A 57026-nucleotide genomic window follows, 5' to 3' on the forward strand; every position below is an offset into this window, starting at 1 on the left:
AAACGACGAAGTCCCGCCCGATCTTTCGATCGGACGGGACTTCGTCGTGCGGTGGACCTGTGGGGATTTGAACCCCAGACCCCCTCGATGCGAACGAGGTGCGCTACCAGACTGCGCCACAGGCCCTTGCAACGAGTGAAACTCTAGCACCCTCACAGGGGTGCTTGAAAATCCGTTCCCTTGCTGGTCAGCCGGGTCGGCGTCGGAGCGGGTCTCACTCGTTGGCGGCGCGGGGCCGTTCGCCGTCCTCGTACTGGTCGAAGAGCGGGGTTCGGCCGCGGTCGCGGGAGCGGCGGGACGAGCCGGTGCGCTGGCGCGGCGCCGGTTCGACCGGGGGTGCGGCGGGGGGCGCGGTGCCCGTATGGGTCGGCTCGGCCGTGCTGGAGCGGGCCGCGCTCCAGGTCTCCGGGTTGCCGACCTCGACGCCGCCCGTGGCGCGCGGGGCGACCGGTGCGGTGACGTACGTCGGCAGCGGGACCGGGACCGGCTCCCAGCTGTCGCCCTGGACCCGGCCGCGTTCACGCTGCTGGTCGACCCATTCCGCGTGGTCCGTCTGCTCGACCAGGGCGCGGCGGCCCGCCTCCTGCGGAGAGACCGCGGGGGCGGGCTCGGGCTCCGGGTGGCGCGCTTCGGGCTCCTCGTCGGACTCGGCGGGGGCCGTCGTCGCGGGCTGGTGCCTGCGGGGACGGTTCTCGCGCAGGCGCTGCGCCGCGACCTCCGCCCTGCGCCGGTCCATGGTGAAGACGAACCGGCGCCGTTCCTGGGCCCGCAGATGCACGATGTACATGCTCAGCAGCACGGCCGGCACCGCGGGCGCCCACAGGAAGCGGAGGCCGCCGACGGCCGCGACGACCGCGCCGAGGGTGAAGGCGAGGAAGAGGACCGAGGTGGTGCGCCGCCGGCGCGCGAGGACCTGGGAGCGCTGGGCGCGCCGGGCGCGCTCGGCGTCGGTCCCGCCGGGTCGCGCGCGCCGTGCGGGCACGGGCACGTGTACGGGTCTGTCCTGGGCCCGCGGCTCCGGTGCGCGCGCCGGGTCGTGCACCCGGGCTTCGGTGTGCGCCGGAGGCGCGGCAAAGGCCCGGACGTCCACGGAATCCATTCGGTCCGTGTCCACGTCCGGGTCGGCGTCGGGGTCCGCCTCCTCGGCGGTGCGTTCCCGCAGCTCCTTGGCGTACCGGCGCTCCATGGCCGCCCGTCCGGACAGCAGCCGGATGGCGGTGCTGAAGCGTTCCGTCGGACGGGCTTCATTGAGCTCGTCCTGCCTGCGGAGCCACATCGGCACCAAGTAGGCGGCCCAGGCCCCGACGATGACTGCGTAGATGAGGCCGCTGCTGCTCACGTCTCACACCGTAGAGGGGTTTGCACGGAGGCATCCGCCAATTGGCCCGGTGTGTCGCACGATCCGGCTGATATCGCGGACTTTTTTGTGATTGTTCAGATCAGCAGTCGGCGTTTGCGCGTTCGTTAGCGGCCACGCATCGATCAATTTCGAACACTTATTTTATTTCGTGTGGCGTTCCGGTCGTGCCTGGTGCCAGCGCCGGAGCAGTCCGTCGGGCACCTCCTCCGCCGTGAGCGCGAAGATCAGATGGTCCCGCCAGGCACCGTCGATGTGGAGATAGCGCGGACGTAGCCCTTCCTCGCGGAATCCGAGTTTCTCCACGACCCTCCGGCTGGGCCCGTTCTCCGGCCGAATGCACACCTCGATGCGGTGCAGTCCGACCGTCCGGAAACAGTGGTCGACAGCGAGCGCGACCGCGGTCGGCATCACACCGCGGCCCGCCACGTCCTGGTCCACCCAGTAGCCGACGTGGCCCGAGCACATCGACCCCCAGGTGATCCCGGCGACCGTCAACTGCCCGACCAGGCGCCCCTCGTACTCGATGGCGAAGGGCAGCATCCGGCCCGCGTTGGCCTCGGAACGCAGATGGCGGATCATCTGACGGTACGTGGGGCGCCGGGCGACCGGGCCGCCCGGGGCGGGCGGTGGAACAGTGGCCTCCCAGGGGCGCAGCCAGTCGCGGTTGCGCCGGTTGACCTCGCGCCACACGCGCTGGTCCCGCAGCTTTATCGGCCGGAGGGTGATCGCGCCGTCCGTCAGGATCACCGGCCAGGTCGGGACGTTCAGCTCGGGCTCCCGGGTCGGGGGTGGTCGCCGCCGCGGAGCTGGTCGACGGCGTGCACCAGAAGACGTTCGAGGACGGCAAGCCCGTCCCGTACCCCGCCGGTGGAGCCGGGCAGGTTCACGATGAGGGTGCCGCCCGCCACACCCGCGAGACCACGGGAGAGCGCGGCCGTGGGGACCTTCTCACGGCCCTCGGCGCGGATCGCCTCCGGGATGCCGGGGATCTCGTGGTCAAGGACGCGGCGGGTGGCGTCCGGGGTGCGGTCGGTCGGCGAGATGCCCGTACCGCCGGTGGTGACGATGGCGTCGTACCCGGCGGCCACCCCGGCCCGCAGGGCCTGTTCGACGGGGTCGCCGTCGGGGACGACCTGCGGCCCGTCGACGGCGAAGCCGAGCGCGGTGAGCGCCTCGACGATCAAGGGGCCGCCCCGGTCGGCGTAGACACCGGCCGAGGCGCGGTTCGACGCCGTGACGACAAGGGCGGTGTACGGGGCGGGCGGCGCCGCGCCGGTGGGCGCCGTCATGCGTCCGATCCCTCCGGCGCCGGGCGCCGGTAGTCGCCGGACTTGCCGCCGGACTTCGCCTCGACCCGGACGTCTGTGATAACCGCGCTCTTGTCGACCGCCTTGATCATGTCGATCACGGTGAGCGCGGCGACCGAGACGGCGGTCAGTGCCTCCATCTCCACGCCGGTGCGGTCCGTCGTCTTCACCGTGGCGGTGATCTCCACCGCGTCGTCGGCGACGCTCAGATCGACCTTCACACCGGAGACGGCGAGCGGGTGGCAGAGCGGAATCAGCTCCGGGGTGCGCTTGGCACCCATGATCCCCGCGATGCGGGCGGTGGCGAGGGCGTCGCCCTTGGGGACTCCCTCGCCACGGAGCAGTTCGACGACGCGCGGCGAGACGAGGACCCGGCCGCTGGCGCGGGCGACGCGCGCGGTGACGTCCTTCTCGGACACGTCGACCATCCGGGCCGCGCCCGCCTCGTCGAAATGCGTCAGCCTGTTCTGCGTACTCACTGAACTCCGCCTAGCGGTAGGGCGCCGGTTGCCCGCTCGGCCTGCACCGGGGTGCGGCCGGGGGTCCGAGGGGTGTCCCCGGTAAGGCACAGCGGCAGACACCGTACCGCCACCGGCCGGCGTTCAGCGGAGCAGGATCACCTCGGTGACCGTGCCGGGCTCCGCGGAGGTGACGTCCTCGGGCAGCACGATCAGCGCGTCCGCCTGGGCGAGGGCCGCGATCAGATGCGATCCGGAGCCGCCGACGGGGGTGACGGTGCCCGCCTCCGCGTCGTACGTGCCGCGCAGGAACTGGCGCCTGCCGGGCGGCGAGGAGAGCGCTTTGTCGGTGTTCAGCGTGGCCCGGACGGTTGGGCGGGTCACCTCTTCCAGGCCCATCAGTGTGCGGATCGCGGGCCGCACGAACAGCTCGAACGAGACGTACGAGGAGACGGGATTGCCCGGCAGCGCCAGCAGCGGTGTGTGCTCCGGGCCGATCGATCCGAAGCCCTGCGGCTTGCCGGGCTGCATGGCGAGCTTGCGGAAGTCGATGCCGCTGCCCGGCTCGTCCTCGTCGCCGACGGAGGACAGGGCCTCCTTGACCACGTCGTACGCACCGACACTGACCCCGCCCGTGGTGACGACGATGTCCGCGCGGATCAGCTGGTCCTCGATCGTGGCGCGGAGCGAATCGGCGTCGTCCGCGACGGCTCCGACCCGGTAGGCGATCGCCCCGGCGTCGCGCGCGGCGGCGGTCAGCGCGAAGCTGTTCGAGTCGTAGATCCGGCCGCCGGTCAGCTCCTCACCGGGCTGCACGAGTTCGCTGCCGGTGGAGATGACGACGACCCGCGGCCGCGGACGCACCTTCACGGTCGAGCGGCCGATCGCGGCGAGCAGCCCGATCTGCGGCGGCCCGATCACCGAACCGGCCCGCAGCGCCAGATCGCCGGGCTGCACATCGCTGCCGCGGGCCCGGACATGGGCGCGGGCCGCGACCGGGCGGTGGACGCGGACCTCGCCGCCCGCGACCTGCGGGGCGTCGCTGTGGGCGCGCATGGTGTCCGCCGGGCCGCCGCCGGTACCGCCGTCGGTCCACTCGACCGGGACGACGGCCTCGGCACCGGCCGGCAGCGGTGCGCCGGTCATGATGCGTGCGGCCTCGCCCGGTCCCACGGTCTGGTCGCCGGAGAGCCCGTCGCTGCCCGCCGCGATGTCACCGATGACCGTGAGCACCGCGGGGAACTCCTCGCTGGCGCCTTCGACATCGGCGATCCGGACCGCGTACCCGTCCATCGAACTGTTGTCGAAGGGCGGCAGGGCGATCTCCACCATGACGTCCTCGACGAGGACGCAGCCCTGGGCCTCGGGCAGTTGCAGCTCGATGGGTTCGAGCGGCCGCACGGCGCCGAGAATGTCTTCCAGGTGCTCGTCCACCGACCAGATCGTGCTGCTCAAAGTGCTACATCTCCTCGGTGACGTATCTGCGGAGCCAGGTCCGGAACTCCGGGCCCAGGTCTTCACGTTCGCACGCGAGTCTGACAATGGTACGCAGATAGTCGCTCCGGTCGCCGGTGTCATAGCGGCGTCCCTTGAAGACGACACCGTGCACCGGGCCGCCGATCTTCTCGTCCACGGCGAGCAGCTGCAGCGCGTCGGTGAGCTGGATCTCGCCCCCGCGGCCCGGCTCGGTCCTGCGCAGTATGTCGAAGACGGCAGGGTCGAGGACGTAGCGCCCGATGATGGCGAGATTACTGGGCGCATCGGCCGTTTCGGGCTTCTCCACCAGGCCGGTGACCCTGACGACATCGCCCTCGACGGTGGTGTCGACGGCCGCGCAGCCGTACAGATGGATCTGCTCCGGCTCGACCTCCATCAGCGCGATGACGCTGCCGCCCTCGCGCTCCTGGATCTCGACCATGCGGGCGAGCAGCGGGTCGCGCGGATCGATCAGGTCGTCGCCGAGGAGGACGGCGAACGGCTGGTCGCCGACGTGCGGTGCGGCACACAGCACGGCGTGGCCGAGGCCGCGCGGGTCGCCCTGGCGGACGTAGTGCATGGTGGCGAGGTCGCTCGACTGCTGGACCTTCTGGAGCCGGTCGGCGTCTCCCTTACGGGTGAGCGCCGACTCCAGCTCGTAGTTGCGGTCGAAGTGGTCCTCGAGCGGACGCTTGTTGCGGCCGGTGATCATGAGTACGTCGGAGAGACCGGCGGCCACCGCCTCCTCGACGACGTACTGGATCGCGGGCTTGTCGACCACAGGCAGCATCTCTTTGGGAGTGGCTTTGGTGGCCGGCAGGAAGCGGGTACCGAGTCCCGCGGCCGGAATGACAGCCTTGCTGATCCTGGGGTGCGACTGAGTCATGCGCGCAACCATAACCGGTGAGTATGGGCGGAAGATGAGCTTCCGGTTAACTTTGTACTTCTATATGCACATACGAGAGATGCGCAGGTGCACGTTGAACACCGACATGTCCGGAAAGGCCTCGCTCAGGCGTCAACTACTCGCCTCGCGAGCCCTCCTGAGCAGCGAAGACGTCGAAAATGCCGCGATGGTTCTGTCCCGGGGCGCAGTCGGTCTCACCGAGCTGGCCGGGGCCCGCACCGTCGCCGCCTATGTCTCGGTCAGGAGTGAACCGGGAACCCGCGCGCTGCTGGACGCGCTGCGCGCGCGGGGCGTACGGGTACTGCTGCCGGTGCTCCTCCCGGACAACGATCTGGACTGGGCGCCGTACGAAGGTGCCGGCCGCCTCCGCCCGGCGGGCCGCGGGCTGCTGGAGCCGGACGGTCCACGGCTCGGGCCCGACGCCGTCCTCGACGCGGACGCGGTCCTGCTGCCGGGCCTCGCGGTGGACGGACGCGGGATGCGGCTCGGCCGGGGCGGCGGTTCGTACGACCGGGTGCTGGCCCGGCTCGCAGCCGCGGGGGCGCACCCCGCGCTGATCGTCCTGCTCTACGACAACGAGGTGGTCGCGACGGTTCCCGTGGAACCGCACGACCACCCCGTGGACGCCGTGGTGACGCCGGCCGGAACGCGGCGCTTCACCGACTGAGCCCGGCCGGCACCGCGCCGGGCCCGTCCCCCGCGGTGCCGGGTCCGCCGCCCTACGACGGCTTGAGCGTCAGCGTGTGCTTCGTCGACTTGGCCACGGCGTTCGTCCCGAAGGACCAGTCGAGCAGATCTCCGTCGGCCCACTTGTCGGTCTGATCGGTGTAGTGCGCGCTGAACGCGTGACCGGACGCACCGGTGAGGTTGATCCAGCGGGACTTGTCCCAGTCCCCCACGTTGACGACCATGCGCATCGACGGGACCCAGATGACCTCGTAGCCGCCCGCCGCGTTCCAGCCGCTGGCGTTGACCGCGGCCTCGCCGCCGCCCAGGTTCCACGGGCCGCGGTTGAGGGCCCGCTGGAGCAGATCGGGGCCTTCGGTACCGAGGGTCTGGTTCTTGAGGGTCAGCTGGTGCAGCCGGCCCCAGCTCCAGGTGGAGATGTCCTTGCCGAGCTTGGCGGTCAGCTCCCAGCGGGCGTCCTTCATGGCGCGGGCGAACAGCATGTCACGGTTCTCGGTCGCCTTGTCCTTGCGGTTCTCCGGCGCCTTCCACCAGTCGTTGTTCTCGTCGTCCATGAGGTTGGCGACCACCTGGTACCAGCGGTCGCCGCCGTCCGGCTGCGCCGAGTCCGCGTCGCGCCGACCGCACTCGCGAACCGGCTTGTCCTGCTCGTCGACCGGGCCCGTGCTGTCGGCCGGGAGCACGGTGAGGCATTCACCCTTGACCCGCATCTCCTTGGGCAGCTTGTCGCCGAAGGACAGCTTCAGGATGTTGCGCCAGACCGCGTTGAAGTACGCGGCGGCCGCCGAGTCGGGCTCCTGGGTGTAGTCCCAGCCCTCCAGGAGCTTCTGCGCCTCGCGCACGCTCTTGTCGGAGACATTGATCTTCATCAGTTCGGGCACCAGCTTCGCGGCGATCTCGCTGGTGTTGTCCATCTGCATCTTCTGCATGTCTTCGGTCGAGATCTTTTCGCCGCCCTTGATCTTCGACTCGATGAGGTCGCGGATCCGCTGGCTGCGGGCGCCGTAGCCCCAGTCCTTGGTGAGCATGGGGCGGTACGTCTTCTCGTCGATGACGGCCTGGTTGGCGGTGACGATGTAGCCGCGCTTCGGGTTGTACTCGTACGGCAGCTCGTCGAACGGGATCGGGTCCTTCTTCCAGCCGTACTCCGAGGTCCAGCCGGGGCTCGGCATCGTGCCGTCGCCCGTCTTGCGGACCGGGATCTTGCCGGGGGCCTGGTAGCCGATGTTGTTCTTGTTGTCCGCGTAGATGAGGTTCTGCGAAGGCACCTCGAAGTGCTCGGCAGCCGCGCGGAAGGTGGTGAAGTCCTTGGCGCGGTCGAGCTCGAAGACGGCGTCCATGGACTTGCCGGGTTCCAGCGCGGTCCACTTCAGGGCGACCGCGTAACCGTCGGCGCGGTCCGGCGCGGCGTTGGTGACGGGGGCCTTCTGGCCGACCTTCTCCAGCTCGCTGCTGCGGTCGGAGATCAGCGGACCGTTGTTGGTCTCGCGCACGGTGATGTGCCGGCTCGCGCCCCCCGCGACCTTGATGGTCTCCTCACGGGTGACGAACGGCTTCACCTTGCCGTCGTACTGGTAGCCGTCGCCGGAGACCTTCTCCAGGAAGAGGTCGGTGACGTCGGCGCCGAGGTTGGTGAACCCCCAGGCAATGTCCTGGTTGTGACCGATTATCACGCCCGGCATGCCGGAGAAGGTGTACCCGGCGGTGTCGTACTGGCAGGTCGGCTTGATCTCCCGGCAGTGCAGCCCCATCTGGTACCAGAGCGAGGGCAGCTGCGGCGCCAGGTGCGGGTCGTTGGCGAGCAGCGGCTTGTTCGTCGTCGTATACGTGCCCGAGACGACCCAGGAGTTGGACCCGATGCCGTTGCCGTTCGGACCGAGCAGCGCGGGGATCCGGTCGAGGGTGTCGGAGAGCGAGGCGAGCTGGGTGTTCACCCCCTCGGTGGCACCCTGCACGGTGTTCGCGCCGATGCCGGAGGTCGGCGTCGCCTTCGGGTCGAACGTGCCGGTGGCCGGCGAGATCGCGCCCTCGCTGACGATCGGATCGTGCTTGTCGTACGGGTACGCCGGGTACAGGTCCTCGATCTGCTTCTTGCTGAGCCTGCTGGTCATCAGCGAGCGGTCGATCTCGTCCTGCATGTTGCCGCGCAGGTCCCAGGCCATCGCCTTGAGCCAGGCGACCGAGTCGACCGGGGTCCACGTGGTCGGCTTGTAGTCGTTGGTGAGGCCGAGCGCGGCGTACTCGACGGAGATGTCCTTGCCGTCGCGCCCCTTGAGGTAGGCGTTCACCCCGTCCGCGTACGCCTGGAGGTTCTTCTTGGTGTCCGCGGACAGGACGGTGTCGTACTCCTCCTGCGCGACCTTGCGCCAGCCCAGCGTGCGCAGGAAGGCGTCCGTGTCGACCTGCCCGGAGCCGAACATCTCGGAGAGCCGGCCGGCCGTCATATGACGGCGGACGTCCATCTCCCAGAAGCGGTCCTGCGCCTGCACGAAACCCTGGGCTCGGAACAGGTCGGCGTCGGAGTCCGCATAGAGCTGCGGGATCCCGTAGCTGTCGCGCTTGACGTCGACATTGCCGGCGAGGCCGTCGATCTTGATGGAGCCGTTCGTCTGCGGGTACGAGGCCCGCACTGTGGTTACGGACCAGAACGCGCCGTAGCCGATACCCGCGACAAGCGCCAGCACCAGGACGATCACGATCAGGCGGGCGCGTCGCCCCTTCTTCTTGCCGGTCTTCTCACCGGCAGAACCGGAAGAGCCGGAAGAGGCGGTTGTGTTGGCGGGCATCGCTGTCCTTCGAGGGGCAGGGTGGTCCTGGGAGTGCAGGAGCAACCATAGGCGCAGCACCGAAGCGGGTCCGACGCGGTATCGGGATACATCGAATCGAAGAGCGATCGCACGAACGCTCGAAGCCGTCAAGAAAGCGTTAAAGATTAGGTAAGGTAACGAAGTACCGGCCGCCGGAAGACGATTCGGCAGGCGTACGCAGGGAAGGAACGGCCACTGACTGTCCACGCGCTCAACGAACTCCTGCTCGTCTGCTCGCTCGTACTACTCGTCGCCGTCGCGGCGGTACGCATCTCGTCCCGCAGCGGGCTCCCCAGCCTGCTCCTGTATCTCGGCATCGGGATCGCCATAGGGCAGGACGGGATCTTCGACGTCAAGTTCAACAATGCCGAACTGACCCAAATGTTCGGCTATGCCGCTCTTGTCGTGATCCTGGCCGAGGGCGGCCTCGGTACGAAGTGGAAAGAGATCAAGCCGGCGCTGCCCGCCGCCGCGATGCTGTCGACCGTCGGCGTCGCGGTGAGCGTGGGCGTCACCGCGGCAGGGGCGCACTATCTGGTCGGCCTGGACTGGCGACAGGCGCTGATCATCGGCGCGGTCGTCTCGTCGACGGACGCCGCAGCCGTCTTCTCCGTGCTGCGCAAGGTGCCGCTGCCGGCCCGCGTGACCGGCGTGCTGGAGGCCGAGTCCGGCTTCAACGACGCCCCCGTGGTGATCCTGGTGGTGGCCTTCTCGACCAAGGGACCGGTCGACAGCTGGTACCTCCTGGTCGGCGAGATCGCCCTGGAACTGGCGATCGGTGCGGCCGTCGGCATCGCCGTCGGCTGGCTCGGCTCGTTCGGACTGCGTCATGTGGCCCTGCCCGCGTCCGGTCTCTACCCGATCGCGGTGATGGCGATCGCCGTGGCCGCGTACGCGGCGGGCGCCATGGCCCACGGCAGTGGCTTCCTCGCCGTCTATCTGGCCGCGATGATCCTCGGCAACGCCAAGCTGCCGCACTGGCCGGCCACCCGCGGCTTCGCCGACGGGCTCGGCTGGCTGGCCCAGATCGGCATGTTCGTCCTGCTCGGTCTGCTCGTCACACCGCACGATCTGCTCGACGACTTCTGGCCCGCGGTGGTCGTGGGTCTGGTACTGACCGTGGTGGCGCGCCCCATGGAGGTCTTCATCTCCCTGATCCCGTTCCGGATGTCCTGGCAGGAGAAGGTCCTCATGTCATGGGCGGGGCTGCGCGGCGCCGTACCCATCATCCTGGCGACCATTCCGATGGTGTCCGGGATCGAGGGCTCCACCCGGGTCTTCAACATCGTCTTCGTGCTCGTCGTCGTATACACCCTGATCCAGGGACCGACGCTGCCCTGGGTGGCGAAGGCCCTCAAGATCGCCGAGGACCCGTCCGAGGCCGCCGACCTGGGCATCGAGTCGGCGCCGCTGGAACGGCTGCGCGGTCATCTGCTGTCGGTGGCGATCCCCGCGAAGTCGAAGATGCACGGCGTGGAGGTCGCCGAACTGCGACTGCCCGCCGGCGCCGCGGTCACCCTGGTCGTACGGGAGGACAAGAGCTTCGTCCCCGCGCCGTCGACGGTGCTGCGGCGCGGGGACGAACTGCTGGTCGTCGCGACCGATCCGGTACGCGACGCGGCGGAGTCGCGGCTGCGGGCAGTCGGCGAGGGCGGCAAGCTGGCCAGCTGGCTGGGGACCGACGGGGGCAGCAGAGGGACCAGCAGCGGCGCGAGGGCCCATCACTGACCATCCGAAGCGCACGACCAGGAGTCTGCGCACAATCGCAGGCAGACGAGCAATCCTGCCTGTAGTATGAAGGAAACCTGATCGACCAACTCTGCCTGATGCAGAGCTGGCGCGACCGTATGGCGGTCGTGGCGTCCTCCGCCTCTGCAGCGAGCGCCCGGCATCTACCGCAGTTCCGCGCGAAGAAGACAGCTCTCGGCAGCCCCCGTACGGGACCGGCACCCAGCAGGTGCGGACCGGCGGGGGCACCGCTACCAGGCGGCAGAAAGGCATGGACCGTGGCGTCCACGGTCTCCGACCGCCCCGGTTACCAGCAGCTGCTGCGCACCCCGGGTGCGTGGACCTTCCTCCTGCCGGGCTTCGCGGCACGGCAACCCTTCGCCATGCTGACCATTGGCATCGTGCTGCTGATCCAGCACACCACCGGTTCGTACGGCAGCGCGGGTGCCGTCGCCGCTGTCACCGGCGTCTCCATGGCGCTGTTCGCACCCCAGAGCGGCAAGCTCGCCGACCGCATCGGCCAGCGCGCCGTACTGCTGCCGGGCGTCCTCGTGCACGTGGCGTCCGTATCGGCACTGACCGCACTCGCCCTGGCGGACGCGCCGCTGTGGCTGCTGTTCCTGGCCGCCGTTCCGACGGGTGCGTCCATCCCCCAGGTCGGGCCCATGGTGCGGGCCCGCTGGGCGGCCCTGCTGGGCGCGGCGCCGGGCCGGAAGGCCTCGCCGCTGATGTCGACCGCCGCCGCCTTCGAGTCGGTGACGGACGAGTTCACCTTCGTCATCGGGCCGGTCCTCGCCACCGCGCTGTGCACCGGCGTGCACCCGGCGGCCGGGCTGATCACGGAAGCCGCGCTGACGCTGGCGGGCGGGCTGTTCTTCGCGGCGCAGCACCGCACCCAGCCCGCGGTCCGCGCCGCCGCGGCCGGCGCCTCCGGACAGCGCGTCTCCGCTCTGTCCGTGCCGGGCGTACGGGTGCTCGCGGTGGCCTTCCTCGGGATCGGATCGGTCTTCGGCGGCATGCAGGTCTCGCTGACCGCGTTCGCCGAGGAGATCGGCCGGCCCGGCGCGAACGGCCTGCTGTACGGGATCTTCGCGGCCGGCAACATGCTGGCCGGGATCGCCTGCGGCGCCATCGCCTGGAAGAGCGGGCCGCGGCGCAGGCTGATCGCCGGGTACGCGGCGCTGACGCTGACCGCCTCGGGGCTGTGGGCGGTGCACTCCGTGCCGCTGCTGGCCGGGCTCGGGCTGCTCGTCGGGCTCTCCATCGCACCCGCGCTGATCAGCGGATACACGCTGGTCGAGACGCTGGTCCCGGCGTCCGCGCGGACCGAGGCGTTCACCTGGCTGACGGGCTCGATCGCGCTCGGCCAGGCGGCTGGGGTGACCTTCGCCGGACGGCTCGCGGACGCCCACGGCGCGAGCACCGGCTTCGTGGTGCCGCTGGTGGGGACCGTGCTGGCACTCGTGACCCTGGTGACGCTGCGTTCGCGGCTGACACCGGCCCGCGCGACCATCATGGCCGCACGCGGCTCGGTTCACCGCGATCCTGTCGCGGCCAGAAAGTGACGATTCATGCGCTCGCTCGCTCAGCGGAATACGTCAGTGTGACTCCTCCGCCACATATGTGGCAGCTTTTCGCTCAGGCCAGCGGCCCTCACGACGGCCAAGCCCTGACCGCTGCCCTTCAGGCAGGTGACAGGCGTTACTGCAAACAGCGGCCCGTAGCAGCTACCATTGAGGATTGTTAGCACTCATCGAGTGAGAGTGCCAGGAGGAAGACAAGTGCCGACCTATCAGTACCAGTGCACCGAATGTGGCGAGGGCCTCGAGGCGGTGCAGAAGTTTACCGATGACGCTCTGACCGTGTGCCCGAACTGCGAAGGACGTCTGAAGAAGGTGTTCTCGGCGGTCGGCATTGTCTTCAAGGGTTCCGGTTTCTACCGGAACGACAGCCGCGGCTCTTCGTCGAGCAGCGCGCCGGCGTCGGCGTCCGCGAAGGCATCCGGTTCCGCTTCATCGACTTCCTCGACGGGGTCGGACGCGAAGTCGTCCGCTTCCTCGTCCTCCGCTTCCTCGTCCTCCTCCTCGTCGTCGTCCTCCGCGTCGTCGTCGAGCGGTACGTCGGCTGCCTGAGCCGAGGTACGCACCACGCTTCACCGAGGACCCCGCCGATCCGTTCGGCGGGGTCCTCGGCGTTTCCCGCCCCCGCTAGTGTGATCGCATGGTGAACGCAGAGATCGGTGTCATCGGCGGCTCGGGCCTGTACTCCTTCCTGGAGGACGTCACCGAGGTTCGCGTGGACACCCCGTACGGACAGCCGAGCGATTCCCTCTTCCTCGGCGAGATCGGCGGCCGCCGGGTCGCCTTCCTCCCCCGCCACGGACGCGGCCACCATGTGCCGCCGCACCGGATCAACTACCGCGCCAACCTGTGGGCGCTGCGGTCCGTCGGCGTACGTCAGGTGCTCGGCCCGTGCGCGGTCGGCGGGCTGCGCCCGGAGTACGGACCGGGGACGCTGCTCGTACCGGACCAGATGGTGGACCGCACCAAGGCCCGCACGCAGACGTATTACGACGGGGAGACCCGGGCGGACGGGGTGGCGTCGAACGTGGTGCATCTGGGCTTCGCCGACCCGTACTGTCCCCAGGGGCGCAAGGTCGCGCTGGCGTCGGCCCGCGGCAGGGGCTGGGAGCCGGTGGACGGCGGCACGCTCGTCGTCGTCGAGGGGCCGCGTTTCTCGACCCGGGCCGAATCGCGCTGGCACGCGGCGATGGGCTGGTCCGTGGTCGGGATGACCGGGCATCCGGAGGCCGTGCTCGCCCGCGAACTGGGGCTCTGCTACACGACGATGACGCTGGTGACGGACCTGGACGCGGGTGCCGAGGCAGGCGAGGGCGTCTCCCACGGGGAGGTGCTGAAGGTGTTCGCCGCCAATGTGGACCGGCTGCGGTCGGTGCTCTTCGACGCGGTGACCGCGCTGCCCGCGGAGGGGGATCGCCACTGTCCCTGTGCGCATGCGCTGGACGGGATCGAGACGGGGCTCGAACTGCCGTAGGAGGGTGCCCCGATGGCGGGTGGGTGACGGAGTTGTCCACATCGCGGGGGCTGTCCACAGGGCTCAGCGGGAATCTCGCGGAAGGCGGAGAGTGAAGGGCGTCGGCGTTCGTCCGGACTCCGCGCTCCTCACGACTGGTGGTGTTGGCCATGTTCCCGCCCGCTTCTGTGACCTCTTCCTCGTCTCATGTACGCCCGTCCGTCCCGGGTCCGCCGGTGTCGGCGCCCGCGCCCTGCGGGGTGCCCTCGTTCGCGCCGTTACGGGTGCGCGGGGGCGGGGGGCGTCGGCTGCGGCGTGCGATGTGGCGGCAGCGTCGCGCGATGGCGGCCGGGCTGGCGCTGACGGCTGCGGCGCTGGCCGCCGCGGGATTGGGCGGCGGTGAGGCGCCGGGCGGTGCCGGGGGCGCGGCAGGTGCCGGGCCGGGAGTGAAGCGACGGCCGGTTCCGCTGGTGTCGGCACCGGTCCGGATCGCGGATGCGGCAACCGTCCGGCTGCTGCGCCCCGGCGACCGCGTCGATGTGATCGCGGCAGAGGGCGCCGGGGCCGATGCCAGGGTGGTGGCGAAGGGGGCCCGGGTGGCGGCGGTGCCGCGGGCGCCGGCCGACGGCTGGGCCGAGGATCCCGCGGGAGGTCCTGCGGCGGGCGGCGCGCTGGTCGTACTGTCCGTGCCACGGAGCACGGCCGCGTCGCTGGCCGGCGCGGGGATCTCGGCCCGGCTGGCGGTGACCCTGTGCTGAACCCGACCCACCGCCCTCTGCGCACTGATGCGCCGTCAAGCAACCGGCCCGGAGGCATGGATCGGGTGGTTCTGTCTCGTACTGCCCCAGGTTGCGGAACGGTTCGCTCCCCCTGCGGCCCCCGCGTCGGAAGACTCACTCGTGAGCGAGAAGAAGAAGGCCGGCCCGGGGGAGGGCTTCAAGGCCTTCCTGCTGCGCGGCCATGTGATCGACCTGGCGATCGCGGTCGTCATCGGGGCCGCATTCACCAACATCGTGAACGCGATTGTCAAGGGCGTCATCATCCCGCTCGTCGGCGCGTTCGGCACCAAGGATCCGGAGAGCTTCGGCTCCTGTCTCAAGGGACCCTGCGTCACCGACCCGAAAACGGGCGAGACGACCGAGGGCATCCGGATCCTGCGGGGCTCGGTGCCCAGCGCCACGGTCAGCTTCGTGATCACAGCGGCCGTCGTCTACTTCCTGATGGTGCTGCCGATGGCCACGTACCTGGCCAAGCGGGCGGCCATGCAGGCCGCCAAGGACGGTGTGCAGGAGACGCTGGAGGTCAGCGAGCTGGAGGTGCTGAAGGAGATCCGCGACGCGCCCGTATCACAGCGCGGCGGGCCGACGGGCGAGGGCCGCGGTCAGGACCCGGGGCGCGGGCACGACGAGTAGCTCAGACGTGGTGGGGCGGCTTCTCGTCGAGGAAGCGCGCAAGGTCGGCGCAGCCGTCGCCGACCGGGGCCCGCTCACCCCACCCTCGGTCCGTATCGTCCGCGGACTGCTGGTCCAGTGGATCGTCGAAGATCAGAGCCGGCTTGGGCTTCCTCTGTTCCGGTTGTACGGGGTGTGCCGGCTGTGTCGGTTTCGAATCGCGCGGTCCGGAGGCGGGGGCGGTGCTCATATCTCCAGGGTACGGCGGCTCTCCCGGGTACGGCAGCGGTCAGCGATCCTTCGGGTCGAGCATCCAGAGCCCGAGGACGACGGCGAAGGACAGGCAGAGGAAGCCTGCGCCCCACCAGGCCGTTGCGGTGTTGCCCTCCATCCATTCGTCGACGATGACCGTCAGGCCCCAGAGCTGGCCGATGACCACGGTCATGGCGAGGGTCAGCCGAGCCGTCAGCTTCGCGGAGCGCTCGGGCTCCTGGTCGGTTCCCGCTCCCGGGCCTGGACCGGTGTGGCGGACCCGGGGGTCGCCGTAGCCGCTGGTGGGGCGGATCTGCGGATAGCGCTCATGGACAGGTCGGTTCAGCTCCGGTCGGGCACTGCCCGGGTGGTACTCCGGGTATTCCGGGTCGGCGTACTGCTGGGCGTCGGTCATGTGCGCCTGCCCGGGGTCTCGGCTCCAGTGGCCTCGGCACGGAACGCCGCCACGCCTCCGGCGCGGGCGCCCGGGGCATCGGCTCCGGGGCCGTCGACGCCGCCCCTGACTCCGGGACAGCCGATCCGGGAGGCGAGGTCCGGGCGTTCGTCACTGATCCGGCGGCACAGGCTGTGTTCGACGCTCTCGCCGGAGCGAGTGGTGCCGATGGCCCAGATGCTGCCGTCGGCCTGCTCGGTGAGCACCACCTTCGGCAGCGCACGGGGCGGTGGACCCGCGGTGACTTCTCCGGTACGGGCGTCGAAGACGCCCTCGTGGCAGGGGCAGTAGAGCTCCCCCTCCGCACCGCGGTCCTTGCGCCAGAGGACCGCGCAGGCGAGATGGGTACAGATCGCGGAGTAGCCGACGAGGGTGCCGTCGTCCAGCCGGACGGCGACCGCCTTGTCCTCCTCGTCCGGGTAGCTGAAGGCGAGGGACTCGCCGGGCAGGAGTTGGGCGGCGATCCTCCTCGGCCCGGGCGCCTTGCCGTCCTCGGGATCCCCGTGGCGCGGAAGCACCCCGGAGGCCACGCCGAGCCCGCCGACCGCCAGCCCGCCGGAGACGGTGGCGACGATCCGGAGGTAGTCGCGCCGGGTGGTGAGGGAGTCGGCGGCGATCCGGTCGCGCAGGGCATCGCGCGGGTCCCCGCCGGGGTGGCGGTCCCCTGCGGGCGGCTGTTCGGTGACGCTCATCGGCGGACGTCCTTCCCGTTGATCTCGACGACGGGAAGGCCGCCGGGCACCGGCCACTGGACCTTGTCGGCCGGGACGACCATGGCCACGCCGGTGCGGACCTCGCTCTCCCCGAAGGTGAAGGTGTCGGCGACCTGGACGCCGGGCCGCTCGGCCTGGAGTTCCTCGACCGTGCCGTAGAACAGCGCCCCGGTCGGGCACACGGTGGCGCACATGGGGGCGAGACCGTAGGCGGTGCGGTCGTAGCAGAGGTTGCACTTCATCTGTAGCTTCGCCCGGAGGTCGATCTTCGGTACACCGAAGGGGCAGGCGTTGACGCAGTTGGCGCAGCCGATGCAGCGGGTGGTGTCGGCCTGCTGCACCACACCGTCGGCGGTGACCAGGATCGCGTCGGCGGGGCAGACCTCGGCGCACGGGGCGACCGGGTCCTCGCAGTGCATGCAGACCGTCGGAAGGGAGGCGACGGAGTGGCCCTCGTCGGTGTAGTCGAGGTGGATCATCGATGTGCCGCGGTGCGAGTCACACTCGCGGCAGGCGGAGACACAGGCCTGGCAGCCGATGCAGCGCCCCGGGTCGATGAAGATCGTTCTGCCCATCATGCGGGCCTCAGCCCCTCTCCGAGGTGCCACGGCCCTGCGGGGCGGTGGGTGGCAGCGGGTCGGTACGGGAGAGCTGGGTCCCCGGACAGGCGACTTGGCCGAGGGCGACGGGTGGTGCGGGGACCTCGTCGATCCTCTCGGCGTGTTCGATGCGGCAGGCGCACACCTTGTACTCGGGGATCTTGGATCTGGGGTCGAGGGCGTCGATGGTGAGGGCGTTGGCGGCGGTGGGGACCGGCCAGTGGTACGGGATGAAGACGGTGTCGGGGCGGATCGCCTCGGTGACCAGGGCGGGGAAGACCTCGCTGCCGCGCCGGGTGACGACGCGGACCGGTTCGCCGTTGCGGAAGCCGTGGGAGGGGTGGATCTCGGCCCAGGGGCGCGGGGCCTGTTCGACGAGGGCGCCCAGCCGGCGGGTCTGATTGCCGGAGAGGAAGTGCGCGACGGTGCGTCCGGTGGTGAGCGACATGGGGTGCTCGTCGTCGTACGGGTCCATCGGCGGGTGCCAGTCCACGACCTGCAGATGGATCTTGCCGTCGGGATGGTAGGTCCGGCCGTCCTCGAAGAGACGGGGGGTGCCGGGGTGGTCGGTGGTGGGGCAGGGCCAGGCGATGCCGCCGGTCTCCTCCAGCCGTTCGTAGGTGATGCCGTAGTAGTCGTTGACGGTTCCGGCGGAGGCGATCCGCAGCTCGTCGAAGACCTCGCGTGCGCCGGCGAACGCGAATTTGTCGCCGACACCGAGCCGTCGGGCGAGTTCGCACATCACCCAGGTGTCGGTCCGCACCCCGGGGGGCGGGTCCTGGGCCTTGTTGTGCTTGACGACGCGGGCCTCGGCGTTGGCCATCACCCCTTCGTCCTCGGCCCAGGTGGTGACGGGGAAGACGACATGGGCGTTGACAGCGGTCTCGGAAAGGAAGAAGTCGAATTGGGCATGGAACTCGGTGGCGTCGTACCCCTCCTTGACCACCTTGTAGTTGGGCAGGGAGACGAAGGGGTTGTTGCAGATGCCGATCAGGCCCCGGATCTCGCGGCGCTGCATCTGCCAGACCATTTCCATCATCGAGGTACCGGCGGGCGGGAGTTCGGACTCCTCGATGCCCCAGATCTCACAGATCTGCCGGCGGTGCTCCTCGTTCGTGATCGAACGGCCGCCGGGGAGGAGGTCGGACTTCTGGCCGTGCTCGCGGCCGCCCTGCCCGTTGCCCTGGCCGGTGAGCGTCCCGTAACCGGCGCCGGGCTTCCCGATGTGGCCGGTGGCGGTGCAGAGGTTGATCACGGTGAGGCAGTTCTCGACCCCCTGCGAGTGGTGTTCGATGCCGCGGGCGTGCCAGGCCATGGCCTTGGGGGCGCGGGCGAAGGTGCGGGCCACCTGGACGATCTGTTCGGCGGGGACGCCGCAGATCTCGGCGGCGCGGGACGGCGGGTACTCGGCGGCCTTGGCCCTGACTTCGTCCCATCCGGTGGCGTGGGCGGCGAGATAGGCCTCGTCGGTGAGGCCCTCCTCGATGACCACGTTCAGGACGGAGGTGAAGAACGCCGAATCGGTGCCCGGTTTGAGGGCGACATGGATGTCCGCGGTGCGGGCGATCGCTGTCTCGCGTGGGTCGATGACGATCAGACTGGCGCCGCGGTCCCGGGCTCCCCACACGTACTGGGTCATCACGGGGAAGCACTCGCCGACGTTGGATCCCGCGATCAGCAGGCAGTCGGTGAGCAGGATGTCGGAGAACGGGTTGCCGGCCCGGTCGATACCGAAGGCGAGCTTGTTGGCGCCCGCCGCGCTGACCATGCAGAGCCGGCCGTTGTAGTCGACGTGCCGGGACTTGAGGGCGACCCGGGCGAACTTGCCGACCAGATACGTCTTCTCGGTGAACAGGCTGGCTCCGCCGAGGAGCCCGAAGGCGTCTCTCCCGTAGGTCTGCTGGATGCGCTTGATCTCGGAGACCGTGAAATCGAGTGCCTCGTCCCAGGACACCTCGCTGAAGGGTTCGTCGCGGGAACGGCGCATCATCGGGACGACGAGCCGGTCGGGGTGGTTGACCTGCTGGTACGCGTTGATGCCCTTGGGGCAGAGCCGCATCCGGTTGATGTCGTGGTTGCGGGGTTCGACGCCGAAGACCTTTCCGCCGCGGTCGACGCGCAGATACATCCCGCACTGGACGCCGCAGAAGCAGCAGTGGGTGGGGACGAGGGTCTCGCCGTTCTGGTCGGCGTGCCACTGGTCGGCAGGGATGCCGCCCGCGTCCCGGAAGGCCCGGGTGCCGGGCGGGGCGAGGGACGGGTCGAGCGGGACGGCCCTACGGGGGTCGTCGGCTCGCGGATCCGCGGTCACTTGAAGCCCTTCTTCACCTGGGAGAGGTAGGCACTGCCACGCAGGACCCGCTTGCAGCGCGGGCAGTATTCGGCCCACTCGTCGAAGCCGAGGCTGAGATCGCGCATGGTGCCGCGGAGGTTCTCGACGTACGGGCCGGTGTCGATGGGCTCCTCGCAGCGACGGCAGCTGAAGATCTCCTGGTCCTGCAGGCCGGTGTACTTGAACAGCTGCATACCGACCGCGGCCGGGCGCTGGACGATGTGGAAGAACTTCCCGAACGGGATGTAGACGAGGGTGAAGACCACCGACACCATGTGGAGGATCGCCAGGAATTCGTATCCGCCGCCGTGCAGGAAGATCGACGAGAAGGTGAGCAGCAGACCGGTCACGGAGATGACGATCAGCGCGATCAGCGGCACCAGGTCGTAGGCGAAGCGCTGGCCGGTGATGGCGCCGCGGTCCTTCATCCGGCGCCACAGGAAGTACGAGGCGCCGGGGATGACCAGCACGGCGGCGAGGTCGAGGCCATGGAACATCAGCCAGCCGAGGACGTTCAGCGAATCGAAGCCGATGATCTTGAAGCCCCAGATGCGCATCTCGTAGCCGGGGCCCGAGCCGTTGCCCGAGGTGAAGGTGAACCAGCCCCAGGTCAGCGGGAAGGTGATCAGCGAGGCGAGGATGCAGCCCCAGAAGATCAGCTGGTGGGCGGCCCAGCGGGCATGGGAGCGGGCGCCGAGGAACTTCTGGAAGCCCAGATAGGTGGCGATCATCTTCGGCAGGGCAGTGGGGGCCCTGCGGAAGTTGGCCATCGAGAAGAAGCTCCGCCGGCCCTGCCGGAACAGGCGCCGGGCGCCGGGCGCGGAGACCCAGACCGTGTAACGGTAGGCGACACCGAAGGCGAGGAAGACCGTGGCGACCGCGTACGGGAGGAGGGCGGAGTCGAAGTTCTCCAGAAGCCGGCTGCCGAAGACGATCGCGAGGATCAGCAGGGCGCAGACGACGACGCCGGCCGCGGTCGCGCGGAAGGTGACGGACATGGGAACGCCGGCATTGGCACCGTCCGGGGCAGGCGGTGCGGCTGCCGGTGCGCCTGAGGCTGCGGCTTCTGGTGGCTCGGTCACTCGGCCACCGTAGGGACGTATGGGGTCATTAGTCCTGTTTTAGTCAGCGGTGGGGTGAGCCCGTCGCCCGGACGGCGCGCAGCCGGGCTTTCGGGCGGCGCGCAGGCCGTGCGACGCGAAGGGACGACGCGGACGGTGGACCTCCTTGGCCCGCGCCTTCCGACGTCGTCCGTACGCCTCTCCATCCGCTGCCTTCCTTGCACTCCCGGTGTCCGCCGATCAGGGCCCGCACTGACCCTCGACGCAGGATCCGACGTTCCGGCCGGCACCGCCCGGCTCCGGGCTTCACGCCCCTCACACCTGCGGTTTCGTTCGGGACTGTGGACCACCGTCCACTGGTGAATGCATGCGCAAGAATCTCCGGGAGGCTTTCCCCGATCGGGCTGCGCGTCCCGGCGCCCGCCCTCGGGGCGGTCTGCTGTGCTGGGACGCATGCCCCGGATGACTGCTCGCAGCCGCACCGAGGAACACCGCGCCTCGACCCCGCTGGAGCTCTTCTTCGACCTGTGTTTCGTCGTCGCCGTCGCCCAGGCGGGCGGCCGTCTCGTGCACGCCGTCGCCGAGGGGCACCCCGGCACCGGGATCGCCGGCTATCTGGCGGTGTTCTTCGGGATCTGGTGGGCCTGGGTCAACTTCTCCTGGTTCGCCTCCGCGTACGACACCGACGACGCGCTGTACCGCGTGGTCACGTTCGTCCAGATCGCCGGCGTGCTCATCTTCGCCGCCGGGGTGCCACGCGCCTTCGACAACGGGGACTGGGCGCTCGGCGTCATCGGATATGTGGTGATGCGGCTCGCACTGACCAGCCAGTGGCTGCGCGTGGCCCACCGCACCGAGGGCGCGGAGCGCACGGTCGCACGGCGGTACGCCACCGGCATCGTCCTGGTCCAACTGGGCTGGATCGGCATGCTGTTCGTGCCCGCCGGTGCGAACGGCGCCCGCAACGCAGTTTTCGTCGTGCTCGCCCTGTGCGAGCTGGCGGTCCCGGCGATCGCCGAGCGCGACCTCGGGACGAGCTGGCATCCGCACCACATCGGCGAGCGGTACGGGCTGTTCACCATCATCGTGCTCGGCGAGACGATTGCCGCCGCGACGGTCGCCGTCCAGGAGGCGGCCGACGAGCACGAAGCGCTCGACGAACTGCTGCCGGTCGCCGCGGGCGGGCTGCTGCTGGTCTTCGCCGCGTGGTGGATCTACTTCGCCGTGCCGATCCACAGCTATCTCCGCGGCAACAGGCAGGCGTTCGTCTGGGGATACGGCCACTACGTGATCTTCGGCTCCGCCGCCGCGATCGGCTCGGGCATCGAGGTCGCGGTGGAGGAGGTCATCGGCAAGGCGCATGTGTCGACGACGGCCGCCTCGGCCGCTGTGACGGTCCCCGCCGCGGTCTATCTGCTGACGGTGTGGCTGGTCCACGCCCGCCACTTCAAGCGCGACCTCGCGGAGCAACTGCCCCTCCCCCTGGCCGCGGTGGCCATCCTTGGCTGTACGTTCGCCGGGGAGTGGGCGGTCTTCGCGGCCGGTCTGGTGGCGGCCGCGACGGTGGCCGTCGGGGTGTCGCTGTCGCGGCGCCCGGCACCGGGCGCACCGGCCGCCGCGGTTCCGCCGAACCGGATGTGAGGAGCACGGGATGACCGGACAGGATGCACAGTTTCCGCTTTCACCGGCGGCAGGGGCGGTGGACGCGCTGACCGATGTCGCCGGGCTGCGCGTCGGTCATGCGCAGGTGCCGGGCGACGGCGCACTGAGCGGCACCACTGTCGTCCTCGCCCCCGAGGGCGGCGCCGTCGCGGCTGTCGACGTACGCGGCGGTGGCCCCGGCACCCGGGAGACGGACGCACTCGACCCGCGCAATCTGGTGCAGCGGATCGACGCCGTCGTCCTGACCGGTGGCAGCGCCTACGGTCTGGACTCGGCGTCCGGCGTGATGGCCTGGCTGGAGGAGCAGCGGCGGGGTGTGCGGGTCGGCCCCGATCCGTCGCAGGTGGTGCCGGTGGTCCCGGCCGCGTGCATCTTCGACCTGGGGCGGGGCGGCGACTGGCGGGCCCGCCCGGACGCCTCGACCGGCCGCGCCGCCGTGGAGGCCGCAGCCGGTACGGAGTCGGGGGCCCCGGTCGCGGAGGGCGGGGTCGGTGCGGGTACGGGCGCCGTCGCCGGTCAGCTCAAGGGCGGCGTGGGCACGGCGAGCGTGCGGCTGCCGTCCGGAATCACGGTCGGCGTGCTGGTCGTGGTGAATGCGGCGGGCTCCGTGGTCGATCCGGTGACCGGGGTGCTGTACGGGGAGTACGGCGCCGCGGAGCCGCCCGTGCACCCCGCGGCGGGGGTCCACGAAACCGCCGTGCGCCGCCTGGCCGAAGCACGGGAGGCGAACGCGCTCCCCACGCTCAACACCACGCTCGCCGTCGTCGCCACCGACGCGGATCTCACCCGGGCGCAGGCACAGAAGCTCGCGGGCACGGCGCACGACGGGCTGGCGCGCGCCGTGCGGCCCGTACATCTGCTGACCGACGGGGACACGGTCTTCGCGCTGGCCACGGGCGAGCGCCCGCTGCCGCAGGAGAACCCGATCACTCTGAACGAGCTCCTGGCAGCGGGCGCGGACACCCTGACCCGCGCCGTCGTGAAGGCCGTACGGGCGGCGGAGGGCGTCGACCTGCGCCCGGACGCGGGCGTCCACCCCTCGTACAGCGATCTCTACGGCCCCCGCTGACCCACCCGCCGCAGTCGGGCGCCCACCGACTCGCCATCCGCAGAAGGAAGTTCGGACGAATCGCCAGGAACCTTCCGCACGCGTCATACGTTTTCAGGAACCCCGGTCACGATGTCGGACCCAGGGACTACGTTAAGCACGCATCAAGTAACACGCGGCGACGGCCTGGAGACAGCACCTTGAGCGATCCGTACGAGACAACCGAGCAGCATCTCGACCGACTCCTACGACGGGCACTCAACTCTTTCGACCTGCCCGACTGCACGGTCGAGCAACTCGGGACCGCGCTGGCCCACAGCAGCTCCCTGCACTCCTCGCACCACAGTTCCGTGCTGCATCGCGAAACCTACCGGCACACGTACCTGCTGGCCGACGGCTCCGCGCTCACCTTGTGGGAGCTGGTCCACAGCACCGCCGGGGACGCGGCGGACCCCCGGTCGCGGAGGCAGCCCGTCCCCCAGCACCACGAGTTGTACGACGACGAGGCGGACGTCCATGTCGCCGCTGCCCGGCTGTCCGGCAGCTTCTCCGACGTACCCGCGTTCGGCGAGGACGGCCCGCAGGCCGACCTGGAGATACTGACGGTCCTGATGGCGGCTCCGCCGGCCCCGCTGCCCCGGATGTACGCGCCGGACAACTCCGCGGACCACGCCCGCCGGGTCCTGCGCCGCGCGGAGAACAGCGACGGCCCGGGCGAGGAGACCGCGCGCCTCCTGCGGGCCGCCTTCGCCCACCACATCACCCAGATCTTCGGCAGGCAGTGCCGGGTCGACGGGCGGGACGCCGGCTTCACGCTGTACGAGCACGCATTCCTGCTCCTCGACGGCAGTGAGGCGAGCCTCTGGGAGGTCGAGCACACGGCGACGCCGGACGGTCGCCACATGTGCGAGGTGTACGGGGCCGAGAAGACGGCACGCGAGGCGATGGAGAGCCGTACGCGCATCTGCTGACCGCGGCGCTGCCCGCCGCCGCCCGTTCGCCGAGGGACGCTGCCGCCGAGCCGCACGCAAAGGTGCCCGCACCCCCGAGGGGGTGCGGGCACCTTTGCGTGCGGGCAGACACCTTCAGGACGTCAGCACGGGCTCCTTGGCCACCTCGCCCGGCACACCGTCGGCGTCCTGGACGTCCTGGACGTCCTCGCCGCCCTCCACGTGCTGGCGCGGCCGCGCGGGCAGCGCGAACATCACCAGGAAAATCACCGCGAGCACTCCGGCCACCCACCAGAGCGAGTGCTGGAACGCCTCGGCGAACGCCGGACCCACCGCGTCCGGCGCCAGCCGGTCGCTGATCGACCCGAAGAAGACGACCGAGACGAGTCCGAGCCCCAGCGCGTTGCCCATCTGCTGCACGGTATTGATCAGCCCGGACGCCGACCCCGAGTGCCCCTTCGGCACCTCGGACAGCACCACGTCCGTCAGCGGGGCCACGATCAGCCCCATCCCGATCCCCATGACCACCAGCGGCAGAGCCATCTGCCAGGACTCGATGGACATGCCGTACCGGTCGGACTCCCAGATGTAGAGCAGCACCCCGGCGACCATCAGCAGCGCACCCGCCTGCAGCACCTTGCGGCCGAACCGGGGCACCAGCTTCTGTACGGAGATCCCAGCGGCGAACGAGACGGCGATCGAGAACGGGATGCCGGTCGTGCCGGCCCGCAGCTCGCTCCAGCCGAGACCGATCTGCATGTACAGGGTCCAGACCAGGAAGAAGATGCCGAGGCCGATCCCGAAGGTCAGCTGGACGGCGATGCCCGCGGCAAAGCTCTTGACCCGGAACAGCGAGATTTCGACGAGCGGCGAACCGTCCTTGCGCGCCTTCCCCCGCTCGAACAGCACCAGGACCAGGAACACCAGCACGCTGCCGATCATCGACGCGTACCCCCACAGCGGCCAGCCCAGCTCGCGCCCCCGGGTCAGCGGGTAGAGGAGCATCAGCAGCCCCAGCGTCACCAGTGCGACACCGACCAGGTCGAGGCGGAGCGCCTTCGGAGCCTTGGACTCGGTGATGAACTTCCGGCCCAGGACCAGCCCCGCGATGCCGACCGGCAGGTTGATCAGGAAGATCGGCCGCCATTCCAGGCCGGCGATGTTCCACTCGGTGAGCAGCGCGCCCAGCAACGGTCCCAAGACCGCGCCGAGACCGACGATCGCACCGAAGAGGCCGAAGACCTTGCCGCGCTCGTGCGCCGGGAACGTGGCGTGCACGATCGACAGCACCTGCGGGACCATCAGCGCCGCCGTCCCACCCTGCAGGATGCGGGAGGCGACCAGCATCTCCGGGTTCGCGGCGAAGCCGCAGAGCGCCGAGGCCAGCGTGAAGCCGCCGATGCCGATGAGGAAGAGCCGCTTGCGGCCGTAGATGTCGCCGAGCCGGCCACCGGTGATCAGACCGGCCGCGAATGCCAGGGCGTATCCGGCGGTGATCCACTGGATCGAGCTGAACGAGGCGCCGGTGTCCCGCTGGATGCTCGGGATGGCGATGTTGACGATCGTGACGTCGACCAGGTCCATGAAGGCCGCGGTCATCACGATGGCGAGCGCGAACCACCGGCGCCGGTCCGACGGATCCGAGGACACCGCGGGAGCGGCCGCCGTGGACGGCAGAGGGGATTCGGAAGAATTCATACGACGAAGTTAGAGGCCCATTAGGTCAGATGATGACCCAATGGGCGGGCATCCTGGATCCATGACCGATACCCCGGCACGACTGCTGAATCTGCTGTCGCTGCTCCAGACACCGCGTGAGTGGCCGGGCAGCGAACTCGCCGAGCGGCTCCGGGTCAGCCCGCGCACCATCCGGCGCGACATCGACCGGCTCCGCGACCTCGGCTATCCCGTCGAGGCCTCGCGCGGCTCGGTCGGCGGCTATCGCCTGGTCGCGGGCGCCGCCATGCCGCCGCTGCTCCTCGACGACGAGGAGGCGGTGGCCATCGCGGTGGGGCTGCGGGCGGGCGCCGGGCATGCCATCGAGGGGGTCGACGAGGCGTCCGTGCGGGCGCTGGCGAAGCTGGAACAGGTGCTGCCGTCACGGCTGCGGCACCGGGTCTCGGTCCTGCAGAACGCAACGGTGCCGCTGGCCCGTGGCGACGGTGCGACCATCGACCCGCAGACACTGACGGTGATGGCGGCGGCGGTCACCGGACAGGAGCGGCTGCGGTTCACCTACCGGGCGGGGGACGGCGCCGAGACGAAGCGGCTGGTCGAGCCGTACCGTCTGGTGAGCACGGGGTGGCGGTGGTACCTCGTGGCGTACGACCTGGGGCGCGAGGCGTGGCGTACGTTCCGCGTCGACCGGGTGAGCGAGCCGTTCGCCACGGGGGCCCGCTTCACCCCGCGCGAGCTGCCCACGGGCGACGCCGCGGAGTTCCTCACCGGCTCCATCCAGCGCCGGCAGCCGGAGCTGGCCGTCGAGGTGAGCTTCGCGGCCCCGCCGGAGTTCGTCACCGCCCGGCTGCCCTCGGCGTTCGGCCCCTTGGAGCCGACCGGCGAGCACAGCTGCCGGCTGCGTGCGGTCATGGCGGACTCGCTGGAGTGGGTGGCGCTCCGACTGGCGCTGGTCGACTGCGATTTCACCGCTCACGCGCCGCCGGAGCTGGTGGCGTATCTGAGTGAGCTGGGTGCCCGTCTGACCCGCGCGGCCGTGCCGCCGGAGTCACCACCGGCGGAGCGGCCTGCCCGGCCCGGCGCAAAAGAATGAGCCCCGGCGCCAGGGGGGGGTGGGCGCCGGGACTCAGCTCAGGGGGTCCGTACGAAGCGACCCATATCGGAGGCTACTGGACGCGGGGTCACGCCGCAGCGTCAAAACCCGTGTCGTGGGCCATTCGCTTCAGTTCGAGCAGCGCGTGCTTCTCGATCTGACGGATCCGCTCCCGGGTCAGCCCATGCTGCTTGCCCACCTCGGTAAGGGTCCGCTCACGGCCGTCCTCGATGCCGTACCGCATTCGGATGATCGACGCGGTGCGGTGGTCGAGCTTGCCGATCAGGTCCTCCAGCTCCTCGCTGCGCAGCAGCGTCATGACGGACTGCTCGGGCGACACCGCGGAGGTGTCCTCCAGCAGATCGCCGAACTGGGTCTCGCCCTCGTCGTCCACGGACATGTTGAGACTGACCGGGTCGCGGGCCCAGTCGAGGACGTCACCGACGCGCGTGGGCGTGGAGTCCAGCTCTGCGGCTATCTCCTCGTGCTCCGGGTCGCGCCCGTGCTCACGGTTGAACTCGCGCTGCACACGGCGGATCCGGCCGAGCTCCTCCACCAGGTGGACGGGGAGCCGGATCGTACGGGACTGGTCGGCTATGGAGCGGGTGATGGCCTGACGGATCCACCACGTCGCATACGTGGAGAACTTGAAGCCCTTGGCGTAGTCGAACTTCTCGACCGCACGCACCAGGCCTGCGTTCCCCTCCTGAATCAGGTCCAGCAGGGGAAGACCTGCCCGTGGGTAGCGGCGGGCGACAGCAACCACCAGTCGGAGGTTGGAACGGATGAAGATGTCCTTGGCGCGCTCGCCCTCGGCGACCAGCGCCTCCAGCTCCTCACGCGTCGCTCCACCGGCTTCGCTCTCCACCGCACCGTCGAGGATCTGCCGCGCATAGACGCCCGCCTCGACGGTCTGCGACAGTTCGACTTCCTTGGCGGCATCGAGCAGCGGCGTGCGCGCGATCTCGTCCAGGTACATGCCGACCAGGTCGCGATCGGCGATCTCTCCGCCCACGGCGCGAACACTGCTTGCCCGGTTGGTCCCGCCACTGGCGGACGAACGACGGGCGACGGCACGGGTTGCCATGCGTGCTCCCTTGCTGAGTAGGTCGCGACACCCTCTCGGGTGCCCTGCATCCGATGGAAACAACGACTGGAATCCGGACAGAATTCCCATGGCTCGCATTCATTTTCGCGATCATGCAGTACCCTGTCCGGCCGCGAGGGGAGTACACATGTCGGAGCTCCGTACAGAAGTGCAGGTCAGGCCTGGCATCGAGGGCGATCTGGTGGCTCTCACGGACATCTACAACCATTACGTACGTGAGACCGCTCTCACATTCGATACCGCCCCCTTCACACCCGACCAGCGGCTGCCGTGGCTGCGCTCCCACCCTGAAGACGGCCCGCACCGCCTTCTGGTTGCTCAGGATGTCCGCATTGTCGGCCCCGCATCAATCCTGGGCTACGCCACCAGCAGCGCCTTCCGCCCCAAGGCGGCATACGCCACGTCGGTCGAGGTGAGCGTGTACTGCGCGCCGTGGGCCACCGCACGCGGGATCGGCACACTCCTCTACACGTCACTCTTCGAGGCGCTCGCCGACGAGGACCTGAACCGCGCGTACGCGGGCATCACCCAGCCCAACGACGCCTCGGTCACACTGCACAAACGTTTCGGCTTCCACCATGTCGGTACGTACGCCGAGGTGGGCCGGAAGTTCGACACGTACTGGGACGTGGCCTGGTACGAGAAGCGGCTGGGGCCGGAGGCCTAGGACCCGGTGGGGTCGCGGCGTAGGTCCGCAGCCCGTTACCAGCGGCGGGCCCCGCGCCTAGCGTGTTCCGGCATGACCGACACGACAGGCAGGACAGACTCCACAAGCGCACCGGACACGGCACCGGTCGACCCCACCGGCACGCTCGACGAGGCGCTGGACCGGCTCCACGCCGCGGGCCCCGAGCGCAACGGCTGGCTGAGCAACCACGGCCCGATGGCCGTCGAGGCGCTCGTACGGCACGGCCAGGCACCGGCCGTCCACCGTTGGCTCGACCACTACAGCCACAAGCTGGAGGACATGCCGGCCCCCGCGACCCGGATCACCGCGGAGAACTGGCACGAAGCCCTGGGCGACCCGCGGAGGATCGCCGACTGGACGGTGTACTTCGCGCAGGAGACGGCCGGGCGCGCCTGGCAGGACGTCCTCACCGAATGGTGGCCGCGGCTGCTGCCGGGCATCGCCGCGGGCGCCACCCACCCCGTGATCCGGGTCGGCCACGCCGTGCGCACCCTGCTCGGCGGTGGAGCGAACGCGCCCCGGGTCGCCGAGCTCGCGCACGGCCTCGGCTACTGGGCCGGCCGCCACCAGCCGCTGCCCGCGCTGAACCCACCGACCTCGCTCGTGCCCGCGCCGAGTGCCGCGGCCGCGCTGGACGCCGTACCGCCGGTGGCCGACCGGAGCGGCGGCATCCGCGACCGGCTGGCGCGGCTCACCGCGTTCCCGCTGTGGCCGCAGCAGTTCGCGGACGACCCGGACGTGGCGCGCACCGGGCTGGCGGAACTGGTCAGGGCTGCCACCCACCGCTACGCCACCCACGGCCATGGCGAACCGATCATGCTGGTGCACGCCGCGACCGCACCCAACGCCGTGCTTCGTACGCTGCCCGCCCTCCCCCGTGAACTGTGGCCGCAGAGCCTGACCGCCGCCTGGGCCGCGAGCGCCGCGGTCACCGCCGCGTACAGCCCGGCCGACCCCGTCCCGTGCACCGCATCGCCGTCGGCATCCTCCGCGGACGAGATCTTCGCGCGGGCGGCGGCGCACGGCGACGACCACACCATCAAGTTCACCGACACCGCACTGGACGTCGGCGACACGACGGCCCTGGCCGCCGCGCTCCGCTCGATCGAACTGAACCCCCCGGCCCTCTGACCACTCAGCCGAACTGCACCGACCGCTTCGCGAGCCCCATCCAGAACCCGTCGATGATGCTGCGCCCTTGATCCAGCTCGCCCTCCGAGGCGCCCAGCGTCACGAAGAGCGGCGCGAAGTGCTCAGTGCGGGGGTGGGCCAGCCGCCCGGCCGGGGACTTGTGCTCGAAGTCGAGCAGCGCGTCGATGTCCTGCGCCTGCAGCGCCCGGTGCCCCCAGTCGTCGAACTCCACCGACCAGCCAGGGTTGCCGCCGCCCGCGTACCGCAGGGCTGCGAGGTTGTGGGTGAAGAAGCCGCTGCCGACGATCAGGACGCCCTCGTCGCGCAGGGGCGCGAGCTTACGCCCGATGTCCATCAGCTTCTGCGGGTCCAGCGTCGGCATGGAGATCTGAAGTACGGGGATGTCGGCGCCCGGGAACATCTCCACCAGCGGGACGTACGCCCCGTGGTCGAGCCCGCGGTCCGGGATGTCCTGGACCGGCGTACCGGCGCCGCGCAGCAGCTTGCGTACGCTCTCCGCCAGCTGCGGGGCGCCCGGGGCCGCGTACTGCACGCGATAGTAGTGCTCCGGGAAGCCCCAGAAGTCGTAGACGAGCGGGACGGTCTCGGTCGCGCCGAGGGCAAGCGGAGCCTCCTCCCAGTGGGCGGAGACCATGAGGATCGCGGTGGGACGCGGCAGCTCGGCGGACCAGGCGGCCAGCTGGCCGGGCCAGACGGGGTCGTCGGCCAGCGGCGGCGCACCGTGGGAGAGATAGAGGGCGGGCATGCGCTCCGCGGTGACAGTCATGACACTCCCCATCCACTACTACTCAAGGTAAGACCGACCGGCAAATGGAGGGCGGCGTCGCGGGGCTGGGCACGCACATCTGCCGCGTTGTCGTCAATCACCATGGCTCCGCCATGCCTGAATCCTCCGCCTTGCAGCTGCACGCACCCAGCCCCGCTCCTTCTCCCACCCCCCATTTGCCGGTCGGTCTAAGTCTTCTGCGGCGGCGGGATCAGCTTATTGAAGCTTCAAGTTCCCACCCCAAGAGACCTTAGCTCTATCTAGTTCAACATTCAAGAAAAGGTCGTACAGTGGAGTACATGACCACGGCATCCACCGGCGGGACCCGCTGGCTCTCCGACGAAGAACAGAGCGTTTGGCGCGCCTACCTCCACGCAACCACGCTCCTGGAGGACCACCTCGACCGCCAGCTGCAACGCGATGCCGGTATGCCGCACATCTATTACGGACTGCTCGTCCAGCTCTCCCAGGCGCCCCGCCGCCAGATGCGGATGACCGAGCTGGCCAAGGACGCCAAGATCACCCGCTCCCGGCTCTCGCACGCCGTCGCCCGGCTGGAGCGGAACGGCTGGGTGCGCCGCGAGGACTGCCCGTCCGACAAGCGCGGGCAGAACGCGGTCCTCACCGACGAGGGGTACGAGATGCTCCGACGATCCGCGCCGGGGCATGTCCGCGCCGTACGCCAGGCGATGTTCGACCGGCTCACACCGGAGCAGGTGAGCTCGTTCGGCGAGATCATGCAGGTCATCGCCACCGGCCTGGAGCCGGAGGGTACGGACGCCGACCTGCCCTGGCTCCGCTGAGCCGCCCTCGCGCTCCGATACGGGTCTGCCCCGGTTCCGCCAAGCGGAACCGGGGCAGACCCGTGTTCACATCACTTCACCTCGCGCGTCCCGCGTCAGTGCGCGACGACCGGCACCTTGAACTCGTCCTCGACGCCATCGGCGTCACCGGAGCCCGAGCCGGCCGGGGCGGTCGACGGACGCCCGGCGTTGATGAACGTCAGCGCGATCGCGGAGGCCACCACCAGGATGCCGACCGCCCACCAGATGGCACCGGTGAAGCCGTGCACCATCGACTGCAGCTTCAGCAGCTGCGGGTCGGTCGCACCGAGCGCGGCGTGCGAGGTGGCGTACGCCGTCGCGGCCGAGGCGGCGACGGTGTTCAGCAGCGCGGTACCGATCGCGCCGCCGACCTGCTGCGAGGTGTTGACCATCGCGGAAGCGACACCCGAGTCCCGCGGCTCGACCCCGTGCGTGGCCAGCGACATGGCCGGCATGAACGCCGTACCCATGCCCAGACCCAGCAGGAGCTGCGCCGGGAGGATGAGCGCCGCGTACGAGGAGTCGATCTCCAGCTGCGTCAGCAGCAGCATGCCCACGGCGGCGGCCAGGAAGCCCGGACCCATCAGCTTGCGCGCCGGGACCCGCGTCATCAGCCGTGCGCCGATCTGCGTCGAACCGGTGATCATGCCCGCGACCATCGGGAGGAAGGCGAAGCCCGTCCTGATCGGCGAGTAGCCCCTCACGACCTGCAGGTAGTACGTCAGGAAGAGGAACAGCCCGAACATCCCGATGATCGCCAGACCCAGCGAGAGGTAGACGCCACTGCGGTTACGGTCCATCACCACGCGGAGCGGCAGCAGCGGCGACGCGACCTTGGCCTCGGTCAGGACGAACGACAGGAGCAGCACACCGGAGGCGACGAACATGCCGATGGTCAGCGGGTCCGACCAGCCGGAGGACTCGGCACGGGTGAATCCGTACACCAGCGAGACCAGACCCAGCGCGGAGAGGAGCACGCCCGGGATGTCGAGCGAGGAGCGGTTACGGCTGCCGGCCGGCTCACGGATCACGAAGTACGCGCCCGCGGCGGCGATGGCGGCGAACGGGATGTTGACGAAGAACGTCCAGCGCCAGTTCAGCGTCTGGGTGAGGAAGCCGCCGAGGATCAGGCCGACGGCGCTACCGCCACCGGCGATCGCCCCGTAGATACCGAACGCCTTGGCGCGCTCCCTGGCGTCGGTGAACATCACGGCGAGCAGCGAGAGTGCGGCCGGGGCGAGCAGGGCGCCGAAGACACCCTGGAGCGCACGCGAGCCGAACAGCATGCCCTGGTTCTGCGCCGCGCCACCGAGCGCGGAGGCCAGCGCGAAGCCGGTCAGACCGACGACAAAGGTGCGCTTACGGCCCCAGATGTCGGCGATCCGGCCGCCGAGGAGCAGCAGTCCGCCGAAGGCGAGGGCGTAGGCCGTGATGACCCACTGCTTGTTGGCGTCGGTGATGCCGAGGGCCGTCTGGGCGTGCGGCAGCGCGATGTTCACGATCGTGGCATCGAGCACGACCATCAGCTGCGCGAGCGCGATGAAGGCCAGCGCTTTCCAGCGACTGGGGTCGGGAAGTCGGATATCAGCCGTTTTTGACATGGGAGTAGCCACCTAAGGACGCGCGTGGACGCGAGGAGTCGTGAACCGTGATCCGTGACCGTGAAGACGTGCACCCGGTCAGCGGTGAAAGTGGGAGAGGTGAGGGTGGTGGAAGTGGACGTGAGGCAGGTCGGGTGGTGAGGGCATGGCGTACACGCGGCCTACCCGGAGCCTGTCTCAGGAGCCGTGCACGGGCGTCATGAGCGATGCCGCAGATCCTCCAAGGTCGCCGCCGTCCCGGGCAGTTCGGACCGGGCCGGAGCCTCCAGGCCGTCCAGGAACAGCTGGAGATGACGGTGGGTGAAGCGGTCGATGCCCTGGCAGGCGATGCCGGGCAGCGGCCGGGTGAGCTGGGAGAGGCCGACCAGTACGTCACCGACGGCGATGTCGGTGCGCAGGCGCCCCGCGGACATGGCGCGCGCCACGAGCCCTTCGACGGCCTCTTCGAGGCGGCGACGCTCGGCGAGCAGTTCGGGATGGTCCCTGTCGAAGCCGCCGGACAGCATCGGGCAGAGCGCACCGATGCGTTCGTCGGCCGCCGCGTGCACGAAGCGGCAGAGCGCGGCGAAGGGGTCGGCCTCCTCGGCCACCGCCTCCTCCGCGCGGTCGGTGGTGCGGGAGGTGACCGAGAGGACGACCTCATGGGTCAGCGCTGCCCGGTCGGGGAAGTTCCGGTAGAGCGTGGCGTTGCCGACGCCTGCGCGGCGGGCCACCTCGTCGAGCGGCACATCCGGCCCGAACTCGACGAACATCTCGCGCGCGGCCGCGACGATCCGCTCCCGGTTGCGCAGCGCGTCGGCCCGCGGGCGGGGCGTAAGGCGCGGCACGGTTCCGGCGGCGGTGCGGGCAGCGGTTTTCACGAGACGGTCCTTCTCTTCCGGGTCTTCCTGGTCGTGCAGCTCTTGCGGTGGCCCCTGCGCGCACAACTTCGTGCAACCGGGGACCGTCTCCCCGTTTAGCAGGGGACACCAGGTTCAAACGGGGAATCCGTCCCCGGTTATTTCCCGCTCCGCTGTGACTTGGGTCACATCACATTGGCGGGAAATTACACCGATCGGCGCACCCAACGCGCGGCGCCGTACCGCCCGCCCGAGGGTGATTCAGAGAGCGCAGTCAGGGTCGGCCGACTGCCGCGGACCCCGAAGGCGCCTCTATGCAGCAGCCCCGCCGCCGGATACGCAACCAGCGCCACCCGGTCGCACTGGCGGGGGCAAGCGCCCTGGTCATCGGGGCACTGGCCTCCGCCAGCAGCACGCTCCCGCCGCCCGGCCAAGCCAGCGCGGGGCCGGTGGTCAGCACCGAGGCGGCAGGGGTCGGACCGTGCCGGATATCCGCGACGATGGGCGTGCAGATGTCGGAGGGTATGCCGACACCGACGGGGTACGCCCATTCCACGGGCCAGGTCCACGCACTGAACCTGATGATCGACTTCCCGGACGCGCCGGGAAGGGAGCCTGCGATGAAACGGCTCGCCGAATTCTTCCCGCAGACCACCAACTGGTTCCGTACCAGTTCGTACGGCCGGCTCATCTACCGGCCCGACGCCCCCGTGAAGAGCTGGCTTCGGATGCCTCTGCCGTTCTCGGCGTACGGGATAGGGCGCGGCTCACCGTACGAGCCCGGCTACCGGCACCTGGTCCAGGACATCGTGGCCGTCGCCGACCCGAAGGTGGACTTCAGCGCGTACGACCTGGTCAATATCCTGGCCACACCGAACGCCGGGCCCTCGGCCCTGGACACCGTCTTGTCCGTGACCTTCTCCGGCAACGACGACGCACCGCTCGCGGACGGTGCGTCGCTCTCCAACACGTCCTTCATCTACAGCCGCCAGGACGACGGCTCGGGCTCGTACACACAGACCGGCTACCGCGTGCTGCCGCACGAGAACGGCCATGTCTTCGGCCTGCCCGACCTCTACACCATGGAGGGCGGCGGTTCGGTCGGGCACTGGGACATCATGTCCGAGGACTGGGGGGCCAACAACGACTTCCTCGGCTGGCACAAGTGGAAACTCGGCTGGCTCGACAAGAACCAGGTCAGCTGCGCGTCCAAGCCAGGCACCACCGACCACGTCCTCACGCCCCTTGCCACCCGGGGCGGCCGGAAGCTGGCCTTCGTACCGCTGACCGGGGAGTCCGGCTACGCGGTGGAGGTACGGACCCAGGCGGGCAACGACCAAGCGATCTGCCGGCCCGGCGTACTGATCTACAAGGTCAGCTCCGACGTCGACACGGGGCAGGGTCCGATCTCCATCGCGGACAGCACCAAGGACAGCGGCGGCTGCACGCGGTTGCCCAATGTGCATGCCGAGCTCTCCGACGCCCCGTTCCAGCCCGGCCAGAGCTTCACCGACCGGACCAACGGCATACACATATCCGTCGTCGACAAGGACTCCAGGGGGAACTACCGGGTCCGCGTCACGCGCCTCTGATCACGTCCCCTCCTCGCTGCGCCTGAGGGTGCGGACCTCCTCGTCGACCAGCCTGCGCAGCTCACGCTTGAGGATCTTCCCGGTCGGGTTCCGGGGCAGTTGCTCGTCCCGCACGAGGACATGGGCCGGGACCTTGAAGGCGGCCAGACTCCGCCCGACGTGCGCCCGCAGCTCGTCCGCCGTGACGGTGGCACCGGGCCGCAGCCGGACAACCGCGGCGACCTCCTCGCCCAGGACCGGATGCGCCACCCCCAGCACCGCAGCGTCCTCGACGTCCGGGTGGTCGTGGAGCGCCGCCTCGACCTCCACGCAGTACACGTTCTCGCCGCCACGGATCACCATGTCCTTGATCCGGTCGACGATGGTGACCCGCCCGTCGCGCATCAGCGCGAGATCGCCGGTCCGGAACCAGCCGTCCGTGAACGCCTCGGCCGTCGCCGCCTCATCGCGCCAGTAGCCACGGACCAGCGACTGGCCGCGCAGCCACAGTTCGCCGATCTCCCCCTCGGGCAGCGCCTCGCCCGCCGGACCGGTGATCCGCACCTCGGTGACGGGTGTCGGCCGGCCGACACTGCCCGGGTGGAGCCGGTAGTCGGCACCGAAGTTGGCCAGGACGCCGCCGCTGGTCTCGGTCAGGCCGTAGCCGTTGCGCGGTTCGATCCGCTCGCCGTAGCGGGCGGTGAGCCGTGCGACCAGGTCGGGCGGGGCGGCGGCGCCACCCGTGTTCAGCATCTGGAGGCTCTCCAGCCGGTCGTCCGCCCGCTCGGCGGCGGCGAGCAGCTGAAGGGCGGTGGCCGGGACGCCGGCGTAGTGCGTGACGCCGTGCTCCCGGATCAGTCGGAGCGCCTCCTCGGCGCCCCACTTCTGCATGACCACGAGCGAGCCGCCCGCCGCCATCGCCGCGTAGAAACTGGTGAACGCTGCGACATGGAAGAACGGGAAGGTCATCAGCGTGACAGGCGCGGGCCCCTGTCCCGGGATGATCCCGCGGCCCAGCGCGGAAGCGGCCGCATAGAACCGCGGGTTGAGTGCGGCCCCCGCCTGGGCGAGCTGGGTGGCGACAGCGCCCTTGGGCCGCCCGGTGGTGCCCGAGGTATACATGATCGTCGCGTCGTCCTCGGGCCGGATCTCGACCTCGGGCGGTGCGGCGAGCGGATCGGGCGCGGGCAGGTCCTCGTACCGCTCGGCCCCCTCCGGCACCGCGCCGTCCCGGTGGTGGAAGACGACGACGCGCGCCCCGGCCTTCTCCGCCCAGGCGGCAACCCGCGGCAGCCGCTCACCGTCCACCAGCAGCACCCGCGGCTCGCAGTCGTCGAGCGCGTACACGAACTCGCCCTCCGTCCACCAGGCGTTGAGCGGTACGGCGACCAGACCGGCCAGCTGCGCGGCCCAGAAGGCGATCTGCCACTCGGGGTGATTGCGCATCGCGACAACGGCCCGGTCGCCGGGGCGGAGCTCGTACTCCTCGGTCATCCGGCACGCCAGTGCGGATGCGGCGGCGAAGAACTCCCCGTACGAGTAGCTGCGCTCGGCGCCGATCAGGAACGGCTGGTCCCCGAAGGCCCAGGTGGTCTCGACGAACTCGCGGAGGGTCCTGGGCCCGCTCGCATAGATGAGCGAGCCCGCCTGCATGCCGTCCTGAGCCCGCACGACAGCGAACGGCGCGCCGGGTCCGGTGAGCACGGCGTCGATTCGGGCGGCGGACGCTGCTGCAGCGGCGGGCGAGTCGGCGGAGGACGGGGAAGCTGCGGAAGCGGCGGCGGGGGTCGGATCGGGGTGCGGCACGAACGACCTTTCCAAGCGCCGGCTCAGGACTCCGCGACGCTATGCCCGCCCCCATCCCCCGTCAAGACACCGCCCCGCTCCTCGCTCCCCCTCCACCTGCTCCGCTGCACTCCTCCCACTACACCCTGCCGGCCCCGGGATGCGACGGAGACCAGGTGGGCCGACAAGGCGGAGGAGCCGCTGGGCAACTTCCTGCAGGGCATCGAGGAAGCCATCCTGCATCGCCAGGGACGACCACGGCCCTGACGACCGCGTGCAGGTCACCATCGCCTACAAACTGACCGGTGTTCCGGGGGCCGAGGCCAAGGACCTCGTGTGGCAGGCACGGGACGCCTGGCTGAAGCAGGGCTACAAGTACAACTCGTCGGGCGAGGTCGACTGGTCCGGCCCCTTTCCGTCGGTCTACATGCGGACGGAGCCCGACGACTTCTGGATGGACGCCGTGACCGGCGTCGTGGATCGCGCCAAGGGCGAGGGCCTCGCCTCTCTCAAGGTGACATCGCCCTGCTTCCTCCCGCCGGGGAAGTCCTCGGCGGCGACCACGGCCGACCCCGCCGCACTGGAGGACCCGGACCCGCAGGTCGACGATCCCACCACGCGCCGTGCCCTCGGCCACTCCAGCCGGATCTACGATGCCTTGCGGGTCGGGTCGGCGCCCACGCAGCCCGGGGAAGGCCTCAGCACGGTCCAGAACGAGTCCGGGACCTCGGTCCATCACACCTGGTCGACCGAGCCGCTGCCGAAGGACGAGACGGTACGGGCCTTGGCACGAGCACAGGCTCACTTCCAGAGCGCGGGATGGAACGTGCGCCACGTGCCGACGCGCGGGGACACCCCCGCGGTCGTCGCCCGCCACCCCGAAGAGGGCACGATCGCACAGGTCGCAGCCTCGACCACCGGCGCGGTGCGCGTCGCGGTTACGACGCCCGTCAACGGTCCGGCGTCCGCAGACGTCTGACATCTGGCCCCGTGTGCCGCTGACGCGGGGTCCGGTCGCGTTCCCGGATCGGACCGCGCGTGAGCGGCGACACCCTGGAGGCCACCCGGCTTCGACGGTCGGCTCGCGCGGCCCCAGCCGCTCGTTCCTCACAAGGGGCTCGGGTCAGGAAGCTGGGCGATCACCTCACCGTCAGACCCGACGGAAACGCCTGCGTCAGCACCCCGACCGCGATCCGGTCCGACAACCGCTCACCCGCAGACGCCTTGACCTGCCCCACCCCCGCCACACAGAAGACAACGAAGCCCAGACGCCTGAATCACCGGCATGGGAGCTGGGGGGTGTCAACTCCGTCGCCCGAGCCAAGATCATCCACGCCCTCGCGGCCTGAGCCAGAGCGCGCGTATCTCCGCCTACGGATCATGCACCACCCGCTACACTGACCGCGGTGGCTACGCCCTCACGGGCTGCCATCGCGCGCCTTCGTAGCTCAGGGGATAGAGCACCGCTCTCCTAAAGCGGGTGTCGCAGGTTCGAATCCTGCCGGGGGCACCATGCCTGACCAGGCACGATGTACCAGAAAGGCCCCTCGGAGTTGAGCTCCGAGGGGCCTTTTGGGCTTCAAGGGGAACGAAAGGGGAACGCGCCGTTATGCAGCGTCCTCCTGGGGAACGTCGGCAGCATCCTCTGGGGGAACGTCGGCCTTCTCTTCCGGCTCCGGGGCGAGGACCCGATGCGCCGGCAACTTGCGCGGAACGAGAGCAAGCGGCGCCTCGGCCTGGGCTTCCTCGAACTGCGGCAGCACCGAGGTGTAGGTGTCAGCGGTCAGCGAGAAGGAGGAGTGCCCGAGCAGCACCTGGATGGACTTCATGTGCAGGCCGGCGGCCAGAGACAGCGTCGCCGCGCAGTGCCGCAGGTCGTGCAGCCGCACCGGCGGCAGGTCGAGCTTCTTCATCAGGCGCATGAACACCTGCGACAGGTACTCGGGGTGGTATGCGGTTCCGTCCTCCCAGGTGAACACCAGGCCCGTGTTCTTCCAGGCTTTGGTGTTCGCCTCCCATTCGGCACGCTCCTTGTCCTGCCGCTCGCGCCACAGGTCCAGCAGGCTCCGCGTCTCCGAGTCGAGCTTGATCGTCCGCGCGCCGCTTTCGCTCTTGGGGGTGTCCTCCCACACGTCGTACGAGGACGCCACCAGCTGCTCACTGATGTGGACGGTGCCCAGCGTCAGGTCGGTCTCCGCCCACGGAAGGCCGACCGCCTCGCCGCGGCGCAGCCCCCGGAAGACCATCAGGTGGAACATCGGGTACAGGCGGTGGTCGGCGACAGCGTCCAGGAACTCCCCTGTCTGCTCTGGCATCCACACCATGACCTTGCCGGGCTTCTCGCCGGTCTGGCGCCACGCCTCGATCCGGGCCCGTGTCCATAGGACCGGTTTGGGGCGGATGTACTTCGGCAGGACGACGTGCTTCGCCCAGTTCTCGGAGATCAGCTTCTCCTTCACGGCGTCCTCCAGGGCGCCGGAGAGAGTGTTGAGCATTCTCACCTGCGTGCCGGGGCCGGCCACATGCCAGGGCTGGGCGCGGGCTTCCTTCAAAGCTGCCTTGGCGTCCTCCCACGCCCGGCGCAGCTCCTTGGGCCGGGGCCGCTCCTGGGAGTCCTTCCAAGCCGTGTGGGCGGCGCGTTCGGCCGCGAGGGCCTGGTGCGCCTTCACGTGGTTCTGTGCGTGGACTTCGTTGTCGGCCCACAGTTTCTCGAACATCGCCTGGACGTGGCGGGTGCGCAGCGACAGCAGCTTGGTCGCGCCGAGGTAGGGGATGAAGACCCGCTCGATGTAGTCCTCGTACCCCGCGCGGGTGGACCGCTTGAGGTCGACGCGCTTGGCGAACCAGCGGAGCAGGTAGTCCGCCACGGTTTCGTCGCTGAGGACGTCGACACCGCCCTGTGCGAGCTTCCACACCTTCTCGGCCTCGGTGGCCGCGTCCTTCTTCGTGCGGTAGCCGCCGTGCTTCGCCCGGGGCCGGCGCTTACCGTCCGGGCCGGGCGGCAGCTCGATGGAGTAGTACCAGGTTCCGTGGTCGCGCTGCTTGAGCTTGGGGCAGGTCTTGTCCAGGCGGACGATCTTCTGCTTGCCGTCGTCGTCCAGGACCGGCCTGCCGCCCTTGTCCACCAGCGGGCCCTTGCAAGAGCACCGTTTGTACGTCTTCTCCTCGAACACTGTCCCCCCAGCCCCTTCACTCCGTTTTCACTATGGGCGCACATTGTTCCCTACCTGACCTCGGCCAGGCTGCCCCTTACGGGGTTGCGGTGTATCGTGTGGCCAGGTTGGCGCGGGGGAGAACGCGACAACAACATGGCGACGAAGAGCACTACGACCGTCGATCAGCGCGGAATGAGCCTGGACGAGGTCTTGGCCCTGCCCGCGACCGTCAACGTCGTGACTGCCGCCCGCGTGTTGGGCATCGGCCACAACAAGGCGTACGACCTGATCAAGACCGGGCAGTTCCCTGTGAGGACACTGCCGATGGGGAACACAGTGCGCATTCCCACGGCAGCTTTGTGGGAGGCGCTGGGGGTCGGCTCGCTGCGACAGGGACTGGCGTCTGCGGGCCGCTGAGTTGAGTTTGGGACGGTGGCATGCCGCGCTTGTACGGCTTCGACAACCAGGCCCTGACGCGCGTACGCGCCCAGGAGCGGCAGGTCGTGCGCGCGGCTGTCGGTCGTCTCCGTGCGGGCCAGTCTCAGGCAGAGGTCGCGGCCTGGATGACGGCCGAGGGTCACCGCGGGACCATGGGCGGCGAGTGGAGCAGCATGACGCTCGGCCGCCTGCTGGACAACCCGGCGATCGCCGGGCTTGTTCCGGACCCCGACACGGGCGACCTGGTCGAGACCGGCCGCGAGGCGCTGATCACACCGGAGGAGTTCCGGTGGCTGCAGCAGCGCCCAAGCCGGCGCGGCAGCCTGCGCAGTGTCGAGCTGCGCGAGCCCGATCGCGAATACCTGCTGGCCGACGGCCTGGGACTGTGCGGTGAGTGCGCGCAGCACCTGGTAGGAAGCCGCACCAGTGCGGGGACGCCCTCGTACCGCGAGGGACGCGGCGGGTGCGGCAAGGTCCGCATCACCGCGTCGCTCCTCGAGGAACATGTGGCTGAGCACGTTCTGGGTGAGCTGCTGCGGCCGGGGGCGCTGGCCGCGATGGAGGAGGCCCGCGAGCGCATCGCCGTCGAGGCCGGCCAAGTGCGGGCCCAGATCGCCGCGTTGCAGGAGAAGCGCGCCGAGCTTGCCGAGCCGTACTCCGAAGGGCAGCTCTCGCGGGACGCGTTCGTCGCCGCCGACCGCCGCATCGGCGAGAACTTGAAGGTCGAGCGGGCGCGTCTGCGCTACCTGGAGCAGGCCGTCGGTGTGCCGTTGGGCGGGGTCGATGACCTGGCCCGCTGGTGGGAGCACGCGCCGTTCCGCTCGAAGCGGGCCCTGGTGCTGCTGCTGCTGGAGAAGGTCACGGTGTATCCGGCGCGTGCCCGCGGGGTGCGGGACGTCGACGATCGGGTGCAGTTGACCTGGCGCACCGCTATCGCTGCGTAGACGGTGCGCCGGGCACTCAGTCGCGCTCCTCTTGGTCCGGTGACTTGGCCCACCAGTAGATGACCTCGTTCAGCGTCCCGACGCCGAGCTTCACGCGCAGTTCGCGCAGTTGGTGGTTGAGCCAGGCCGGGCTGATGCCGAGGTTCTTCGCGGCCTGCTTCTGGTTGCGGCCCAGGCACAGTTCGCGCAGGATCGCCCGCTGGATGGCGTTGGTGTTCAGGCCGGGGCCCTGGCAGTTCGAGCGGGCGCCCAGCCACAGGTCGGCGCGTTCCCAGAACAGGTCGAAGACGTGGACGATCTGCGAGACCACCAGCGGATCAGTGATCAGGATCGCCTCGTCGGAGGACCCCTCGCCCTCGTCGGTGTACAGGGGTATGAAGGCCACGCGCCGGTCGAAGATGATGCTGCGCGGGAACCGGCCCTGGAGCGTACGGATTTCCCCGCCGGCGGCGGCCATGTCCTTTGCCCAGTCTCCGATGGTGGCGACGCGGCGTACAGAGCCGTGGTAGACCGTGCGCATCGACAGGCCGCGTCCCAAGGCGGCGCGGTCGCGTTCGAAGGAGTAGGCGAGGTCCTCGGTGGTGCGGTGGCCGGGCTGGGCGGCCGCGATCTCAGTGCGGGCTGTGCTGTGTTCGGCGGCGATGCGCTCGTTGATCAGTTGACGGCCGATCAGGTGCTGGACCGACTCGCTGCCGGGCCGGGTCCCTTGGTAGCGGTCCCGGAGGTTTACCAGGAAGTCCGGCATCGCGCCTGCGAACGCGGTCACCGCTTCCAAGTGGGTGTGCATGAGCCCGATCATGCACAGTGCGGCGTACTGGGGCTCGATGGCGGTATAGCTGTCCGCGTCGGCCGGATCGGAGACGGTCAAGCCCATGTGCAAGAGAGAGTCAAGTCCCGGGGTTTCAGGGGCTAGAGACTCGCCGTTGAGTATGCGCTGGTATGCGGTGACCCCATGCTCGGACACATCCGGCAGCAGGTCGGGAACTTGTGGCACCTAACAACCTCTGAATTGTGCGAGTGGTGAAAATACCGCGTATGCGGTTCTTGATCATTTCACGAGACCGCTACAAAATCGTGACTTGGGTGCTTGCAAGCCACACGTAGGTGACCGGGGGGTCTGGCGGCCTTGTTGCTGCCGCTGCTGCCGCTGCGCGCCCGTTTCGCTCTCATCGTTTCAAGGCAGGGGTTTCCATGGTCATTTCCCGAACTGTTCGCATCGCAGCCGTTGTTGCGCTGGCTGTGCTGGCCGGATTCTTCGCGGCCGGGCAAATCCACGCGCAGGACGGAAAGGTGGTCGCCGGGGACACCACCTGGTCCGCCCCGGCCGACACCGTCCCGGCCGACGAGACCGCCTGGCCTGTTCCGGCCGACACCACCTGGTCCGCCCCGGCCGACGGCGAGGCGGGTGGCGGCGTGGTTCCGGTCGTCCCCCGCGACACGACCTGGTAGGCCGCCAGTGGTGGCCGGCCGGGCGCCGTAGAGGGGTCTTATGGGCGCTCGGGGGAGGCCAGTTGGCCGCCCTTGTGGGAGATGTTGCACGGCCTCGCCGCACGAGGAATCTACGCGCGGTGTGGGTGTCAGGGGACGGCAGTAACGAGGGCGGGGACCCCGCCTTAGGGGAGGACCGAAGTGGCAATCGATCCGGCACGCATCCGCAGGCGCATGTTGGAGGCCGAGGAGTCCGGCCGACGCGGCCTGGGGGTGCAGGAGGCCCGCGCGGCATGGCGCGTGCTGACCGTCGTGATGGACGAGGAGCCGCAGGAACAACTGCGCAGCGATGTGGTGGCGCTGGTGCAGGCGAGCTGAGCAACCCCCACATGCGTCGAGGCGGGCATCCTTGGGTGCTCGCCCCTTCACATGCCCCTGACCTGGGGTGATGGCCCAGAAATTTGTGGCCCCAAAGCGGAAATGCCGCTAGAATAAGGGCATGAGGAGGGGGGCGTCCCCCCTCCCGACCGGCCTCTTGGAGCAAGCCGTGACGATCCGCACCATCGCAATCGACAAGATCCACCGCAACGAGCGTCAGCCCCGCGAATACTTCGACGAGGCGGCCCTGCAGGAACTCGCCGACTCCATCAAGCGGTTCGGCCTCATGCAGCCGATCGAGGTCCGCCGCGACCGCGACGCCGACGCCGGCGGCTACGAGATCGTCGCGGGCGAGCGCCGCTGGCGCGCCCACCAGATCGCCGGAATCACCCAGATCAAGTGCATCATCACCGACGACGAACTGAGCACCCTGGAGCGGTTCAAGCGGTCGGTCGCCGAGAACATCAACCGCGCCGACATGACGCCGATGGAGGAGGCCAAGGCATTTCGCCGCATCCTGGACGACCAGGAGGGCGCCGAGCCGGGCGACGTCGCTAAGGAATTCGGCAAGTCCACCCAGTACGTGAACCTGCGCCTCGCCCTGCTCGACCTCACCGAAGAAGTCCAGCAGCACGTCAACTCCGGCGCCATCGGCACCCAGGCCGCCGTGCAGATCGCAGCCCTGACCCCCGGCAACCAGCGGGCAGTCATGCACAAGTGGGCCAAGGGCGCCTTCAGTGGCGACAACGAGCTGGTGCACTTCGCCTACGCGCTGAAGCAGCAGCAGAACCAGACCTTCGCGCTGATCTTGGAGGACATGAGCGAAGAGGAACGTGAGGAGCGGCAGCGCGAGCGCACCACCACCCGCAAGAACATCGACAACATCGAGCGGGTGCGGGGTCTGCTGGAGGACCTGGCCAAAGCCGACCCGCAGAAGCTCGCCCTGGCCTTGGAGGGCGAAGTCGGCGCCCGCCTGGAGCAGATGGACCGCGTGGCCGACGCTGTGCAGAAGGCCCGCTTCAACCTGCGGCAGGCCAAAGCCCACGCCGAGGCCCGCGACATCGTCCTCAACCCCGACGCCGAGGCCAAGCGCCTCGCCGCCCCGGCCCAGCCCAAGCCCGCTCCGCCGGTCAAGCGCACCGCCGCCAAGCCCGCTCCCCCGGCCAAGCCGGAGCTCGTGCCCACCGCCTGACCCGCCACGGCCCGCCCCCGCCCCAGGGGCGGGCCGCCCGCCTGTACCGAACCAAGGAGAGCCCCGTGAGCGACAGCACCGAAGGCCGCGACTGGCTGCGCATGCAGCGCGGCGACTTCACTGGCCGCACCAAGATCAACCAGGACGCTCTGTTCCTCGTCGACGAGCCCGACGCCTGCGGCACCGAGACCCTGGACGGCCTCGGATTCGGTGCCGCCCTGTGGGCCGCCCAGCCCGACACGCCCCCGACCAGCTCGGACACATAGATGTGCCACAACACTCGATCGTGGTACGTTCTGCGCGTTGATCGGGAACGGCTGCAGCCGCGGGACCGGCCCATCAACAACGCCGTGGCATGCGGCATCCCCCCTCGGTGTCTGGCGGGTGGCAACCCCCCCGCGCCCTACCCGCCAGACGCCGGCACCGCCCATGCGGAGCCACACGGGGACGCCGCTCCACGCACCCGCGATTGGACCCGCCCGGCCCTCCAGGCCGGGCGGGTCGCCGCGTACTCAGGAGAGACATCGTGACGACTGCGACCTATCGCACCGACCACGCCGCCGACCCCGAGCTGTACGAGCGGCTCATGCGCGAACGCTATGGACCGCTGCCGAAGCTCCTGGCCGAACTAGCCCGGCCCAGGCCCGAACCACCCGTCCGGAGAACAACGAAGATGCCCGCGCTTTCACCGACCATCCCTGAGCCCAACCCCGACCCCGAGGCCGACGAGCACTACGCCGAGCTGGCGGCCGGGATCGAGGAGGCCGGTATCGGCCGCTGCCCCCGCATCGCGAAGGAGGAGCGCCCCCCGCCGTACCCCGGCGCGACCTGGTGCAAGTCCTGCGACAGCTGGTGCACGCCGCAAGGCATGTGCCGCTGCAACAACCGGTAGGCGAAGGACGGTTGCGCTACTTCCACGGCGGTGTCCCCGGGCTGCGGCCCGGGGACCTCGTCACCCCGCACCCCCCGAGGGTCCTCGACGGCTGCGCCGCCCGCGCACAAGGCCTGACCGCCACCCTCGGCGGCAAGACCATCGACCCGCCCACCGGCCGCCCCGACCGCGTGTACATCACCACCGACCGCGAGTACGGCCGTTTCTATGCCTCACGCTGGTGGTACGGCGACCTGTACACCGTCGAACCGGTCGGCGAGCCGGAGCCCTCCACCGAAGACCCCTTCCCCTCCTGGTGCGTCCCCGAGGCCCGCGTGGTCTCCGTCTACGACCGGGCCGTTCAGCTCACCCCCGGCCAGCGCAACCGCCTGATACGCCGCTGGGCCGAAGCCGACAGGGCGGCAGGCCGATGACCGTTCCCCGCTCCGAGCGGCCGACCGCGGACCAGATGCGGCACCTGATCAGCCACACCGAATACCGGGCCCTCAGCCCCGCCGAGCACGCACGGCTGTGCGCGGGCTTCGAGCACCTGGTGGCCAGCCAGGCGGGCCAGCAGGCCAGGGTCGACGACCTCAACCGCCGACTTGCCGCCGGGACCCGCCCCGCCCTCGACTTCGGCTGCGCCACCTGCCAGGCCGCCGTCGGATCCCCCTGCACCCGCCGCTACGGCCAGCCCATGCACGGCTTCCACCGCCCACGCCTCACCGCGGCCGCCGACGCTGCCGCCGACGAACGGAGCCCCGCATGACCACCGGCCCCCTGGACGAACTGCGCGCCGACATGGAGACCTGGGGTGCGCCCATCAAGCCCCACGAAGTCCTCGACGCAGCCGACACCGTGGCCCAGCGCCTGGTCGACCAGCACACCAGGGCCCTCAACGGCGCCTACTGCGAACTCGCCCACCTGGTCGCGTGGCTCGCCGCCCTCCACCCCGCCGTCCTCACCCCGGCGCCCGACGCCGGCGACGGCTGGCACCTGGTGTTCGTGAGCGCCGGAGGGTGGCAGTTCTCCTGGCCCATCGCGCCCGCCGACCTGCACCTGTTCGCACACGTCGAGCACGTCCCGGCCGACGACGAACGGGCCCGCTGGGACGGGCACACCACCGACCAGAAGTACCTGCGGATGCGCACCCACACAGCAGTGCTGTGCCTGCCCGACGACGACACCAGCACCGGCAGCAGCACCTGAGCTGCGAGCAGCAGCAGGCAGCACCAGCAGCAGCCCCGGCAGCAGCCAACTCCTGCCGGTGGTGCTGCTTTTGCTGCTGCAGCACCGGATCAGCAGCGGCTACGGTAGGCAGCACAACCCGAACAACGAAGCGGCCCACGGCTGGTGCTGACACACCGACCGCGGGCCTAAGCAGCAGGAGAGTGACCTCCCGTGCCTGTTCCGTACCGTATCGCGCCCGTGGCCGGCGGCCGCACACGGGCGACCAGAGTGCTGGTCACCGCCGCATTCCTCGTGGCGGTCGCCGCGTTCGAGTCCGTCGGCTTCCGTCTGTCGTACGAGGCCCTGCACCGCGTCGCGGTCGAGAACGGTGTCACCGAGGGCTCCGCGTGGATGTTCCCCGTCCTGGTCGACGGCGGCATCGTCATGGGCTCCATCGGCGTCGTCCGTGCCCTGGCCGCCCGCCGCTCTACCAGGCCGTACTGGACCGTCACGTTCGGCTTCACCCTCGTCTCCTGGGCCTTCAACGTCTCCAACGCCCCCAGGACCGCCGGGGGGTGGGCGGTGGCCACCGTTGCGCCGCTCGCACAGATGGTCGCCCTGGAGATGGGCATGCAGGAGCTGCGCGCCCTGCTGCTGCCGCAGGCCGACACCGACGAGGAGCCCACCCCAGCACCAGCAGCAGCACCCCCGCTGCCGGTGCTGGCGGCTGCTGCAGCAGTGCTGCCCGCCCCGGCCGAGCCTGCTGGCGCTGTTCCAGCAGCAGCCAGCACCGGCCAGCAGCAGGAGCAGCAGCCGGAGGAGCTGGAGCAGCAGCAGCCGCAGCAGCCCGAACAGCAGCAGGAGCAGCAGCAGCCGGAGGAGCCGGACCAGCAGGAGCAGCAGCAGGGCGGCGCCGAGGAGCAGCAGGAGCAGCAGCGCGGCGGCGAGGAGCAGCGCCAGCAGCGGCAGCGGCCGCCGCTGCAGCCGGACACCAGCAGGGCCTGGGCGGTGCTGTACGAGGAGTGCAGCACCGAGGACGAGCGGATCGCCCTGACGCGCGGTGCGCTCGCCGACCGGCCCAAGCTGACAGCACCCCAGTGGGCGGTGGACATCGGCAAGGGCGAGACGAGGGCGCGAGTTCTGCTGCGCGCGGCCCGAAAGCCGGCCGCCGCCGAAGCACAGCTGGAGCTTGCGCGGGCGTGATCCTCTATCGTGGGCGGGCGTAGGGCGCGGGGACACGCTCCTACACGAAGGACTCCTCCTGTGAGTGCTGCGCCCGCCCGCATTCCCGAGTCGCTGCTGCCGCTGGCGGTACCGGTCGACGACCTGGTGGCGTACTACCGCAACCCGCGCACCGGCGACGTCGACGCCATCGCCGAGTCGCTGCGCGTCAACGGCCAGTACAAGGCCATCGTCGTCAACCGCGGCACCCACACCGGCCGCCCCAACGAGATCCTGGCGGGCAACCACACCTGGGCCGCCGCCCAGCAGCTTGGCTGGGAGCAGATCGCCGCGACGTGGGTCGACGTCTCCGACGAGGACGCGGCCCGCATCGTCGTCGTCGACAACCGCACCTCCGACCTCGCCGGGTACGACAGCGAGCTGCTGGCCGACATCCTCGAAGAGCTGCCCAACCTGGACGGCACTGGCTACGGCCAGGCCGCCCTGGACAAGCTGCTGGACAGCCGGGCCCTGCCCGCCACGATCGACCTGCCCTCCGACGGGCAGGGCACTGGGGCCATGGCCAAGCTGGAGTACCTGCAGTGGGGCTACCTGCAGTGGTCCACCACCCGTGTGCAGATCACTGCGGCCGAGGTGGAAACCCTCAACGGCATCTACGAGCGGTTCCTGGCCCAGTCCCGCACCGACCTCGGCTTCGGCTGGCACCTGCTGCAGGAGGCCCACACCGACACCGCCGAGGTGCCCGGGGAGGACGCCTCCGGCGACCAGGCCGAGCCCGCCGGCGACGACGACGAGGACGACAACGCATGAGCGACGTCCCGGGTGGCATCACCGCACCCAACAGCAGCGGTCCCACCACGACCTTCTACGAGGCGTACCCGCTCAAGGACCTGCGGCCGGCCGACTACAACCCGCGGCATCTGTCCGAGGACGCCTTCGAGCGGCTCAAGGGGTCCATCGGCCGCCACGGCATCGTCAAGCCGGTCATCCTCAATGCCAACGGCACCCTGGTCGCAGGCCACCAGAGAACCAAGGCCATGACCGCCTTGGGGATGACGCACACCCCCGCGGTGATGCTCGGCCAGGTCGTGCGCCTGACCGACGAGATCCAGTTCAACCTGCTGCACAACCGCGTCGAGACCGAGGCGTCGATCGTGTACGCGCAGCCCGGTCCCATCGGCGAGTGGTCGTGGATCCCGTGGCAGACCATCGAAGTGGGCGTCTCCCGCAACAAGCCGTTCCAGCAGGCCATCTCCCACATGACCGGCGGGCACGGTGCGTGGGGCAGCGTCGTCATCGACGACCAGGGCCAGATCGCGCTGAACGCCGAGTACGCGGTGGTCGCCGCCGCAAACCACTTCGACGTCCTCGCCTGGACCTGCACGTCCATGGACGCGGCGCAGCTGGTTGCCGACCTCACCGGCGAGTACGGCGTGTACGACTGGTCCGGCCTGGAGGGCCAGGCGCCCGTCTACAACCAGCACATCGTGCAGCCCAAGCGGCTGCGCCAGTACACCTCGCTGAAGAAGCAGGGGAAGCTGGCCTACAAGAGCGAGGTGTGGGAGAAGCTGGCCCTGCCCCGGCTGCGCAAGCGCCCCGAGACGAGGGTGGTGGACTTCGGCGCCGGCCACGGCGACTACGCGAAGAAGCTGCGGCCCGAGGGCTACAGCATCGACGACTACGAGCCGTACCGCACGACCCCCGGCAAGTACGCCGTCGACATCCGGGGCGTCGTCTCGATGATCCGCACGATCGAGAAGCGGGTGGCAGAGCACGGCCTGTACGAGATGGTGGTGTTGGATTCCGTCATCAACGCCACGACGTCGCTGGATTACCAGCACTGGGTGTTGACGGCCGTCAACGCGCTGTGCGCTGGCGACGGCACGGTGTGCATCGGCACCCGCAACCTGCTGGTCGAGCAGGCGTTCGAGGCCAAGCAGCACACCACCAGCGCCAACGATTCCACGCGGCTGTCGTTCCTGGACTCCGAGAACGTCGACATGCGGTTCATGCAGGGCAAGTGGATGCGGATCCGCTACCACACCCCCGAGTCGCTGGCCGAGCTGCTCGGGGCGTACTTCGGTGACGTGACGGTCGCCGGCCGCTCGAACGCGACGCTGCGGGCCATATGCAAGAACCCTCTGCCGCTTTCCGACCTCGATTACGCGAAAGCCCTCGACGAGGAATTCAACATGCCCTATCCGAACGATTTCAAGCACGGGCGCCATAAGCGACTTGTGGAAATTTTGGTAAAATTGGTTAAAGAAAGGAATAACCGGGCCACCTAATCCACGGCCCTATTCAGAGGGGGAAATACCGTAATGCCGCAACCGCCCATCCGGGTTGGGATCACCGCCGCCGCACCGTACCTGATCATGTGGTTGGCCGGGGTCCGTCACGTCAACTTCGACAAGCACTGCCTCGAAACCTTCGGAGAGTGCGACCGACCCCCGCTCAACCCGCGGGCACCTCAACAAAAAATCACGCTGCCGGCCGACAACCAGCCGCTGGCCTGGTACCTGTGCGCCCTGCCCCACCCATGGGACTGGGCCTCCAACGCGCACCTGGCCTTCGACTACGCCGAAGGCCACCAGTGGGAAGGCCCGGCCCTGGTGCCGGGCCTGCGCGTGACGCTCAACAACGCCCGCCCCATCACCGGATGGGGAGAGCACTCCATCCCCGCCAACGCCCCGCGCCGCCACCAGTACCTGTACCGCACCTGCCGCAACTGGCAGTTCGCGTGGTGGCTCCGCAACAACCGCGGCGCACCCGACGCACCACCACCCGGCCAGCTGCCGCCCGACCCTGACGCACCCCAGCAGCTGACCTTCCTGTAGCACCACCTGCACTACGGCCCGGCGGCCACACCAGGTCGCCGGGCCGCAATGCCATCATGTTTCCTGGCGCGGGGGCGCGCAGCAGCGAGAGGACCACGGCTGGTGGGACGCCCCGACAAGGCCGCGCGCGCCGCCATCGCGCAGCGGCGAGCGGACGCCATCGACCTACGCCTCGCCGGTGTCGACTGGCTCACCGTCGGCCGGAAACTCGCCGCCGACCCGGCCATCAACTCCGACCGCATCGCCTACCCGCAGGGCTACGGCATCGACCGGTACAAGAAGGGCCAGGACCCGCCGGCCGACGACCAGCTCATCAACGCCGCCTGCAAGGACGTCCGCCAGGCGCTCAAGGAGCGCACCACCGAGCAGGACGAGAACGCCGACGAGCTGCGCGCCGTGGAGAACCTGCGCCTGGACCGGCTGTTCTTCGTCGCCTACCGGCAGGCCGTCAAGGACGGCGACCTGCCCGCCATCGACCGGGCGTTGCGCATCATGGAACGCCGCGCCCGCATGAACGGCCTCGACAAGCCGAACAAGGCCGAGATCGTCACCCCGGCCGCTTCGGGCAGCGAGCTGACCGCCATCGCTCTCGACGAACTCGAAGCCCTGATCGGCATATCCGAGGAGGCCGCACATGGCTCCGATGACTAGCAGCGACCGCGAAACCAAGCTGCTGACCGCCTACCGCACCAAGCTGCCCGCACAGCGCCGCGACATGGCTGCGAAGGCCTCCCCGGAGCTGCGCGTCCAGCTCGCCCGCATCGAACGCCACATCGCCATGGACGCCTCCCCGGGGGCGATGGCCGCCGTCCTGACCGAACGCCGCGAGATGCAGGCCCGCCACCTCCACCTCATCGACCAGGCGTGGATCGACATGGCCGAGGGCCGCGCCGACCGCGTCATGATCACCATGCCGCCGCGTCACGGCAAGAGCCGCCGGGCCTCGCGCTGGGCACCCCTGTGGTACCTGCGCCAGCACCCCGACCGCCGCATCATGATCGCCTCCTACTCGGGTGACCTCGCCGAGGAGCACTCCCGGTGGATCCGCGACGCCATCGAAACGTGGGGCGACGAGCTCGGCATCCACCTCAACCCCTCCAGCCGGGCCGCCATGCGGTTCGACATCGCAGGCCACCAAGGGGGCCTCGTCGCCGCGGGCATCGGCGGCAGCCTCACCGGTAAGGGCGCCACCATCGCCCTAGTCGACGACCCCGTGCAGGACATGGCCTCCGCCGACTCCCCGAGCATGCGCCGCAAGACGTGGGAGTGGTGGCAGTCCGTCCTGCAGACCCGCCTGGAGCCCGACGGGGCGATCTGCGTCATCCAGACCCGATGGAACGAAGACGACCTCGCCGGCCGCATCCTCGCCGACGCACAGGCCAACGAGTGGCACGTCATCGACCTGCCCGCCCTCGCCGACTCTCCTGACGACCCCCTGGGCCGCACGGCCGGTGAACCCCTGTGGCCCGAACGCTTCGACGCCGACCACCACGCCACGACCCGCCGCCGCGTCGGCGAACGCGTGTGGGCAGCCCTCTACCAGCAAAAGCCGCGTCCCCCCGAGGGCGGTGTGTGGCAGCGCGCCTGGATCACGGACCACCGCATCACCACCGTCGAGTTCGGCGGCCTCGACATGGCCCGCGTCATCGTCGCCGTCGACCCCGCCGGCGGAGAGTCCTCAGTGGGCGACGAGACCGGCATCATCGGCGCAGCCCGTGGCTTCGACGGTCACCTGTACGTCCTCGAGGACCGCTCCGCGTCCATGGGCGCCAACGACTGGGGCCTCAGCGCGTGCCGCCTCGCCCTCGGCCTCAAAGCCGATGCGATCGTCGTAGAGTCCAACTACGGCGGCGACATGGCCCGCCAAGTCCTCTCCCAGGCATGGGAGCAGCTGCGCCGCGACGGCACGACCGCCGGACAGATCATGCCCAGGGTCCTCGAAGTCACCGCGAAGGTCGGCAAACGCCTGCGGGCCGAACCCATCGCCCAGCTGTACGAGCAGGGCCTCATCCACCACGTCGGCGCCCACGTCCGCCTCGAAGAGCAGATGGCCACCTGGGTCGTCGGCATGGACTCCCCCGACCGCATGGACGCCGCCGTCCACGGACTGACCGAACTCGCCGACCCCGACCAGCTCGCCGCAGTGGCCGGACACATCCACGACGACCGCCTCGGCGGACGCCGTTAGACCCCCGGAAACGGCCCCATAAAGGGAAACGCCCCTGGCCATATCGGGCTGCTAGCCTCCCGGCCATGACAATCTGGGGGAGATCCGACGTCCGAATCGGTGCCGCAACCGTGGTGTTGGCGGGCGCTGTTGCCGCCGCCGTCGTGCTGTGGCCCACGCCCGCAGCACCGACGCATGAGCAGATCTCGGAGCAGATCAAAGCCTCCGCGCAGGCCCATGAGGACGCCTCAGTGGAGGCTGGGCGCTACGCCCGGGCGAACCTGCGGGCCACCGCCAAGGCGCCCGACAACGAGTCGTGCCAGTCCGCGTGGGACAACCTGCTCGACTCGGAGCAGAAGGGCCTGCTGCACGGGACGTGGATGCACGCCTGCACCGACCCCGCCACCCCGTAGCCCTGCCCAGTAGTAGCCTGCGGGCATCGTTCAGGGTCAGACGCCGGGGGGGCAGCACGTGATCGTTCGGACCATCGCGCCACAGGGAATGCCGCGCCCCACGGGAGACGAGGGCCACGTCCTCCTCGACGCGGTCTGGGCATACTTCAGTGAGTACCATCAGTGGCCGACCTTCGACGACATCGATCGGGTGCTGTACGCGAAGGGCCTGGTCTTCGAAGAGGTCGTACGGCAGCTGTGCCCTGCACTGCTGCTCGGGCTTGATCCCGACCTCTCGCAGTTGCCGCAGGGCTCGCAAGAGCTGGCGCTGACCGTCGCCGGAGCCGCGAACTGCAACAACACCGGACCGGCCATCCACACATTCCTCGAAATGGTGCGAGCGGCGGCCGGGTTGGAGCTTGCCTGGCTGCCCGCAGGCCGCGGTGAGCTGCCATGGATGCAGCCCGGAGACCTGCAACAATTCCCCGCGCGCACGAAAGCCGCAGCGATCTTCAGGGAGATCAACTTCGCCGCCGCCGCGTTCGGGCAGCGTGAAGCCTGCTTCCGAGGTGGAAGCATCAACCGGGAGACGCTGGACTGGTCGCTCAGCTTCGACCGGGGCATTCGGCCGTTCGCTGACGTGCACCAAGTGGATGAGTACTGGCGCATCCGCGAGCAGGTGCTGGGGCCGGCGCGGGTTGAGGCCGACAACACGCCCTTCGGCAAGCGACCCACACTGCACGCGGTTCCGACAGCGTCGCCTGCCCCGGCCGCCCCCGCCGCGGGATCTCCGGAGGCCATGTCTGTCACCTGCAACCTGCATCCGCTGATCCAGGATGTCGTTGCCGAGCTGTTCAACAGTGGCTTCTACCGCCAGGCCGTGAGGAGCGCGTTCCAGGCGGTGGAGCACCGGGTACACACGCTGGTCGGCCCGGTTAACCTCGTCGGTGACAAGCTCATGGGCTATGCCCTCAACGCCAATTCAGGCGCCCCGCTGATCACCGTGACGCGGTCCGATCCCAGCTCCTTGGAGAGCGAACGGAACGGCATGCAGAACCTGTTCAAGGGCGCGGTGCAGGCACTGCGCAACCCTCGCAGTCACGGGCCGGACGAGAAGGACGACCGCGACGAGGCCGATGAGATGCTGGTCTTCGCCAGCTTCCTCATGCGGCGTCTCGACATCGAGGACGACAAGCGCAAGGACGCCGGTTCGGGTTCGTGATCGCACGCTGCCTCTAAGCTGGCTGCGGGCGCGGGGCCTTGCATGCCTGGAGGCATCCGTTGAGGCTGCGCGAACTGGTCATCGACGCCTGGTCGTGGATCAACTACAAGCCGGCCATGGCCGATCCGCAACGCCCCGGCCACCGTGCTTTCCCCGAGGTCAACCACTCGTGGGTGCCTGAGCCGGACCGGCGCCGTTTGGCCGTCTACAAGCTCTTGGCGGCGTACGACAACAACCAGGCCGGGCAGCTTGCCGCCGTCACCGGTGACGACCACGGCCTGGAGCGCCGTGAGTTGGGCGACCCGGCCAAGCTCATCGACACGACGCTGGGCTACCTGCTGGGCGCGGAGCAGACCATCGTGGTGCCCGGTGCCGAACACGCTGAGCACCGCGGGCCCGCCGGCACTGATGGCGACGAGGGTGACGCCCCGCCGCCCGGTGCTGTTCAGGCAACCGACCTGCAGGAGCGGCTACGCACCTGGGCGGAGAAGGAACTGTGGCCGCTGCGGATCCAGCAGGCCGAACGGTGCGCGGTGCGCTGCGGCGACGCCGTGTACACCCTGGCGTGGGAACCGGCCAAGGAACGGGTGCTGCTGCGCACCTACGACCCCGGGTTCTACTTCCCCGAGTGGGACGACGGTGAGCAGGACAGCTCCGAGTACCCCTCCCGGATCCACTTCGCGTGGGAGCTGCCCGCCGATCCGGCGCGCGGCCTGAAAGACCGGGTGCGGCGCATCACTTATGAGCTGGGGCCGATCGGTGCGGCGACCGAGCCTGGCATCTCCAAGGACGGCCGCGCTATCCGTGAGCAGGTAGCGGGCGCCGACGGAGACCCCGTACTGACCGTCGGCGACACCCTGCACCCGGTGACCGGCGCAGTGCAGCGCACCTACCCGTGGGCGCCGGGCCGCCCCTCGGGGACCACGTGCTACCTGTCGGATGCCGAATGGCTGCTGGAAGACCTCGGCGGCGCCCACGACCTGTACTCGCTGCCCGCCGACAAGGCGTCCTACCGGGTCCGCTCCGACGGGCAGGTGTTGGACCGCCTCGACCTGATGTGCGACTTCATTCCGGCCGTGCACGTCCCCAACACCATCCCCGACGGTGGAGAGCACTGGGGCAAGTCGTCGCTGGGTACTGTGCTGCAGCTGCTGGACGAGCTGGCCGCCACCGACACCGACAGTGCGTCCGCCTCCGCGACGACCGGCACCCCGATCGTTGCTCTGTCCGGGGCGCGCCTGCCCATTGACCGCACCACCGGGCAGCCGCTGCCGGTGCGCGTCGAGGCGGGCACGGTGTGGCAGCTGTCCGACAGCGGCAGCATGGACACATTGGACACCTCGGCGCAGCTCGCCGAACTGCGGCAGCGCATCGACCACATGCTTGACCGGCTCGCCTCGAACACCCGCCTGACCACGGCCGGGCTGGGCAGCCTCGACCCGTCGTCGGTGCCGTCGGGGTATGCGCTGCAGCTGGCATTGGGGCCGCTGGACTCCCTCATCGCCGCAATGCGTCTGGCCCGCGCCCACAAGTACGTGCTGCTGCTGCGCATGGTGCAGCGCCTGCACCAGGCCGGGCAGGTGTGGCCCGCCGGCGAGTCGCTGCCCGCACGCCTGGTGTGGGGTGCGCACACCCCCACCGACCGCACCACCGTCCTTGCTGACGTCGTGGCTGGCTACGGCGCGGGTGTGTTCTCACTGGAGACGGCTGTGCGGATGCTGCAGGAAGCCGGATACCCCGTCGAGGACGTCGCCGAGGAGGTCGAGCGCATCCAAAAGCGGGCGTTCGACCAGGCCGCGCGCCTCGCGGACGCCACCGGCGACAACGCGGCCGTACGCGAGTACCTGGGGCTGCCCGAGGCTGACCCGCTGCCTACGGTGCCGCTCATCCCCGGCCAGGTGACACCGGACCAGGCGGCGGCCGCTGACCCGCAGCCCGTCACCGGGCGTCAGGCAACCCGGGCCCGCACTGACGTACCCGGCCGTGAGGGCCCCCGTACCGCTGGGGACGTATGACTGCACTGATCGTCGGCGCGGGGGCGCTGCCGTTGGAGGACGAGATCCGCATGGACAGGCTGCTGCCCGACCCCCGTACGCCCATCGGTCGCCGGCGTGACGACCGCCCGATCTTCCCGATCGTGGGCGCGGACCCCACCGACCCGTCCAACGACCAGCTCCCCGACCCGGCCCAGCCTGCCGCCCAGACGGGGTAGACGCTGGACTAGGAGACGCTGACGCGGCTGCTGGCCCGCGAGAAGCAGCAGGGCGAACGTGCTGCGGTGCGCAAGCTCGTGGAGCAGCTGGGGTTCGCCAAGACCGACG

General features: G+C 69.9%; 58 protein-coding genes and 2 tRNA genes (1 of these 60 running past the window's edge). 38 read left to right on the forward strand and 22 right to left on the reverse strand.

What is annotated here, in order from left to right; all coding sequences use genetic code 11:
* Positions 1-52 precede the first annotated feature (52 nt).
* The 7 genes from ACWD6R_RS22805 to galU all read right to left on the reverse strand — a co-directional run bounded on the left by ACWD6R_RS22805 (position 53) and on the right by galU (position 5487).
* Positions 53-126 (reverse strand) — tRNA-Ala (locus tag ACWD6R_RS22805).
* Between the two features lie 88 nt (positions 127-214).
* Positions 215-1339 (reverse strand): divisome protein SepX/GlpR, encoded by a 1125-nt coding sequence (gene sepX / locus ACWD6R_RS22810; RefSeq protein WP_451820372.1) that lies wholly within the window; start codon positions 1337-1339, stop codon positions 215-217.
* Positions 1340-1501: 162 nt separating this feature from the next.
* A complete protein-coding gene (locus ACWD6R_RS22815; RefSeq protein ID WP_451820373.1) occupies positions 1502-2107 on the reverse strand; it encodes a GNAT family N-acetyltransferase in 606 nt (201 codons plus the stop codon).
* A 17-nt stretch (positions 2108-2124) separates the two neighbouring features.
* Positions 2125-2649 carry a MogA/MoaB family molybdenum cofactor biosynthesis protein gene (locus ACWD6R_RS22820; RefSeq protein ID WP_366137741.1) on the reverse strand — a complete coding sequence of 175 codons (525 nt, stop codon included), beginning with the start codon at positions 2647-2649 and terminating at the stop codon, positions 2125-2127.
* Entirely contained in the window at positions 2646-3146 is a 501-nt protein-coding gene (moaC, locus tag ACWD6R_RS22825; protein WP_451820374.1) for a cyclic pyranopterin monophosphate synthase MoaC, read from the reverse strand. The genes ACWD6R_RS22820 and moaC overlap by 4 nt, the downstream gene beginning before the upstream one ends.
* Before the next feature lie 123 nt (positions 3147-3269).
* Entirely contained in the window at positions 3270-4580 is a 1311-nt protein-coding gene (glp, locus tag ACWD6R_RS22830; RefSeq protein WP_451820375.1) for a molybdotransferase-like divisome protein Glp, read from the reverse strand.
* A gap of 4 nt (positions 4581-4584) precedes the next feature.
* On the reverse strand, positions 4585-5487 hold the full coding sequence (gene galU, locus ACWD6R_RS22835; protein WP_451820376.1) for a UTP--glucose-1-phosphate uridylyltransferase GalU: 903 nt from the start codon (positions 5485-5487) through the stop codon (positions 4585-4587).
* Between the two features lie 94 nt (positions 5488-5581).
* Between galU and ACWD6R_RS22840 the strand changes: the two genes are divergently transcribed.
* Entirely contained in the window at positions 5582-6175 is a 594-nt protein-coding gene (locus tag ACWD6R_RS22840) for a 5-formyltetrahydrofolate cyclo-ligase (RefSeq protein WP_451820377.1), read from the forward strand.
* A 52-nt stretch (positions 6176-6227) separates the two neighbouring features.
* Here the strand turns inward: ACWD6R_RS22840 and ACWD6R_RS22845 are convergent, their stop codons facing one another.
* The gene (locus tag ACWD6R_RS22845) at positions 6228-8981 is read right to left on the reverse strand and encodes a penicillin acylase family protein (RefSeq protein ID WP_451820378.1); all 2754 of its coding nucleotides are present in this window, start codon (positions 8979-8981) and stop codon (positions 6228-6230) included.
* A gap of 243 nt (positions 8982-9224) precedes the next feature.
* Here ACWD6R_RS22845 and ACWD6R_RS22850 point away from each other — a divergent pair, with 243 nt between their 5' ends.
* From ACWD6R_RS22850 to ACWD6R_RS22875, 6 genes are all read left to right on the forward strand, one after another.
* Positions 9225-10730 carry a potassium/proton antiporter gene (locus ACWD6R_RS22850; RefSeq protein WP_451820430.1) on the forward strand — a complete coding sequence of 502 codons (1506 nt, stop codon included), beginning with the start codon at positions 9225-9227 and terminating at the stop codon, positions 10728-10730.
* Between the two features lie 278 nt (positions 10731-11008).
* Entirely contained in the window at positions 11009-12295 is a 1287-nt protein-coding gene (locus ACWD6R_RS22855; protein ID WP_451820379.1) for an MFS transporter, read from the forward strand.
* 216 nt (positions 12296-12511) lie between these two features.
* Complete coding sequence (locus ACWD6R_RS22860) at positions 12512-12862, forward strand: FmdB family zinc ribbon protein (protein WP_451820380.1); 351 nt, start codon at positions 12512-12514, stop codon at positions 12860-12862.
* Between the two features lie 88 nt (positions 12863-12950).
* Complete coding sequence (locus ACWD6R_RS22865; protein ID WP_451820381.1) at positions 12951-13784, forward strand: S-methyl-5'-thioadenosine phosphorylase; 834 nt, start codon at positions 12951-12953, stop codon at positions 13782-13784.
* Between the two features lie 149 nt (positions 13785-13933).
* Positions 13934-14521: a hypothetical protein gene (locus ACWD6R_RS22870; RefSeq protein WP_451820382.1), complete on the forward strand. Its 588-nt coding sequence runs from the start codon at positions 13934-13936 to the stop codon at positions 14519-14521.
* A 141-nt stretch (positions 14522-14662) separates the two neighbouring features.
* A complete protein-coding gene (locus ACWD6R_RS22875) occupies positions 14663-15175 on the forward strand; it encodes a large conductance mechanosensitive channel protein MscL (protein ID WP_451820383.1) in 513 nt (170 codons plus the stop codon).
* 1 nt (position 15176) lies between these two features.
* Here ACWD6R_RS22875 and ACWD6R_RS22880 read toward each other — a convergent pair whose 3' ends face one another.
* Genes ACWD6R_RS22880 through ACWD6R_RS22905 form a run of 6 tightly spaced genes read right to left on the reverse strand, consistent with a single transcriptional unit; the run spans position 15177 to position 20586 of the window.
* Entirely contained in the window at positions 15177-15404 is a 228-nt protein-coding gene (locus ACWD6R_RS22880) for a hypothetical protein (protein ID WP_451820384.1), read from the reverse strand.
* Positions 15405-15443: 39 nt separating this feature from the next.
* Positions 15444-15821 (reverse strand): hypothetical protein, encoded by a 378-nt coding sequence (locus tag ACWD6R_RS22885; protein ID WP_451820385.1) that lies wholly within the window; start codon positions 15819-15821, stop codon positions 15444-15446.
* Positions 15818-16552: a Rieske (2Fe-2S) protein gene (locus ACWD6R_RS22890; protein WP_451820386.1), complete on the reverse strand. Its 735-nt coding sequence runs from the start codon at positions 16550-16552 to the stop codon at positions 15818-15820. The genes ACWD6R_RS22885 and ACWD6R_RS22890 overlap by 4 nt, the downstream gene beginning before the upstream one ends.
* Positions 16549-17151, reverse strand: a complete 603-nt coding sequence (locus ACWD6R_RS22895; RefSeq protein ID WP_451820387.1) for a 4Fe-4S dicluster domain-containing protein — start codon at positions 17149-17151, stop codon at positions 16549-16551. The genes ACWD6R_RS22890 and ACWD6R_RS22895 overlap by 4 nt, the downstream gene beginning before the upstream one ends.
* A gap of 7 nt (positions 17152-17158) precedes the next feature.
* On the reverse strand, positions 17159-19483 hold the full coding sequence (locus ACWD6R_RS22900; protein WP_451820388.1) for a molybdopterin oxidoreductase family protein: 2325 nt from the start codon (positions 19481-19483) through the stop codon (positions 17159-17161).
* Positions 19480-20586 (reverse strand): MFS transporter, encoded by a 1107-nt coding sequence (locus tag ACWD6R_RS22905; RefSeq protein WP_451820389.1) that lies wholly within the window; start codon positions 20584-20586, stop codon positions 19480-19482. The genes ACWD6R_RS22900 and ACWD6R_RS22905 overlap by 4 nt, the downstream gene beginning before the upstream one ends.
* A 432-nt stretch (positions 20587-21018) precedes the next feature.
* On the opposite strand from ACWD6R_RS22905, the gene ACWD6R_RS22910 reads away from it, so the two are divergent.
* The 3 genes from ACWD6R_RS22910 (at position 21019) to ACWD6R_RS22920 (ending at position 24246) form a co-directional block, all read left to right on the forward strand.
* Positions 21019-22206 carry a low temperature requirement protein A gene (locus ACWD6R_RS22910; RefSeq protein WP_451820390.1) on the forward strand — a complete coding sequence of 396 codons (1188 nt, stop codon included), beginning with the start codon at positions 21019-21021 and terminating at the stop codon, positions 22204-22206.
* 10 nt (positions 22207-22216) lie between these two features.
* The gene (locus tag ACWD6R_RS22915) at positions 22217-23296 is read left to right on the forward strand and encodes a P1 family peptidase (protein ID WP_451820391.1); all 1080 of its coding nucleotides are present in this window, start codon (positions 22217-22219) and stop codon (positions 23294-23296) included.
* 179 nt (positions 23297-23475) lie between these two features.
* Positions 23476-24246 (forward strand): DUF6227 family protein, encoded by a 771-nt coding sequence (locus ACWD6R_RS22920; protein WP_451820392.1) that lies wholly within the window; start codon positions 23476-23478, stop codon positions 24244-24246.
* Positions 24247-24360: 114 nt separating this feature from the next.
* On the opposite strand, the gene ACWD6R_RS22925 is transcribed toward ACWD6R_RS22920, so the two are convergent.
* Complete coding sequence (locus ACWD6R_RS22925) at positions 24361-25923, reverse strand: MFS transporter (protein WP_451820393.1); 1563 nt, start codon at positions 25921-25923, stop codon at positions 24361-24363.
* 61 nt (positions 25924-25984) lie between these two features.
* On the opposite strand from ACWD6R_RS22925, the gene ACWD6R_RS22930 reads away from it, so the two are divergent.
* Positions 25985-26995, forward strand: coding sequence for a helix-turn-helix transcriptional regulator (locus tag ACWD6R_RS22930; RefSeq protein ID WP_451820394.1), 1011 nt, complete (start codon positions 25985-25987; stop codon positions 26993-26995).
* Positions 26996-27083: 88 nt separating this feature from the next.
* On the opposite strand, the gene ACWD6R_RS22935 is transcribed toward ACWD6R_RS22930, so the two are convergent.
* Positions 27084-28082, reverse strand: coding sequence for a sigma-70 family RNA polymerase sigma factor (locus ACWD6R_RS22935; protein ID WP_266984679.1), 999 nt, complete (start codon positions 28080-28082; stop codon positions 27084-27086).
* A gap of 148 nt (positions 28083-28230) precedes the next feature.
* On the opposite strand from ACWD6R_RS22935, the gene ACWD6R_RS22940 reads away from it, so the two are divergent.
* Both ACWD6R_RS22940 and ACWD6R_RS22945 read left to right on the forward strand, forming a co-directional pair.
* Positions 28231-28770: an N-acetyltransferase family protein gene (locus ACWD6R_RS22940; protein WP_451820395.1), complete on the forward strand. Its 540-nt coding sequence runs from the start codon at positions 28231-28233 to the stop codon at positions 28768-28770.
* 72 nt (positions 28771-28842) lie between these two features.
* Entirely contained in the window at positions 28843-29922 is a 1080-nt protein-coding gene (locus tag ACWD6R_RS22945; protein ID WP_451820396.1) for a questin oxidase family protein, read from the forward strand.
* A 4-nt stretch (positions 29923-29926) separates the two neighbouring features.
* Here ACWD6R_RS22945 and ACWD6R_RS22950 read toward each other — a convergent pair whose 3' ends face one another.
* A complete protein-coding gene (locus tag ACWD6R_RS22950) occupies positions 29927-30709 on the reverse strand; it encodes a dioxygenase family protein (protein WP_451820397.1) in 783 nt (260 codons plus the stop codon).
* Between the two features lie 290 nt (positions 30710-30999).
* Here ACWD6R_RS22950 and ACWD6R_RS22955 point away from each other — a divergent pair, with 290 nt between their 5' ends.
* The gene (locus ACWD6R_RS22955) at positions 31000-31512 is read left to right on the forward strand and encodes a MarR family winged helix-turn-helix transcriptional regulator (RefSeq protein ID WP_451820398.1); all 513 of its coding nucleotides are present in this window, start codon (positions 31000-31002) and stop codon (positions 31510-31512) included.
* Positions 31513-31607: 95 nt separating this feature from the next.
* Here ACWD6R_RS22955 and ACWD6R_RS22960 read toward each other — a convergent pair whose 3' ends face one another.
* Together ACWD6R_RS22960 and ACWD6R_RS22965 are read right to left on the reverse strand one after the other, a co-directional pair.
* Positions 31608-33134: an MFS transporter gene (locus ACWD6R_RS22960; RefSeq protein WP_451820399.1), complete on the reverse strand. Its 1527-nt coding sequence runs from the start codon at positions 33132-33134 to the stop codon at positions 31608-31610.
* Positions 33135-33331: 197 nt separating this feature from the next.
* The gene (locus ACWD6R_RS22965; RefSeq protein ID WP_451820400.1) at positions 33332-33994 is read right to left on the reverse strand and encodes a TetR/AcrR family transcriptional regulator; all 663 of its coding nucleotides are present in this window, start codon (positions 33992-33994) and stop codon (positions 33332-33334) included.
* A 293-nt stretch (positions 33995-34287) separates the two neighbouring features.
* Between ACWD6R_RS22965 and ACWD6R_RS22970 the strand changes: the two genes are divergently transcribed.
* The gene (locus tag ACWD6R_RS22970; protein WP_451820401.1) at positions 34288-35565 is read left to right on the forward strand and encodes a M6 family metalloprotease domain-containing protein; all 1278 of its coding nucleotides are present in this window, start codon (positions 34288-34290) and stop codon (positions 35563-35565) included.
* Here the strand turns inward: ACWD6R_RS22970 and ACWD6R_RS22975 are convergent, their stop codons facing one another.
* Positions 35566-37350 carry a class I adenylate-forming enzyme family protein gene (locus tag ACWD6R_RS22975; RefSeq protein ID WP_451820402.1) on the reverse strand — a complete coding sequence of 595 codons (1785 nt, stop codon included), beginning with the start codon at positions 37348-37350 and terminating at the stop codon, positions 35566-35568.
* Positions 37351-37603: 253 nt separating this feature from the next.
* Between ACWD6R_RS22975 and ACWD6R_RS22980 the strand changes: the two genes are divergently transcribed.
* Positions 37604-38308, forward strand: a complete 705-nt coding sequence (locus tag ACWD6R_RS22980) for a hypothetical protein (RefSeq protein WP_451820403.1) — start codon at positions 37604-37606, stop codon at positions 38306-38308.
* A 458-nt stretch (positions 38309-38766) separates the two neighbouring features.
* Positions 38767-38842, forward strand: a tRNA-Arg gene (locus tag ACWD6R_RS22985).
* Positions 38843-38936: 94 nt separating this feature from the next.
* Here ACWD6R_RS22985 and ACWD6R_RS22990 read toward each other — a convergent pair.
* Positions 38937-40502, reverse strand: coding sequence for a tyrosine-type recombinase/integrase (locus ACWD6R_RS22990; RefSeq protein ID WP_451820404.1), 1566 nt, complete (start codon positions 40500-40502; stop codon positions 38937-38939).
* Positions 40503-40637: 135 nt separating this feature from the next.
* Between ACWD6R_RS22990 and ACWD6R_RS22995 the strand changes: the two genes are divergently transcribed.
* Positions 40638-40901 carry a DNA-binding protein gene (locus ACWD6R_RS22995; RefSeq protein ID WP_451820405.1) on the forward strand — a complete coding sequence of 88 codons (264 nt, stop codon included), beginning with the start codon at positions 40638-40640 and terminating at the stop codon, positions 40899-40901.
* A 20-nt stretch (positions 40902-40921) separates the two neighbouring features.
* On the forward strand, positions 40922-41866 hold the full coding sequence (locus ACWD6R_RS23000) for a recombinase family protein (protein ID WP_451820406.1): 945 nt from the start codon (positions 40922-40924) through the stop codon (positions 41864-41866).
* Between the two features lie 16 nt (positions 41867-41882).
* On the opposite strand, the gene ACWD6R_RS23005 is transcribed toward ACWD6R_RS23000, so the two are convergent.
* Positions 41883-42740, reverse strand: coding sequence for a hypothetical protein (locus ACWD6R_RS23005; protein WP_451820407.1), 858 nt, complete (start codon positions 42738-42740; stop codon positions 41883-41885).
* A 317-nt stretch (positions 42741-43057) separates the two neighbouring features.
* Here ACWD6R_RS23005 and ACWD6R_RS23010 point away from each other — a divergent pair, with 317 nt between their 5' ends.
* From ACWD6R_RS23010 to ACWD6R_RS23100, 19 genes are all read left to right on the forward strand, one after another.
* A complete protein-coding gene (locus ACWD6R_RS23010; protein ID WP_451820408.1) occupies positions 43058-43315 on the forward strand; it encodes a hypothetical protein in 258 nt (85 codons plus the stop codon).
* 180 nt (positions 43316-43495) lie between these two features.
* On the forward strand, positions 43496-43672 hold the full coding sequence (locus tag ACWD6R_RS23015) for a hypothetical protein (RefSeq protein ID WP_451820409.1): 177 nt from the start codon (positions 43496-43498) through the stop codon (positions 43670-43672).
* Positions 43673-43841: 169 nt separating this feature from the next.
* Positions 43842-44864, forward strand: a complete 1023-nt coding sequence (locus ACWD6R_RS23020) for a ParB/RepB/Spo0J family partition protein (RefSeq protein WP_451820410.1) — start codon at positions 43842-43844, stop codon at positions 44862-44864.
* Positions 44865-44929: 65 nt separating this feature from the next.
* Positions 44930-45130 carry a hypothetical protein gene (locus ACWD6R_RS23025; protein WP_451820411.1) on the forward strand — a complete coding sequence of 67 codons (201 nt, stop codon included), beginning with the start codon at positions 44930-44932 and terminating at the stop codon, positions 45128-45130.
* Positions 45131-45390: 260 nt separating this feature from the next.
* Positions 45391-45756 carry a hypothetical protein gene (locus ACWD6R_RS23030; protein ID WP_451820412.1) on the forward strand — a complete coding sequence of 122 codons (366 nt, stop codon included), beginning with the start codon at positions 45391-45393 and terminating at the stop codon, positions 45754-45756.
* Between the two features lie 11 nt (positions 45757-45767).
* Positions 45768-46169 (forward strand): hypothetical protein, encoded by a 402-nt coding sequence (locus tag ACWD6R_RS23035; protein WP_451820413.1) that lies wholly within the window; start codon positions 45768-45770, stop codon positions 46167-46169.
* On the forward strand, positions 46166-46504 hold the full coding sequence (locus ACWD6R_RS23040; protein WP_451820414.1) for a zinc finger domain-containing protein: 339 nt from the start codon (positions 46166-46168) through the stop codon (positions 46502-46504). The genes ACWD6R_RS23035 and ACWD6R_RS23040 overlap by 4 nt, the downstream gene beginning before the upstream one ends.
* Positions 46501-46944, forward strand: coding sequence for a hypothetical protein (locus ACWD6R_RS23045; RefSeq protein ID WP_451820415.1), 444 nt, complete (start codon positions 46501-46503; stop codon positions 46942-46944). The genes ACWD6R_RS23040 and ACWD6R_RS23045 overlap by 4 nt, the downstream gene beginning before the upstream one ends.
* A 192-nt stretch (positions 46945-47136) precedes the next feature.
* Positions 47137-48108 carry a DUF2637 domain-containing protein gene (locus ACWD6R_RS23050; protein ID WP_451820416.1) on the forward strand — a complete coding sequence of 324 codons (972 nt, stop codon included), beginning with the start codon at positions 47137-47139 and terminating at the stop codon, positions 48106-48108.
* A gap of 60 nt (positions 48109-48168) precedes the next feature.
* Positions 48169-48897 (forward strand): ParB/RepB/Spo0J family partition protein, encoded by a 729-nt coding sequence (locus ACWD6R_RS23055; protein ID WP_451820417.1) that lies wholly within the window; start codon positions 48169-48171, stop codon positions 48895-48897.
* Positions 48894-50375, forward strand: coding sequence for a ParB N-terminal domain-containing protein (locus ACWD6R_RS23060; RefSeq protein ID WP_451820418.1), 1482 nt, complete (start codon positions 48894-48896; stop codon positions 50373-50375). The genes ACWD6R_RS23055 and ACWD6R_RS23060 overlap by 4 nt, the downstream gene beginning before the upstream one ends.
* A 33-nt stretch (positions 50376-50408) precedes the next feature.
* Entirely contained in the window at positions 50409-50924 is a 516-nt protein-coding gene (locus ACWD6R_RS23065; RefSeq protein WP_451820419.1) for a hypothetical protein, read from the forward strand.
* Between the two features lie 102 nt (positions 50925-51026).
* Positions 51027-51575, forward strand: a complete 549-nt coding sequence (locus ACWD6R_RS23070) for a hypothetical protein (RefSeq protein ID WP_451820420.1) — start codon at positions 51027-51029, stop codon at positions 51573-51575.
* A complete protein-coding gene (locus tag ACWD6R_RS23075; RefSeq protein WP_451820421.1) occupies positions 51559-53112 on the forward strand; it encodes a terminase large subunit domain-containing protein in 1554 nt (517 codons plus the stop codon). Before ACWD6R_RS23070 ends, ACWD6R_RS23075 begins: the two co-directional genes overlap by 17 nt.
* 65 nt (positions 53113-53177) lie before the next feature.
* Positions 53178-53504: a hypothetical protein gene (locus tag ACWD6R_RS23080; RefSeq protein ID WP_451820422.1), complete on the forward strand. Its 327-nt coding sequence runs from the start codon at positions 53178-53180 to the stop codon at positions 53502-53504.
* Between the two features lie 190 nt (positions 53505-53694).
* Positions 53695-54705 (forward strand): TIGR02391 family protein, encoded by a 1011-nt coding sequence (locus ACWD6R_RS23085; RefSeq protein ID WP_451820423.1) that lies wholly within the window; start codon positions 53695-53697, stop codon positions 54703-54705.
* A gap of 59 nt (positions 54706-54764) precedes the next feature.
* Entirely contained in the window at positions 54765-56720 is a 1956-nt protein-coding gene (locus ACWD6R_RS23090) for a hypothetical protein (RefSeq protein WP_451820424.1), read from the forward strand.
* A complete protein-coding gene (locus ACWD6R_RS23095; protein WP_451820425.1) occupies positions 56717-56917 on the forward strand; it encodes a hypothetical protein in 201 nt (66 codons plus the stop codon). The genes ACWD6R_RS23090 and ACWD6R_RS23095 overlap by 4 nt, the downstream gene beginning before the upstream one ends.
* A gap of 66 nt (positions 56918-56983) precedes the next feature.
* A protein-coding gene (locus tag ACWD6R_RS23100; RefSeq protein WP_451820426.1) for a hypothetical protein crosses the window boundary here: on the forward strand, positions 56984-57026 show its beginning. 464 nt of this gene lie beyond the right edge of the window; only the first 43 of its 507 coding nucleotides appear in the window; the start codon lies at positions 56984-56986; the stop codon falls past the right edge of the window.

Source organism: Streptomyces sp. NPDC005151 (assembly GCF_053599875.1).

Bases quoted from the DNA above. Each gene is read 5' to 3' on its own strand.
- ACWD6R_RS23045 (WP_451820415.1), top strand. From the start codon at position 46,501: ATGACCACCGGCCCCCTGGACGAACTGCGCGCCGACATGGAGACCTGG.
- ACWD6R_RS22925 (WP_451820393.1), bottom strand. From the start codon at position 25,923: ATGAATTCTTCCGAATCCCCTCTGCCGTCCACGGCGGCCGCTCCCGCG.
- ACWD6R_RS23080 (WP_451820422.1), top strand. From the start codon at position 53,178: ATGACAATCTGGGGGAGATCCGACGTCCGAATCGGTGCCGCAACCGTG.
- ACWD6R_RS22940 (WP_451820395.1), top strand. From the start codon at position 28,231: ATGTCGGAGCTCCGTACAGAAGTGCAGGTCAGGCCTGGCATCGAGGGC.
- ACWD6R_RS22915 (WP_451820391.1), top strand. From the start codon at position 22,217: ATGACCGGACAGGATGCACAGTTTCCGCTTTCACCGGCGGCAGGGGCG.
- ACWD6R_RS22895 (WP_451820387.1), bottom strand. From the start codon at position 17,151: ATGATGGGCAGAACGATCTTCATCGACCCGGGGCGCTGCATCGGCTGC.
- ACWD6R_RS22870 (WP_451820382.1), top strand. From the start codon at position 13,934: ATGTTCCCGCCCGCTTCTGTGACCTCTTCCTCGTCTCATGTACGCCCG.
- ACWD6R_RS23075 (WP_451820421.1), top strand. From the start codon at position 51,559: ATGGCTCCGATGACTAGCAGCGACCGCGAAACCAAGCTGCTGACCGCC.
- ACWD6R_RS22880 (WP_451820384.1), bottom strand. From the start codon at position 15,404: ATGAGCACCGCCCCCGCCTCCGGACCGCGCGATTCGAAACCGACACAG.
- ACWD6R_RS22885 (WP_451820385.1), bottom strand. From the start codon at position 15,821: ATGACCGACGCCCAGCAGTACGCCGACCCGGAATACCCGGAGTACCAC.
- ACWD6R_RS23010 (WP_451820408.1), top strand. From the start codon at position 43,058: ATGGTCATTTCCCGAACTGTTCGCATCGCAGCCGTTGTTGCGCTGGCT.
- ACWD6R_RS22945 (WP_451820396.1), top strand. From the start codon at position 28,843: ATGACCGACACGACAGGCAGGACAGACTCCACAAGCGCACCGGACACG.
- ACWD6R_RS22960 (WP_451820399.1), bottom strand. From the start codon at position 33,134: ATGTCAAAAACGGCTGATATCCGACTTCCCGACCCCAGTCGCTGGAAA.
- ACWD6R_RS22935 (WP_266984679.1), bottom strand. From the start codon at position 28,082: ATGGCAACCCGTGCCGTCGCCCGTCGTTCGTCCGCCAGTGGCGGGACC.
- ACWD6R_RS22910 (WP_451820390.1), top strand. From the start codon at position 21,019: ATGCCCCGGATGACTGCTCGCAGCCGCACCGAGGAACACCGCGCCTCG.
- ACWD6R_RS22820 (WP_366137741.1), bottom strand. From the start codon at position 2,649: ATGACGGCGCCCACCGGCGCGGCGCCGCCCGCCCCGTACACCGCCCTT.
- ACWD6R_RS22970 (WP_451820401.1), top strand. From the start codon at position 34,288: ATGCAGCAGCCCCGCCGCCGGATACGCAACCAGCGCCACCCGGTCGCA.
- galU (WP_451820376.1), bottom strand. From the start codon at position 5,487: ATGACTCAGTCGCACCCCAGGATCAGCAAGGCTGTCATTCCGGCCGCG.
- ACWD6R_RS22930 (WP_451820394.1), top strand. From the start codon at position 25,985: ATGACCGATACCCCGGCACGACTGCTGAATCTGCTGTCGCTGCTCCAG.
- ACWD6R_RS23060 (WP_451820418.1), top strand. From the start codon at position 48,894: ATGAGCGACGTCCCGGGTGGCATCACCGCACCCAACAGCAGCGGTCCC.
- ACWD6R_RS22950 (WP_451820397.1), bottom strand. From the start codon at position 30,709: ATGACTGTCACCGCGGAGCGCATGCCCGCCCTCTATCTCTCCCACGGT.
- ACWD6R_RS22995 (WP_451820405.1), top strand. From the start codon at position 40,638: ATGGCGACGAAGAGCACTACGACCGTCGATCAGCGCGGAATGAGCCTG.
- ACWD6R_RS23005 (WP_451820407.1), bottom strand. From the start codon at position 42,740: ATGGGCTTGACCGTCTCCGATCCGGCCGACGCGGACAGCTATACCGCC.
- ACWD6R_RS23040 (WP_451820414.1), top strand. From the start codon at position 46,166: ATGACCGTTCCCCGCTCCGAGCGGCCGACCGCGGACCAGATGCGGCAC.
- ACWD6R_RS22890 (WP_451820386.1), bottom strand. From the start codon at position 16,552: ATGAGCGTCACCGAACAGCCGCCCGCAGGGGACCGCCACCCCGGCGGG.
- ACWD6R_RS23095 (WP_451820425.1), top strand. From the start codon at position 56,717: ATGACTGCACTGATCGTCGGCGCGGGGGCGCTGCCGTTGGAGGACGAG.
- ACWD6R_RS22845 (WP_451820378.1), bottom strand. From the start codon at position 8,981: ATGCCCGCCAACACAACCGCCTCTTCCGGCTCTTCCGGTTCTGCCGGT.
- ACWD6R_RS23000 (WP_451820406.1), top strand. From the start codon at position 40,922: ATGCCGCGCTTGTACGGCTTCGACAACCAGGCCCTGACGCGCGTACGC.
- ACWD6R_RS22865 (WP_451820381.1), top strand. From the start codon at position 12,951: ATGGTGAACGCAGAGATCGGTGTCATCGGCGGCTCGGGCCTGTACTCC.
- ACWD6R_RS23065 (WP_451820419.1), top strand. From the start codon at position 50,409: ATGCCGCAACCGCCCATCCGGGTTGGGATCACCGCCGCCGCACCGTAC.